The sequence below is a fragment of the Pseudomonas sp. SWRI154 genome (assembly GCF_014268645.1).
Classification (GTDB): Bacteria; Pseudomonadota; Gammaproteobacteria; order Pseudomonadales; family Pseudomonadaceae; genus Aquipseudomonas; species Aquipseudomonas marvdashtae.
In genome coordinates this window covers 1-56172 of sequence record NZ_JABWQW010000019.1, presented here as the reverse complement: position 1 = coordinate 56172, position 56172 = coordinate 1, and the positions used below count along the sequence as shown (strand labels likewise).

At 60.9% G+C, this 56172-nt stretch carries 53 protein-coding genes and 1 pseudogene; 25 read left to right on the top strand and 29 right to left on the bottom strand.

The window, feature by feature from the left end:
• The first annotated feature begins 84 nt into the window (after positions 1 to 84).
• The 3 genes from HU806_RS17430 (at position 85) to HU806_RS17420 (ending at position 3787) form a co-directional block, all read left to right on the top strand.
• Positions 85 to 369, top strand: a complete 285-nt coding sequence (locus HU806_RS17430; protein ID WP_186612728.1) for a hypothetical protein — start codon at positions 85 to 87, stop codon at positions 367 to 369.
• A gap of 148 nt (positions 370 to 517) precedes the next feature.
• Entirely contained in the window at positions 518 to 763 is a 246-nt protein-coding gene (locus tag HU806_RS17425; RefSeq protein WP_150724924.1) for a TIGR02647 family protein, read from the top strand.
• Positions 764 to 943: 180 nt separating this feature from the next.
• Entirely contained in the window at positions 944 to 3787 is a 2844-nt protein-coding gene (locus tag HU806_RS17420) for a class I adenylate cyclase (RefSeq protein ID WP_186612726.1), read from the top strand.
• A gap of 6 nt (positions 3788 to 3793) precedes the next feature.
• On the opposite strand, the gene rnk is transcribed toward HU806_RS17420, so the two are convergent.
• From rnk to cyaY, 3 genes are all read right to left on the bottom strand, one after another.
• On the bottom strand, positions 3794 to 4204 hold the full coding sequence (rnk, locus tag HU806_RS17415) for a nucleoside diphosphate kinase regulator (protein ID WP_186612725.1): 411 nt from the start codon (positions 4202 to 4204) through the stop codon (positions 3794 to 3796).
• Positions 4205 to 4314: 110 nt separating this feature from the next.
• Positions 4315 to 4545 (bottom strand): DUF1289 domain-containing protein, encoded by a 231-nt coding sequence (locus tag HU806_RS17410; protein ID WP_186612723.1) that lies wholly within the window; start codon positions 4543 to 4545, stop codon positions 4315 to 4317.
• Positions 4546 to 4549: 4 nt separating this feature from the next.
• Positions 4550 to 4882: an iron donor protein CyaY gene (gene cyaY, locus HU806_RS17405; RefSeq protein ID WP_186612721.1), complete on the bottom strand. Its 333-nt coding sequence runs from the start codon at positions 4880 to 4882 to the stop codon at positions 4550 to 4552.
• 184 nt (positions 4883 to 5066) lie between these two features.
• Between cyaY and lptM the strand changes: the two genes are divergently transcribed.
• The 6 genes from lptM to HU806_RS17375 are packed head-to-tail and all read left to right on the top strand — an operon-like array spanning position 5067 to position 9679.
• The gene (gene lptM / locus HU806_RS17400) at positions 5067 to 5246 is read left to right on the top strand and encodes an LPS translocon maturation chaperone LptM (RefSeq protein WP_186612719.1); all 180 of its coding nucleotides are present in this window, start codon (positions 5067 to 5069) and stop codon (positions 5244 to 5246) included.
• Between the two features lie 9 nt (positions 5247 to 5255).
• Positions 5256 to 6503 carry a diaminopimelate decarboxylase gene (gene lysA / locus HU806_RS17395; protein ID WP_186612717.1) on the top strand — a complete coding sequence of 416 codons (1248 nt, stop codon included), beginning with the start codon at positions 5256 to 5258 and terminating at the stop codon, positions 6501 to 6503.
• A gap of 4 nt (positions 6504 to 6507) precedes the next feature.
• A complete protein-coding gene (gene dapF / locus HU806_RS17390) occupies positions 6508 to 7338 on the top strand; it encodes a diaminopimelate epimerase (RefSeq protein WP_186612715.1) in 831 nt (276 codons plus the stop codon).
• Between the two features lie 13 nt (positions 7339 to 7351).
• Positions 7352 to 8077 (top strand): DUF484 family protein, encoded by a 726-nt coding sequence (locus HU806_RS17385; RefSeq protein WP_186612712.1) that lies wholly within the window; start codon positions 7352 to 7354, stop codon positions 8075 to 8077.
• A gap of 1 nt (position 8078) precedes the next feature.
• Complete coding sequence (gene xerC / locus HU806_RS17380) at positions 8079 to 8978, top strand: tyrosine recombinase XerC (RefSeq protein WP_186612710.1); 900 nt, start codon at positions 8079 to 8081, stop codon at positions 8976 to 8978.
• Positions 8975 to 9679: an HAD family hydrolase gene (locus HU806_RS17375; protein WP_186612708.1), complete on the top strand. Its 705-nt coding sequence runs from the start codon at positions 8975 to 8977 to the stop codon at positions 9677 to 9679. Before xerC ends, HU806_RS17375 begins: the two co-directional genes overlap by 4 nt.
• A 91-nt stretch (positions 9680 to 9770) precedes the next feature.
• Here the strand turns inward: HU806_RS17375 and sutA are convergent, their stop codons facing one another.
• The 4 genes from sutA to glnK all read right to left on the bottom strand — a co-directional run bounded on the left by sutA (position 9771) and on the right by glnK (position 12539).
• Entirely contained in the window at positions 9771 to 10094 is a 324-nt protein-coding gene (gene sutA / locus HU806_RS17370; RefSeq protein ID WP_186612706.1) for a dormancy-specific transcriptional regulator SutA, read from the bottom strand.
• Between the two features lie 101 nt (positions 10095 to 10195).
• Complete coding sequence (locus tag HU806_RS17365; RefSeq protein WP_030138180.1) at positions 10196 to 10621, bottom strand: secondary thiamine-phosphate synthase enzyme YjbQ; 426 nt, start codon at positions 10619 to 10621, stop codon at positions 10196 to 10198.
• A gap of 211 nt (positions 10622 to 10832) precedes the next feature.
• Positions 10833 to 12167, bottom strand: coding sequence for an ammonium transporter (locus HU806_RS17360; protein WP_186612704.1), 1335 nt, complete (start codon positions 12165 to 12167; stop codon positions 10833 to 10835).
• 33 nt (positions 12168 to 12200) lie between these two features.
• Positions 12201 to 12539 (bottom strand): P-II family nitrogen regulator, encoded by a 339-nt coding sequence (glnK, locus tag HU806_RS17355; RefSeq protein ID WP_002555808.1) that lies wholly within the window; start codon positions 12537 to 12539, stop codon positions 12201 to 12203.
• Between the two features lie 413 nt (positions 12540 to 12952).
• Here glnK and HU806_RS17350 point away from each other — a divergent pair, with 413 nt between their 5' ends.
• Positions 12953 to 13213 carry an accessory factor UbiK family protein gene (locus HU806_RS17350; RefSeq protein WP_186612702.1) on the top strand — a complete coding sequence of 87 codons (261 nt, stop codon included), beginning with the start codon at positions 12953 to 12955 and terminating at the stop codon, positions 13211 to 13213.
• Between the two features lie 4 nt (positions 13214 to 13217).
• On the opposite strand, the gene HU806_RS17345 is transcribed toward HU806_RS17350, so the two are convergent.
• On the bottom strand, positions 13218 to 14495 hold the full coding sequence (locus tag HU806_RS17345) for a sensor histidine kinase (RefSeq protein WP_186612700.1): 1278 nt from the start codon (positions 14493 to 14495) through the stop codon (positions 13218 to 13220).
• Positions 14496 to 14714: 219 nt separating this feature from the next.
• On the opposite strand from HU806_RS17345, the gene HU806_RS17340 reads away from it, so the two are divergent.
• Entirely contained in the window at positions 14715 to 16208 is a 1494-nt protein-coding gene (locus HU806_RS17340) for a YifB family Mg chelatase-like AAA ATPase (protein WP_186612698.1), read from the top strand.
• A 6-nt stretch (positions 16209 to 16214) separates the two neighbouring features.
• Here the strand turns inward: HU806_RS17340 and HU806_RS17335 are convergent, their stop codons facing one another.
• From HU806_RS17335 to HU806_RS17325, 3 genes are all read right to left on the bottom strand, one after another.
• Positions 16215 to 17429, bottom strand: coding sequence for an aldose 1-epimerase family protein (locus HU806_RS17335; protein ID WP_186612696.1), 1215 nt, complete (start codon positions 17427 to 17429; stop codon positions 16215 to 16217).
• 239 nt (positions 17430 to 17668) lie between these two features.
• Positions 17669 to 19645 carry a methyl-accepting chemotaxis protein gene (locus tag HU806_RS17330; RefSeq protein WP_186612694.1) on the bottom strand — a complete coding sequence of 659 codons (1977 nt, stop codon included), beginning with the start codon at positions 19643 to 19645 and terminating at the stop codon, positions 17669 to 17671.
• Between the two features lie 185 nt (positions 19646 to 19830).
• Positions 19831 to 20751, bottom strand: coding sequence for a LysR substrate-binding domain-containing protein (locus tag HU806_RS17325; RefSeq protein WP_186612692.1), 921 nt, complete (start codon positions 20749 to 20751; stop codon positions 19831 to 19833).
• Between the two features lie 158 nt (positions 20752 to 20909).
• On the opposite strand from HU806_RS17325, the gene HU806_RS17320 reads away from it, so the two are divergent.
• Positions 20910 to 22304, top strand: coding sequence for a NorM family multidrug efflux MATE transporter (locus tag HU806_RS17320; protein ID WP_186612830.1), 1395 nt, complete (start codon positions 20910 to 20912; stop codon positions 22302 to 22304).
• 18 nt (positions 22305 to 22322) lie between these two features.
• Here HU806_RS17320 and HU806_RS17315 read toward each other — a convergent pair whose 3' ends face one another.
• Positions 22323 to 23993, bottom strand: coding sequence for a putative bifunctional diguanylate cyclase/phosphodiesterase (locus tag HU806_RS17315; RefSeq protein ID WP_186612690.1), 1671 nt, complete (start codon positions 23991 to 23993; stop codon positions 22323 to 22325).
• A 274-nt stretch (positions 23994 to 24267) separates the two neighbouring features.
• Here HU806_RS17315 and rep point away from each other — a divergent pair, with 274 nt between their 5' ends.
• Positions 24268 to 26277: a DNA helicase Rep gene (gene rep, locus HU806_RS17310; RefSeq protein WP_186612688.1), complete on the top strand. Its 2010-nt coding sequence runs from the start codon at positions 24268 to 24270 to the stop codon at positions 26275 to 26277.
• A 54-nt stretch (positions 26278 to 26331) separates the two neighbouring features.
• Complete coding sequence (locus tag HU806_RS17305; protein WP_186612685.1) at positions 26332 to 26904, top strand: xanthine phosphoribosyltransferase; 573 nt, start codon at positions 26332 to 26334, stop codon at positions 26902 to 26904.
• Between the two features lie 7 nt (positions 26905 to 26911).
• On the opposite strand, the gene HU806_RS17300 is transcribed toward HU806_RS17305, so the two are convergent.
• The 6 genes from HU806_RS17300 to dadA all read right to left on the bottom strand — a co-directional run bounded on the left by HU806_RS17300 (position 26912) and on the right by dadA (position 33044).
• Entirely contained in the window at positions 26912 to 28834 is a 1923-nt protein-coding gene (locus HU806_RS17300; RefSeq protein ID WP_186612684.1) for an acetyl-CoA hydrolase/transferase C-terminal domain-containing protein, read from the bottom strand.
• A 136-nt stretch (positions 28835 to 28970) separates the two neighbouring features.
• Positions 28971 to 29384: a c-type cytochrome gene (locus tag HU806_RS17295; RefSeq protein WP_186612828.1), complete on the bottom strand. Its 414-nt coding sequence runs from the start codon at positions 29382 to 29384 to the stop codon at positions 28971 to 28973.
• Between the two features lie 183 nt (positions 29385 to 29567).
• The gene (relB, locus tag HU806_RS17290; protein ID WP_047226150.1) at positions 29568 to 30116 is read right to left on the bottom strand and encodes a type II toxin-antitoxin system RelB family anti-toxin; all 549 of its coding nucleotides are present in this window, start codon (positions 30114 to 30116) and stop codon (positions 29568 to 29570) included.
• A 128-nt stretch (positions 30117 to 30244) separates the two neighbouring features.
• Positions 30245 to 31318 carry an alanine racemase gene (gene alr / locus HU806_RS17285; RefSeq protein ID WP_186612682.1) on the bottom strand — a complete coding sequence of 358 codons (1074 nt, stop codon included), beginning with the start codon at positions 31316 to 31318 and terminating at the stop codon, positions 30245 to 30247.
• Positions 31319 to 31414: 96 nt separating this feature from the next.
• Positions 31415 to 31768 (bottom strand): RidA family protein, encoded by a 354-nt coding sequence (locus tag HU806_RS17280; protein ID WP_186612680.1) that lies wholly within the window; start codon positions 31766 to 31768, stop codon positions 31415 to 31417.
• Positions 31740 to 33044: a D-amino acid dehydrogenase gene (gene dadA / locus HU806_RS17275; protein WP_186612678.1), complete on the bottom strand. Its 1305-nt coding sequence runs from the start codon at positions 33042 to 33044 to the stop codon at positions 31740 to 31742. The genes HU806_RS17280 and dadA overlap by 29 nt, the downstream gene beginning before the upstream one ends.
• A gap of 155 nt (positions 33045 to 33199) precedes the next feature.
• On the opposite strand from dadA, the gene HU806_RS17270 reads away from it, so the two are divergent.
• Complete coding sequence (locus HU806_RS17270; RefSeq protein WP_003206849.1) at positions 33200 to 33688, top strand: Lrp/AsnC ligand binding domain-containing protein; 489 nt, start codon at positions 33200 to 33202, stop codon at positions 33686 to 33688.
• A 6-nt stretch (positions 33689 to 33694) separates the two neighbouring features.
• Here HU806_RS17270 and HU806_RS17265 read toward each other — a convergent pair whose 3' ends face one another.
• On the bottom strand, positions 33695 to 34048 hold the full coding sequence (locus tag HU806_RS17265; protein ID WP_186612826.1) for a YkgJ family cysteine cluster protein: 354 nt from the start codon (positions 34046 to 34048) through the stop codon (positions 33695 to 33697).
• A gap of 145 nt (positions 34049 to 34193) precedes the next feature.
• Here HU806_RS17265 and HU806_RS17260 point away from each other — a divergent pair, with 145 nt between their 5' ends.
• Positions 34194 to 35507 (top strand): NAD(P)/FAD-dependent oxidoreductase, encoded by a 1314-nt coding sequence (locus HU806_RS17260; RefSeq protein ID WP_186612676.1) that lies wholly within the window; start codon positions 34194 to 34196, stop codon positions 35505 to 35507.
• 127 nt (positions 35508 to 35634) lie between these two features.
• Here HU806_RS17260 and HU806_RS17255 read toward each other — a convergent pair whose 3' ends face one another.
• Positions 35635 to 35880: a DUF1127 domain-containing protein gene (locus HU806_RS17255; protein WP_186612674.1), complete on the bottom strand. Its 246-nt coding sequence runs from the start codon at positions 35878 to 35880 to the stop codon at positions 35635 to 35637.
• A 179-nt stretch (positions 35881 to 36059) separates the two neighbouring features.
• Between HU806_RS17255 and HU806_RS17250 the strand changes: the two genes are divergently transcribed.
• Positions 36060 to 37490: an aminotransferase-like domain-containing protein gene (locus tag HU806_RS17250; protein ID WP_186612672.1), complete on the top strand. Its 1431-nt coding sequence runs from the start codon at positions 36060 to 36062 to the stop codon at positions 37488 to 37490.
• A gap of 37 nt (positions 37491 to 37527) precedes the next feature.
• Here the strand turns inward: HU806_RS17250 and HU806_RS17245 are convergent, their stop codons facing one another.
• The 3 genes from HU806_RS17245 to HU806_RS17235 all read right to left on the bottom strand — a co-directional run bounded on the left by HU806_RS17245 (position 37528) and on the right by HU806_RS17235 (position 41434).
• Positions 37528 to 39927, bottom strand: coding sequence for a fimbria/pilus outer membrane usher protein (locus HU806_RS17245; protein WP_238350198.1), 2400 nt, complete (start codon positions 39925 to 39927; stop codon positions 37528 to 37530).
• Positions 39928 to 39944: 17 nt separating this feature from the next.
• A complete protein-coding gene (locus tag HU806_RS17240; protein ID WP_238350197.1) occupies positions 39945 to 40649 on the bottom strand; it encodes a fimbria/pilus chaperone family protein in 705 nt (234 codons plus the stop codon).
• A gap of 137 nt (positions 40650 to 40786) precedes the next feature.
• The gene (locus HU806_RS17235; protein ID WP_186612670.1) at positions 40787 to 41434 is read right to left on the bottom strand and encodes a DUF1120 domain-containing protein; all 648 of its coding nucleotides are present in this window, start codon (positions 41432 to 41434) and stop codon (positions 40787 to 40789) included.
• A gap of 308 nt (positions 41435 to 41742) precedes the next feature.
• Here HU806_RS17235 and HU806_RS17230 point away from each other — a divergent pair, with 308 nt between their 5' ends.
• The gene (locus HU806_RS17230) at positions 41743 to 43269 is read left to right on the top strand and encodes a phospholipase D family protein (protein WP_186612820.1); all 1527 of its coding nucleotides are present in this window, start codon (positions 41743 to 41745) and stop codon (positions 43267 to 43269) included.
• Between the two features lie 28 nt (positions 43270 to 43297).
• Here the strand turns inward: HU806_RS17230 and HU806_RS17225 are convergent, their stop codons facing one another.
• A complete protein-coding gene (locus tag HU806_RS17225; protein WP_186612668.1) occupies positions 43298 to 44446 on the bottom strand; it encodes an MFS transporter in 1149 nt (382 codons plus the stop codon).
• Between the two features lie 149 nt (positions 44447 to 44595).
• Positions 44596 to 46089, bottom strand: coding sequence for an aldehyde dehydrogenase (locus HU806_RS17220; RefSeq protein ID WP_186612666.1), 1494 nt, complete (start codon positions 46087 to 46089; stop codon positions 44596 to 44598).
• A 227-nt stretch (positions 46090 to 46316) separates the two neighbouring features.
• Between HU806_RS17220 and HU806_RS17215 the strand changes: the two genes are divergently transcribed.
• On the top strand, positions 46317 to 46679 hold the full coding sequence (locus HU806_RS17215) for a cupin domain-containing protein (RefSeq protein WP_186612665.1): 363 nt from the start codon (positions 46317 to 46319) through the stop codon (positions 46677 to 46679).
• 78 nt (positions 46680 to 46757) lie between these two features.
• On the opposite strand, the gene rpmG is transcribed toward HU806_RS17215, so the two are convergent.
• Positions 46758 to 46913: a 50S ribosomal protein L33 gene (gene rpmG / locus HU806_RS17210; RefSeq protein ID WP_007894709.1), complete on the bottom strand. Its 156-nt coding sequence runs from the start codon at positions 46911 to 46913 to the stop codon at positions 46758 to 46760.
• Between the two features lie 11 nt (positions 46914 to 46924).
• Complete coding sequence (rpmB, locus tag HU806_RS17205; protein WP_003177273.1) at positions 46925 to 47158, bottom strand: 50S ribosomal protein L28; 234 nt, start codon at positions 47156 to 47158, stop codon at positions 46925 to 46927.
• 445 nt (positions 47159 to 47603) lie between these two features.
• Between rpmB and HU806_RS17200 the strand changes: the two genes are divergently transcribed.
• Complete coding sequence (locus HU806_RS17200) at positions 47604 to 49193, top strand: ABC transporter substrate-binding protein (RefSeq protein ID WP_186612663.1); 1590 nt, start codon at positions 47604 to 47606, stop codon at positions 49191 to 49193.
• Positions 49194 to 49282: 89 nt separating this feature from the next.
• Here HU806_RS17200 and radC read toward each other — a convergent pair whose 3' ends face one another.
• Entirely contained in the window at positions 49283 to 49957 is a 675-nt protein-coding gene (radC, locus tag HU806_RS17195) for a RadC family protein (protein ID WP_186612661.1), read from the bottom strand.
• Positions 49958 to 50101: 144 nt separating this feature from the next.
• On the opposite strand from radC, the gene coaBC reads away from it, so the two are divergent.
• The 4 genes and pseudogenes from coaBC (at position 50102) to argB (ending at position 54350) form a co-directional block, all read left to right on the top strand.
• Positions 50102 to 51310 carry a bifunctional phosphopantothenoylcysteine decarboxylase/phosphopantothenate--cysteine ligase CoaBC gene (coaBC, locus tag HU806_RS17190; protein ID WP_186612659.1) on the top strand — a complete coding sequence of 403 codons (1209 nt, stop codon included), beginning with the start codon at positions 50102 to 50104 and terminating at the stop codon, positions 51308 to 51310.
• A 4-nt stretch (positions 51311 to 51314) separates the two neighbouring features.
• Positions 51315 to 51770 carry a dUTP diphosphatase gene (dut, locus tag HU806_RS17185; RefSeq protein WP_186612657.1) on the top strand — a complete coding sequence of 152 codons (456 nt, stop codon included), beginning with the start codon at positions 51315 to 51317 and terminating at the stop codon, positions 51768 to 51770.
• Between the two features lie 251 nt (positions 51771 to 52021).
• Positions 52022 to 53425 (top strand): annotated as a pseudogene (locus tag HU806_RS17180) (phosphomannomutase/phosphoglucomutase); the annotation flags it as partial.
• A gap of 19 nt (positions 53426 to 53444) precedes the next feature.
• Positions 53445 to 54350 (top strand): acetylglutamate kinase, encoded by a 906-nt coding sequence (gene argB, locus HU806_RS17175; protein ID WP_030138216.1) that lies wholly within the window; start codon positions 53445 to 53447, stop codon positions 54348 to 54350.
• A 193-nt stretch (positions 54351 to 54543) separates the two neighbouring features.
• Here the strand turns inward: argB and pyrE are convergent, their stop codons facing one another.
• Positions 54544 to 55188 carry an orotate phosphoribosyltransferase gene (gene pyrE / locus HU806_RS17170; RefSeq protein ID WP_186612653.1) on the bottom strand — a complete coding sequence of 215 codons (645 nt, stop codon included), beginning with the start codon at positions 55186 to 55188 and terminating at the stop codon, positions 54544 to 54546.
• Positions 55189 to 55270: 82 nt separating this feature from the next.
• Between pyrE and crc the strand changes: the two genes are divergently transcribed.
• Positions 55271 to 56050, top strand: coding sequence for a catabolite repression control protein Crc (gene crc, locus HU806_RS17165; RefSeq protein ID WP_003177265.1), 780 nt, complete (start codon positions 55271 to 55273; stop codon positions 56048 to 56050).
• The last annotated feature ends 122 nt before the right edge of the window (positions 56051 to 56172 follow it).

Below are 56172 nucleotides of genomic sequence, written 5' to 3'. Positions count from 1 at the left end.
TATAGACTGCCGGCGCGTTTCGTGCCAGGCGCATCACGCCGCTGAATGCAGGTAAACTGGCGGCCTTTCCTACAGGAGCCTGCCATGAGCGAGCCAACCGATATCGACAACGACGAAGAAGAGTTCGTCGAGAACACGCTGATCCAGGCCATCGAGAACCAGATCGAAAGCGACAACCCGCCAGCGGCCAAGGCCACGTTCAACAAGTTGACCCTGGTGGGTTATGAGCGCGAAGAGATCCTCAACCTGATGGCCCATGTGCTGGCGGTGGAAATCGACGCGATCCTGGAAGAAGACCGCCCGTTCAATACCCAATGGTACGAAGCCGCCTTGCGCGCCCTCCCCGAGATGCCGCCGGAAAAAAACTGAACCGCTTTTGTGGCGAGGGAGCAAGCTCCCTCGCCATAAGAGAATCGCTTTAAACAAAAAAAGCATGACACTGATACTGGACAGCTCGGCCGAGTGCGCTCACCTTAGTGGCGCTGTCGACCCAATTCCTAGAAAGTCTGGAGTCCTTATGTCGCTTACCCCTGAGCTGGTTGCCGAACTGGAAATCCTTGCACTCTTCAACCTGGACAGTTCCCAGGAAGGCCTGAAAATTCATCAGACCGCTGCCCCCAAAGCCATCGCCGCTGCCAAGCGCCTGTTTGAAAAAGACCTGATAGACCAACCCGATGGCGGTTATCTGACCAGCCTGGGTCGTGATGCCGCGCAAAATGTGCAAACGGTCTTGACGATACTCCGCGCCGAAGAAACCGCCTGAACTTTTTCCCCTCGCCCACGGAAATCCCTTTGCATCGGGATTTCCGCAGGCGCTTAGGCTTCGCTCGTAAAAAATTCTGACGCCACATCATTTTTCAGCTTAAGAATTCCGGGGACCGGGCGCTAACCTGCCATCACCTGTGTTTTCCCACGTCGAAGCCGCGAGCCGGTTTGAGCTGACATGACCCGTAACCACGAGATACGCCCCGATCTGGACGAGGGAATCGACCGCAAGGTCCTGAGCCAATTGCGCGCGCGTTTTCTCAAGCTCAATACCGGCCGGATGGAGCGTGCCCTGGAAGGATTGTCGACCCGCCAGCAAGGCGTGCTGACGCTGCTCCCGCTGTTCTTCCACGTCAATCATCCGCTGCTGCCCGGCTACGTCTCGGGCAGCACGCCCGCCGGCTTGTCCAATTACGAGCCCGACGCCAACGTCCTCACCGAGGCGCAACGGCTGACCCGTTCGTTTTCCTACAAGCCGCGCCACGGCAGCAACCCACCGCGCCCCATTCTCGGCCTGTTCTTGATGGGCAGCCTCGGCACCCTGGCCCAGGCCGACCAGAGCGACATGGACGTATGGGTATGCCACGGGCCGGACCTGAGCGACGATGAATTGGCAGAGCTGCGCAAAAAATGCCAGCTCCTGGAAGTCTGGGCCGCTACCCAAGGCGCCGAAGCCCATTTTTTCCTAATCGACCCGTCACGCTTCGTCCGCGGCGAGCGGGACACCCAACTCAGTTCGGACGACTGTGGCACCACCCAACACTACTTGTTGCTGGACGAGTTCTACCGCACGGCGATCTGGCTAGCTGGCCGTACGCCGATCTGGTGGCTGGTGCCGGTCTACGAAGAAGAAAACTACGAGCAATACACCCATACGCTGGTCTCCAAGCGCTTCATTCGCACGGACGAAACGCTGGATCTGGGGCATCTGGCCTACATCCCGCCTGGAGAGTTCATCGGCGCCGGGCTCTGGCAGTTGTTCAAGGGCATCGAATCGCCTTATAAATCGGTGCTCAAACTGCTGCTGACCGAGGTCTACGCCAGCGAGCACCCGGACGTGCGCTGCCTGAGCCTGCGTTTCAAGCAGGCGGTGTTCGCCAATCGCCTGGACCTGGACGAGCTCGACCCGTACATGGTGGTTTACCGCCGCCTTGAGGAATACCTCATCGCCCGCGGCGAACCGGAGCGCCTGGAGCTGATACGCCGAGCGCTGTACCTGAAGGTCAATCGCAAGCTCACCGGCCAAGCTCGCAGCAGCGGCTGGCAACGCAACCTGCTGGAGCGACTGGCCCGTGAATGGGGCTGGGATCAGCGGCAACTGGCGCTGCTGGACAGCCGCAGCCAGTGGAAAGTGCGCCAGGTCAGCAATGAGCGACGAGCGCTGGTCAATGAGCTGACCTACAGTTATCGCTTCCTGACGCAGTTCGCCCGCACCGAGAAAACCGTCAGCCTGATCAACAAGCGCGACCTCAACGTCCTTGGCCGGCGGCTGTATGCGGCGTTCGAGCGCAAGGCCGACAAAGTCGAGTTCATCAACCCAGGCATCGCCCCGGACCTGGCCGAAGACACGCTTACGCTGGTGCAGGCACCGAACAAGAAAGAGCCGGGACAGAACCAGTGGGGCTTGTACAACGGCAGCCTGAACGCCTTGGAATGGGAAAATTTCGCGCCGATCAAGCGCAGCCGCGAACTGCTCGAATTGCTCACCTGGTGCCATCGCAACGGCGTGATCGACAGCAGCACCCGCCTGGCGCTGCACCCCGGCGACAGCGACCTGAGCGAGTTCGAACTGTTCAACCTGCTGGGCAGCCTGCAACAATCCATCGCCCTGCCCCTGGCCACGGTGGACGAAGAACCGCTGCTCCGCGCCAGCGTACCCAGTGAAGTGCTGATTCTGGTCAACGTCGGTGTCGACCCACTCAAGCATCACCGCGACCTGAACATCCTGATGACCACCGAGCGCACCGATTCCCTGAGCTATGCCGGGGTTCGGGAAAACCTCGTGCTGACCCTCGACCAGGTCACGCTCAATAGCTGGAACGAAGTGCTGGTCACCCGTTTCGACGGCGAACACGCCCTGCTCGACTGCTTGCGCGATTACCTCAATGACCTGCCTGCCGCACACCCCCAGCCACGCTTGCAGGTACGCTGCTTCTGTCACAACCGTGCGCAATTCATCGCGCGACGGGTCGAAGAAGTCATCGAGACCGCCCAGACCCTGCTGCTGAGCAAGCTCAACTATCGCTATCTGCTCAAGGTCCAGCAGCACTTTCACGTGTTGGAGTTGGTTCCGGGCCAAGTCAATCACGTGGCGCTGGCCAGTCTGCCAGCACTGATGGATTACCTGGGCGAAGAACTGACCGCCTACAGCCCGCTGCACCTGGACTCGATGGCGCTGGAAGATCACGACGTGGCCCTCATCCTGCCCATGGGCCAGCCCGAGTGCATCCAGGTGTTCTACCGGGTCTATGAGGAAGAAGTCGAGCTGTACGTGCTCGATGAACTCAATGCTTTATGGCAGCAGCGCTTGCCTTATCACGATGAACAAAGCCTGCTGGTGCCGCTGCAACGCTTCCTGCAATCGGTGCTCTATCGCCGCGACGCGTTGCTGCCAATGGATGCTTCCCAGCCCCCGACGCTGGAGATCCTGCATTACCAGCTACTGCCTTCGGGCACCGGACGCGCCCGACGGGTCGAAGCGCGGCAAGCGCCGCAGACACCGGTCAACAAGCCTTTTTATGACGTACAAGCGATCATCGGCAAAGCGGCGCACGGGCAGGTGCACGTCACCCTTTATTGCGATCAGCGGGAGTTTTCAGAGTTGGAACATGGCGACCAACTGTTCCGCGTGGTCGCCAGGGAAATCGTCGGCCAGCGCCGTGAGGCCGAACGCTATCGTTGCTATATCACCGACCTGGACCTCTCGGGCCTGGTGGGCGACGGCGCCTGTTCAAGTATCTTGTTCCTGCGCTACAAGGCCGACCTGGAGCGGGCGCTGAACGAGGCATTGAATCAGGTCTGACGGGGTTCAGGACGGGAAGTCACCGCCATTGGCCGGCTGGGACTCGACTTCCAGCAACGTCAGCTTCAAGGTCTTGCCACCCGGCGCCGGCCAGTCGATGTGCTGCCCCACCTTCAAGCCCAGCAAGGCACTGCCCACCGGAGCCAGGATAGAAATCCTGCCCTCGTCGGCATTGGCGTCCTTCGGGTATACCAACGTCAGGTGGTAATCCTTGCCGCTGCTTTCCTCGCGGCAGTGCACACGCGAGTTCATGGTCACGACATCGGCAGGCACTTCATCGTGGCCGACCACGGTCTCGGCGCGATCCAGTTCGGTTTGCAATGCGATCACACCCGGAAGCGTTTCATCCAGGCTGTCGATCAAGCGCTCCAGACGTTGTACGTCCAGGCGAGTAAGGGTGATGGAAGGTGCGGTCATGATCCAGGCAGACTCCTTTCTTCTGCACGAAAAAAGCAAAACCCCGCCACATAACGACGGGGTTTTCACGGGCCTCGATGAGTTGAGGCGTTGCTGGACACTACCACAGCTCAATAAATATACAACCCAAGGGATTTGCGCTTGGCCGCCTCGGCACAGATCACCCGCCGACGCTCGTCATCAGCCGAGCGCCATTCACGGATATCCTCCACGTGCCGGAAACAACCGAGGCAGACTTTGTGCTCATCCAGCTTGCACACGCTGGCGCAAGGCGACGGGACGGCGGGGCTCACGTTGCTATAGAGCGGCTTGGCTGGCCGCACCGGGGTTGGCTGAGTCACGAAATCACAGTCCTTCGAACTCAAGCTCCACGCCCGCCTGCTCCCTGACGATGCGCTCGAGCATCTCGCCCAATTGCTCTTCGCTCTTGTCACACATCCAGCGCTCGCTTTTCTTGTCGTAGTCGAAATGAAAGCCGCCGGAGACCGCCGCCAGCCACAACTGCCGCAACGGCTCCTGGCGACTGAAGATCAACTGGCTGCCGTTTTCGAACTTGACGGTCAGAACACCAGCGGAGCTTTCCAGGTCGATATCCATGTCGCTGTCTTCGAAGATATCTTCCAGCTTTTCCTGGGTCGCATCGACCAGATCGTGGAAACGGGCTTCACTCAAACTCATTGCGGCAACCTCGAAAATGTCTGCTCATGCTCAAGCGCCGCAAGATACGGACGCTTCCCGGCGATTGCAAAGGATATACCGATTGACGACAGCAGCGCCGCCGGACGGGCGCCCCGTTGCATAGGCAAGCTGACGGGTGGCCGGTATACTCCGGCGCAATTAAAGCATTTTCAAGGATTTCGCCATGAAGCGCCTGATCTCTTCCCTTGCTGCGCTCGTCGCGGTTGCCTGCCTCGTGACAGCTTGTGGTCAAAAAGGTCCGCTGTATCTGCCTGATGACAGCAAGTCTCCCGAAGAACAGGCAGAACAGGCCAAGTCGTCGCAATCCAAGTCACATTCGCACGACACCCAAACTACCTACTAAGGGACCGCCATGGACGCTTTTAACTACCGTGGCGGGGAGCTGTTCGCGGAAGGGGTTGCCCTGTCCGCGATCGCCGAACGTTTCGGCACGCCGACCTACGTCTATTCCCGTGCCCACATCGAAGCCCAGTACGGGACGTTCGCCGATGCCCTCGAGGGCATGCCGCACCTGGTCTGTTTCGCCGTCAAGGCCAACTCCAACCTGGGCGTGCTCAATGTCCTGGCGCGCCTGGGTGCCGGTTTCGACATCGTCTCCGGCGGCGAGCTCGAACGGGTTCTGGCCGCTGGCGGCAGCCCCGACAAGATCGTCTTCTCCGGTGTTGGCAAGACCCGTGAAGACATGCGCCGTGCCCTGGAAGTTGGCGTGCATTGCTTCAACATCGAGTCCACCGACGAGCTGGAGCGCTTGCAGGTTGTTGCCGCTGAACTGGGTGTCCGCGCGCCGATTTCCCTGCGCGTGAATCCAGATGTCGATGCCGGAACCCATCCGTACATTTCCACCGGCCTGAAGGAAAACAAGTTCGGCATCGCCATTGCCGACGCCGAAGACGTGTACGTGCGCGCCGCCCAACTGCCGAACCTGGAAGTGTTGGGCGTCGATTGCCATATCGGCTCGCAGCTGACCACCCTCGAACCGTTCATCGACGCTCTCGACCGCCTGCTGGCCTTGGTCGATCGGCTCGGTGATTGCGGCATCTACCTGCGTCACATCGACCTGGGCGGCGGTGTCGGAGTGCGCTATCGCGACGAAGAGCCGCCACTCGTGGCCGACTACATCAAGACCGTGCGTGAGCGCCTCGAAGGTCGCGACCTGGCGCTGATGTTCGAACCGGGTCGCTACATTGTCGCCAACGCCGGCGTGTTGTTGACCCAGGTCGAGTACCTCAAGCACACCGAACACAAGGATTTCGCCATCGTCGACGCGGCCATGAACGACCTCATCCGCCCGGCGCTGTACCAGGCCTGGATGGACGTCACCGCCGTGCGTCCTCGCGAAACCGCATCCCGCAACTACGACGTCGTCGGACCGATTTGTGAAACCGGCGATTTCCTGGCCAAGGGTCGGGAGCTGGCGCTGGAAGAAGGCGACCTGCTGGCCGTGCATTCGGCCGGTGCCTATGGGTTTGTCATGAGTTCCAACTACAATACCCGCGGCCGCTGCGCCGAGGTGCTGGTGGACGGTGATCAAGCATTCGAAGTGCGTCGCCGCGAGACGGTAGCCGAGTTGTTTGCTGGCGAAAGCCTGCTGCCGGAGTAAAACCATGCTGCTGCGTTTTACCAAGATGCACGGCCTGGGCAATGACTTCATGGTCCTCGACCTGGTCAGCCAGCACGCGCACATCCTGCCCAAGCACGCCAAGCAATGGGGCGACCGGCACACCGGTATCGGCTTCGATCAATTGCTGATCGTCGAAGCGCCGAATAACCCGGACGTGGATTTCCGATATCGGATCTTCAACGCCGACGGTTCGGAAGTCGAGCAATGCGGCAACGGTGCGCGCTGCTTCGCCCGCTTCGTGCTGGACAAGCGCCTGACCGCCAAGCGGCAGATTCGCGTCGAGACCAAAAGCGGCATCATCGAACTGGATGTGCGCAGCGACGGCCAGATCGGCGTCAACATGGGCGCTCCACGCTTGGTACCGGCGGACATTCCCTTCCAGGCACCGAGCCAGGCCCTGAGCTATCAGGTGGACGTCGACGGTACCTCGGTGGAATTGGCGGCAGTGTCCATGGGCAACCCTCATGCCGTACTGCGCGTAGACGATATCAACAGCGCGCCGGTGCATGAGCTGGGGCCGAAGATCGAGCATCACCCGCGTTTCCCTGCCCGGGTCAACGTGGGCTTCCTGCAGATCATCGACCGCCACCGCGCGCAACTGCGCGTCTGGGAACGCGGGGCCGGGGAAACCCAGGCTTGCGGCACCGGCGCCTGCGCCGCCGCAGTCGCCGCGATCAGCCAAGGCTGGATGGATTCACCGCTGCTGATCGACCTGCCCGGCGGGCGCTTGTCCATCGAATGGGCAGGCCCAGGCCAGCCGGTGCTGATGACCGGCCCGGCCGTACGCGTATACGAAGGACAAGTTCGTCTTTGAGTGAGTCAAACCCATGACCGACAAGCCACAGGTTCCAGCCCCGCAGCCCGACGAATCCCCGAGCCAGAACCCTGAAGCCGCGGCAGTGGCCGCGTATCTGGAGGCTCATCCGGACTTCTTCGTCGAGCATGAAGATCTGCTCGCAACGATGCGCATCCCCCATCGGCGCGGCGACACCGTGTCGCTGGTCGAGCACCAGATGAAAATCCTGCGCGAGCGCAATATCGAAATGCGCCATCGCCTTTCGCACCTGATGGACGTTGCTCGCGACAATGACCGACTCTTCGACAAGACTCGTCGCCTGATTCTGACCTTGATGGACGCCAGCACTCTCGAAGACGTGGTGATGGGTGTCGAGGACAGCCTGCGGCAGGATTTCCAGGTGCCTTTTGTCAGCCTGATCCTGTTTGGCGAAAACGCCATGCCGGTGGGCCGCTGGGTGACCCACGCTGAAGCGCAGACGGCCATCGGCGGCTTGCTCACGGAAAACAAAAGCGTCAGCGGCAGCCTGCGCGAACATGAGCTGGACTTTTTGTTCGGCGAAGAACAGCGCAAGCAGATCGGCTCTAGCGCCGTCGTAGCCGTTGCCCATCAAGGCGTACACGGCGTACTGGCCATCGCCAGCCGCGATCCGCAGCACTATAAAAGCTCGGTGGGCACGCTGTTCCTGAGCTACATCGCCGAAGTGACCGGCCGGGTGCTGCCACGGGTGGCCGGCTCGCTACGCTCGGTACGCTGAGATGGAGCGGCAACTGGAGGCCTACTGTGAACACCTGCGCAGTGAGCGCCAGGTGTCGCCTCACACGTTGTCGGCCTATCGCCGCGACTTGGAGAAAGTGCTGGGCTGGTGCCGGAAACAGAACATCGGCAGCTGGTCAGCCCTGGATATCCAACGCCTGCGCAGCCTGATCGCTCGCTTGCATCAACAGGGGCAATCGTCCCGCAGCCTGGCACGGCTGCTATCGGCGGTGCGCGGCTTGTATCAGTACCTCAATCGCGAAGGCCTGTGCGATCACGACCCTGCCACCGGCTTGGCACCGCCCAAGGGCGAACGCCGCCTGCCGAAGACCCTCGATACCGACCGCGCCCTGCAGCTACTGGAAGGTGCCGTCGAGGACGATTTCATGGCGCGACGGGACCAGGCAATTCTCGAGCTGTTCTATTCCTCCGGATTGCGGCTTTCAGAGCTGACGGGGCTGAACCTGGATCAACTGGACCTGGCCGATGGCATGGTCCAGGTGCTTGGCAAGGGCAGCAAGACGCGTCTGCTGCCCATCGGCCGCAAGGCCCGCGAAGCCCTCGAGCTGTGGCTGCCGCTGCGGGCGCTGACCAACCCGGCCGACGACGCGGTTTTTGTCGGCTTGCAGGGCCGGCGCCTCGGCCCGCGGGCCATCCAACTCCGCGTCAAGGCCGCCGGCGAGCGTGAGCTGGGGCAGAACCTGCACCCACACATGCTCAGGCATTCATTCGCCAGCCACCTGTTGGAATCCTCCCAGGACCTGCGTGCCGTCCAGGAACTGCTCGGCCACTCGGACATCAAGACCACCCAGATCTATACCCACCTGGATTTCCAGCACCTGGCGACGGTCTATGACAGTGCCCATCCCCGGGCCAAACGCATCAAGGGCGACGAATCATGACCATCGAGCTCATCACTTTCGACCTGGACGACACGCTATGGGACACCGCCCCGGTGATCGCCAGCGCAGAAGCGGTCCTGCGCCAGTGGCTGACCGACAACGCGCCGGACCTGGGCGATTTTCCGGTGGAGCGCTTGTGGGCGATCCGCACGCAAGTGCTCAGCGAAGAACCGGACCTCAAGCACCGCATCAGCGCACTGCGTCGGCGAGTACTGTTCCGGGCGCTGCAAGATGCCGGTTACGACCAGTGGCGTGCCTCGGAGCTGGCAGACCAGGGTTTCGAGGCGTTCCTGCATGCACGGCATCAGCTGGAGGTCTTTCCCGACGTGCAGCCGACCCTGGAAATCCTGGCCAATCATTTCGCTCTTGGCGTCGTCACTAACGGCAACGCCGACGTGCGTCGCCTGGGGCTGGCGGACTACTTCAAGTTCGCCCTGTGCGCCGAAGACATCGGCATCGCCAAGCCAGACGCGCGGCTATTTCACGAAGCCCTGCAACGGGGCGGCGCCACGGCGCAGACGGCGGTGCACGTTGGCGATCATCCGGGTGACGACATCGCCGGCGCCCAACAAGCCGGCCTGCGCGCCGTGTGGTTCAACCCGACGGGCAAAGCCTGGGACGCCGATCACGCCCCGGACGCAGAGATCCGCAGCCTGACCGAACTGCCGGGATTACTGGCAGGGTGGCATAGCCAGCGCTGAACCCACTTGTGCAGGAGTCAGCCCGAAAACTTCAGCCCATGAAAAAGCCCGCAGCGACGGCGGGCTTTTTCAGCAAGCAAGGGGCAGATACTCAGATAGGGCGGCTACCGTACTTGTTGTCAGGCTTCTTGGGCGGATCGGCGACCACGTTGGCCTCCACTTCCTGCACCTTTCCGCCCCTGGCCAGGAATTCCTCCATGGCCTTGGCGAGCGCGTCACGCTCCTTGTTCTTGGCCTCTACGCTCGGCAACTCGTCGATCGATACCGCCGCCTTGGCCTTGCCTTTGGCGGTCGGAACCGGGACATCGGCACCGTCGTCTTCAACGACGTCTTCAGCCGCCGCTTCCAGGCCTTCTTCGGCCTCGTCTTCGTCACCTACTTCGAGGTCGTCGTTTTCCAGATCATCGTCGCTCATGTTCTACCTCATGACTTGCGAAAAGCAGATTAGTTATAGCCCAGCTTCGCCATCTGTCGAAGGCTGCCAGAAAAAATTCAACATCCGCCGGCAATCAGCGGTCATGCCCCTTCACCGTGCAAGGTGGCGAGGACTTTACGGGCACCGCCATGATCACGATGCTCGCCCAGATAAACACCTTGCCAGGTACCCAACGCCAACCGTCCCGCCGTCACCGGAAGACTGAGCTGACATCCCAGCACGCTGGCCTTGAAGTGCGCCGGGAGGTCGTCCAGGCCTTCGTCGTTGTGCTCATAGTCGGCGGTTCCTTGTGGGATCAGCCGATTGAAAAATCGTTCGAAGTCTCGACGTACCGCCGGATCGGCGTTCTCGTTGATGGTCAACGAGGCCGAGGTATGTTGCAGCCACAGATGCAACAGACCGACACGACATGCCTTGAGTTCAGGCAGGCCGGCGAGCAATTCGTCCGTTACCAGATGAAAGCCCCGGGGCCTTGCCCGCAGGGTTATCAGCGTCTGTTGCCACATACAGATCTCCGCACGTTCGGCGCGCATTCTAGCGCGCTCTGGGAAAAAACAAAGGGCCTAATATTCCTGCCTCCATGTAAGTCTTTGGCGGTAGAAAAACTCATGTCGCATACGCAACAAAAGGCGTCGGAAAAACCAGCACGCCTTGTGAGCAATGACAAACTCCAGGCAAAAAAATGCCCGGCGAACCGGGCATTTTTTTACCTGTCGATTACAGGTTGTAACCACGCTCGTTGTGCTGGGCCAAGTCCAGGCCCACGGCTTCTTCTTCCTCGGAAACCCGCAGACCCATGACGGCGTCCAGGACCTTGAGGATGATGAAGGTGACGATGCCGGTGTAGACCACAGTGAAGCCTACGCCCTTGAATTGAATCCACACTTGCGCACCGATATCGGTCACGGTGCCGAAGCCACCCAGGGCCGGCGCTGCGAACACACCGGTCAGGATCGCGCCGAGGATGCCGCCGATACCATGCACGCCAAAGGCGTCCAGGGAATCGTCATAACCGAGCTTGCGCTTGAGGGTGGTGGCGCAGAAGAAGCACACCACGCCCGCCGCCAGGCCGATGACCAGGGCGCCCATCGGGCCCACTGTGCCAGCTGCAGGCGTGATCGCGACCAGGCCCGCCACCACACCCGAGGCGATGCCCAGTGCGCTTGGCTTGCCGTGGGTGATCCACTCGGCGAACATCCAGCCCAGCGCCGCGGCAGCGGTGGCGATCTGGGTTACCAGCATCGCCATGCCAGCGGTGCCGTTGGCCGCGACGGCGGAACCGGCGTTGAAACCGAACCAGCCCACCCACAGCATGGCCGCGCCCATCAGGGTGTAACCCAAGTTATGCGGCGCCATTGGCGTGGTCGGGAAACCTTTGCGCTTGCCCAATACCAGGCAGGCTACCAGGCCCGCGATACCGGCGTTGATGTGCACCACGGTGCCGCCGGCGAAGTCCAGCACACCCCAGTCCCACATCAGGCCGCCGTTGCCGGACCAGACCATGTGCGCAATCGGCGCATACACCAGGGTGAACCACACGCCCATGAAGATCAGCATGGCGGAGAACTTCATCCGCTCGGCGAAGGCGCCGACGATCAGGGCTGGAGTGATGATCGCGAAGGTCATCTGGAAGGTGATGAACACTGCTTCAGGGAACAACGCCGCCGGACCGGTAATGCTGGCCGGGGTGACGCCCGCCAGGAACGCTTTGCCCAGGCCGCCGATGAAGGAGTTGAAGTTGACGACGCCCTGCTCCATGCCGGTGGTGTCGAACGCGATGCTGTAGCCATAGATAACCCACAGGACGCTGATCAAACCGGTAATGGCGAAGCACTGCATCATCACGGAAAGAATGTTTTTCGACCGAACCATGCCGCCGTAGAACAGCGCCAGGCCAGGAATGGTCATGAACAGAACAAGAATCGTGGCCGTCAGCATCCAGGCGGTGTCGCCGGAGTTGAGGACTGGGGCTGCCGCTTCTTCTGCCATGGCCAGGCCAGGCATTGCGAAGGACAACAGGGCTCCTAGCCCTGCGAATTTACGCAGAGTCATATTGTTTTCTCCTGGGGCGTTGGGTTTGACGGCTTAGATAGCGTCGGTATCGGTTTCGCCGGTACGGATGCGAATGGCCTGTTCCAGATTGACCACAAAGATCTTTCCGTCACCAATCTTGCCGGTGTTGGCGGCCTTGGTAATCGCCTCGATGACCCGGTCGAGATCCTTGTCGTCGATAGCGACGTCGATCTTCACCTTGGGCAGGAAGTCGACCACATATTCCGCGCCACGATACAGCTCGGTGTGACCTTTCTGCCGCCCGAAGCCTTTGACTTCAGTAACGGTAATGCCCTGCACGCCGATCTCGGACAACGACTCGCGTACGTCGTCCAACTTGAACGGCTTGATGATGGCAGTGACTAGCTTCATGAAACTCTCTCCCGAATTGGTGGACTTGCCCCAGGAAAACAAACCCGACTCAAGTCTAAGCGCAGTGCCTGGCTTTGTAACGCGTCGTCGGCCCAAGTTGCCCGACTGGCGCCAGCTGACTACTCCTGACGAAACTCCCCGTTCCGCCGTTGCACTGCATTCGTCACAGCGACTGCATCAGTGCATGGGTCACCAGCCACTAAGCAGAAAGCTTGCCATCTGTGGCCAACCCCCCTGATTTCAACCCTTTACCCGCTGCGCCAACCTGCCCCGCGCCACGAACCGCAGCGATACGCACAACAACGGTGCGACGGTGCCCGGCACCGTGCGCGAAAAGCGTGCATCCGCGCCTGGCGAATTGACTATAGACGGTGCGTGATACACTGCCCGCCATCGTTTCCAGGACACCTGCCATGCTTGCGCCCAAAGACCTTCTCGACGCCCTCAGCGGCCACGCCTCCCGCCTGTTGAGCGGTGACACTCCCCTGCCGAAAAGCGAAATCGAAAGCCAGTTCAAGGCGCTGCTGCAAAGCGGCTTCAGCAAGCTGGACCTGGTGAGCCGGGAAGAATTCGACAGCCAGATGGTCGTGCTGGCCCGGACCCGGGCACGGCTGGAGAGTCTCGAAGCGAAGGTGGCCGAGCTGGAAGAGCGCCTGAATTCAACGCCGCAATAAGCAGTCAACGAGTCGCTGCCTTCTGCGACTGCCCCGGGACAAGCGTGATCGGCAACTCCAAGGCAAACAGCGCACCCTCGCCCGGCCCCGCGCTCTGCACCGTCAGGTCCCCGCCCATCTCATGGGCTGCGAGGATGCAGCTATGCAGGCCAAAACCATGGCCGTCGGGACGCGTCGTGAAACCATGCTCGAACACCCGCGTCAGATTCTCCGCGCTGATGCCCTCGCCGTTGTCCTCGACCTCTATCCGCACACGCGTGTCGTCAACGGCCTTCAGTCGCAAGGTGATGTGCGATGCTCGATCGGTGACAGAGACCAGCGCCTGCTTGGCGTTATTGATCAGGTTGACCAATATTTGCAGGACCTTGTGCTTGTCCAGCGACATCATCGGAATATCGTTGAGCTCCTGGACCAGCGTCACCTTGTGCCGCACCAGCGACACGCCACTGATACGCACCACATCTTCGACCAGCTCCCGCAACAAGCCCGGTTCGAGCACGCTGGAGTAACCGGCATAGGATTGCTGGGTCGCGACGATGTCCTTGATGTGGTCGATCCTGCGGCTCAGCTGCGTCAATTCGGCGATCATGGCTTGCTGCTCGGTCGCCAGCGCGTCGGCCAGCTTGCCGAGATAGTCCGGTAGCGCACGGCCCTTCGGATCGCTGCTGATGAAGTCGCCGAGGTCGTCCGGGTGTTCCTTCATCAACTGGACAACCTTGGCGACGCCCGGCCCCTTCGATGTATGCACCTTATCGAAGAGAACCTGGGCGGACACGTTGACACTGTTGAGCACATTGCCAACGTTATGCAGCACATTGGTGGCAATTTCCGCCATGCCAGCCCGGCGAGCTGTCGTCACCAGCTCGGCCTGAGCCTCGCGCAACTCATCGTTGACCTTGGCCAGCTGTCGCGGACTGGGAATCTTCAAGGCAGCGGGCACCAGCCGGATCAACAGGATGGCGGTGATCACAGAGGCAATGGCAGTGATCACTTTCACTAGGGCGGACAACCAATAATACGGCTGCCAGATGGTCAGGATCTCCATCACATGGCTAGTTCCGCAGGCGAGGATAAACACGCCGAACGCCGTCAGCATCCAGTCGAAAGGAACGTCCTTGCGCTTGTTGATGAAGTAAATGAGCGTAAAGGGAATGGAGACATAGCTGAGGGTGATCAAGCTGTCGGCGATCACATTGGTCCACAACAGATCCGGGCGCCACAGGTAACAATGCCCATGGGGCATGAAGCGCTTGTCGGTCAACAACGCCAACAGATCATTCATCGTCACTTCCTCGCTACGCCGTTGATCCCGCCAGATGCCTATCAGACAAATCCAGCGTAGCAGAGCCTTGGTCCACACCGTTCGTATCCAGAGAGCGCCCATCGCCTCGGTAATATTCTGCCAACATTTCCCCCTTCAACTGCCGCACCCAAGTCCTCCCCCCGGACTAGTCTTCAAGAGCCGCAGGACGCGGCTCTTTATTCATTCAAGGAACGCTTCATGTCGCTCGCCATCGTCCACAGCCGCGCCCAGGTAGGGGTGGAGGCTCCTGCCGTTACCGTTGAGGTTCACCTGGCCAATGGCTTGCCATCGCTGACCATGGTCGGCCTGCCAGAAGCCGCCGTGAAGGAAAGCAAGGATCGGGTGCGCAGCGCGATCATCAATTCGGGGCTGAACTTCCCGGCGCGGCGCATCACCCTGAACCTGGCACCGGCGGATCTTCCAAAGGACGGCGGCCGCTTCGACCTGGCCATCGCCTTGGGAATTCTCTCCGCCAGCGTGCAAGTGCCGACACTGATGCTGGACGACGTTGAATGCCTCGGGGAACTGGCCTTGTCCGGCGCCGTTCGGCCGGTGCGCGGGGTGCTGCCCGCGGCGCTGGCGGCGCGCAAGGCTGGGCGCATGCTGGTGGTGCCGCGAGCGAACGCCGAGGAAGCCTGCCTGGCGTCGGGGTTGAAGGTGATCGCCGTGGATCATCTGCTCGAAGCGGTGGCGCACTTCAATGGCCACACGCCCGTCGAGCCGTTTGTTTCCAACGGGCTGCTTTCGGCCAGCAAGCCTTATCCGGACCTGAGCGAAGTACAAGGCCAGACCGGCGCCAAGCGCGCACTGCTGATCGCTGCGGCGGGGGCTCACAACCTGTTGTTCAGCGGCCCACCTGGCACTGGCAAGACGCTGTTGGCAAGTCGTTTGCCGGGGTTATTGCCCCCGTTGGCGGAAAGCGAAGCCCTGGAGGTCGCGGCGATACAGTCTGTTGCCAGTTGCGTGCCGTTGAGCCATTGGCCGCAACGCCCGTTTCGCCAGCCTCATCATTCGGCGTCCGGGCCGGCGCTGGTAGGAGGCGGGTCCAAGCCGCAGCCGGGGGAAATCACCCTAGCCCACCATGGCGTGCTGTTCCTGGATGAACTGCCGGAGTTCGACCGCAAGGTGCTGGAAGTCTTGAGAGAGCCGCTGGAGTCGGGTTTCATCGTGGTTTCGCGGGCACGAGACCGGGTGCGCTTTCCGGCACGCTTTCAACTGGTGGCAGCGATGAACCCCTGCCCTTGTGGGTACCTTGGCGAGCCCAGCGGCCGATGTTCCTGCACGCCGGACATGGTGCAGCGTTACCGCAACAAGCTGTCCGGTCCTTTGCTGGACCGCATCGACCTGCACCTGACCGTCGCCCGGGAAGCCACGGCTCTGACCCCAAAGAGCGAACCGGGGAACGACACGGCCACCGCAGCCGAGCGGGTGGCCGAAGCCCGTGAACGCCAGCAAGCACGACAGGGTTGTGCCAATGCGTTCCTCGACCTGCCGGGCCTGCGTCGGCATTGCAAATTGTCGGCAACCGATGAAGCCTGGCTGGAGACCGCCTGCGAACGGTTGACCCTGTCGCTACGAGCCGCCCACCGCTTGCTCAAGGTCGCCCGGACCTTGGCCGACCTCGAGCAGGTAGAACGAATCAGCCGAGAGCATCTGGCCGAAGCCTTGCAATATCGGCCGGCTACGCCTTGAAAGGGCTCACGGTTTGCTCAGGTCCACCAACGGCGTCTCCCGCACCTCGATTTTTTGATCGCCCTGGATATCGTCGATGCGCTTGAGGGCCTTGTCCACGGCAACCTTGTCTGCCAGAAGGCTGTAGTGGATCTGGAATTGCTTGCGCTCTTTCGGTGCGATGGTCGGCACCAGGCCCAGTGGACGCTGGTAGCGGCGGTTATAGGAGAAACTGGTGCCCGGTTCCAGGCCGGTCACATAGCCCTGGCCTTGGGTATCGGTGTTTTTCCACAGGGAAAAAACCGGAAGCGTCCCGGTGTTGAAGCCCACCGCAACGCCGAGGCTGCCGGCCTTGTTGTGCAAGACGGTCAGCGTATCGCCCTTGGCGTCGGCGTATGGCACGACGTTATAGACCGTTTCATCGTAGTCCTTGGTGGGGGCTCGATAGGTTTGCCAGTCTTTCAGGTCGTCCTTGGCCTTGTCGTTGAATGGCGAGACTTGCTTGACCGGCGCTGCGAAGCGAGCACCCTGCTCCAGGAACGGGGTGCTGAAATTGCTGTGGTAGAGCGCCTGGTATTCCTTTGGATAATCGCCATTGTTGGTCAGCGTGTCATTAAGCGAGAACGCCACGCTGCCGGGTTCAGTGACGAGTTCGGTCTGCACCGAGAAGTCGACTTTCTTGAACGCCTGCTCCTTCAGCTCGCCTCGCAGGGTGATCGCGTAGGGCGGTTTTTCGTCGATGTGCAGCGTGACCTTGTTCGCCGGGATATTGGCCGCGCGACCGTGCAACGTCAGCAGCTCTCCGTTATCCATACCCGGATGGCCGACCCATTCGTAGCCGCAGCGGGTCACCAGCTCATTGAAACCTTCCAGCCAGCCCAGGCCGCCTCGCCCGTTGAGCTCGATGAATGCCGGGTTGACCACTTCCTTGACTGGCGAATCCCAGCCCATGCGCACATCACCGACCGAGGCTTGCAGCACATTCATGCCTCGAGTCGGGACGACCGAGAGCTTCAGGGTGCCGTTATCGATGTCGACAACGCTGACGCCTTCCTGACGACCGCCGTGCAGGGTTCGCATAGTCACGGAAAACGGCTTGTCGGTCTTGACGCCCAACTGCTGGCTGGTGATTTGCCACGGCTGGGCGGCCTTGTCGGTGTCGAGCAAAACGTAATCCCAAGCCATCGCATGGGAGGCAGCACCCAAGGCGCTGAGGGCAACGAGGAGTTTGAGCGAATTCATGAACGGAGCCTTTTCTTGGAGTTGTGCGGTTTTTATAGACTTGAAGAAACGTTTCAGCAAGCCAAAAAACAGCAACTAACCTAAAAAAGGCTTAAGCAGGAGAGAGGAGCTTTTGTGGAAGCGAGCTTGGTCGCAAACGCGGTGGGTCAGGGTGAGATGACGGCGGCCGGACTGCCGCCATTGCGAGCAAGCTCGCTCCAGCAAAAAGTGCTGGAGGAGCTTGCTCGGTACGGAACGCCTCAGCGGAACCGATCAACCTCTTTGCGCAGGTCCTGCGCCAGGGTTTCCAGTTCCTTGGCGGTGATCGCCAGGTTGGAGACCACTTCGCGCTGCTCGGTGTTGGCCATGGCAATGCTTTGCAGGTTGCTGCTAAGCAGGGTCGCGGTGCTGCTCTGTTCCTGGGTGGCCGTGGTGATCGCAGAAAATTGCTGGCCGGCCGAGCGACTTTGTTCATCGATGCGCGCCAGGGCCGTGGCCACATTGGCGTTGCGCGACAAGCCTTCCTGCATCAGCAGGTTGCCCTTCTCCATCGTACTGATGGCATTGCCGGTTTCCTGCTGGATGCTGTTGATCATGCCGGAAATTTCATCAGTGGCCTGACGGGTACGCGACGCCAGGCTGCGCACTTCATCGGCCACCACGGCAAAACCACGGCCCTGCTCGCCCGCGCGGGCAGCTTCGATGGCAGCGTTCAACGCCAGCAGGTTGGTTTGTTCAGCAATAGACGTAATCACGCCCACGATGCCGCCGATTTCCTGGGAACGCTGGCCCAGGGTGTTGATGACCGTAGCCGTACTGTTCAGTGCGCCAGCTATCTGCTCCAACGACGATGAAGCTTCGTCCATGGACGTGCGACCAATCTGGGTTTGCTGTGCGTTCTCTTGGGCCAGGCGCTGGGTATTGCCCATGTTGTCGGCAATGTTCAGGGAGGTGGCGCTGAACTCTTCAACCGCACCGGCCATGCTGGTGATCTCGCCGGACTGCTGCTCCATGCCCTCATAGGCACCGCTGGACAACCCGGACAGGGCCTGGGCACGGCTGTTGACCTCTTGCGAGGCTTTGCGGATGTGCTCGACCATGGTCGACAAGGCTTGGCTCATCTGGTTGAACGCGCGGGCCAGCTGGCCGATCTCGTCATGGCTCGACACGTTCAGGCGCACGCTCAAATCACCGGCGCCCAATGCTTCGGCCTGACGCACCAGGTCGCCCAACGGGGCCAGTTTACTGCGCAGCAGCCACATCGCTGATCCAACGGCCAGCAGCATCGCCAGCAAGCTGCCGATAGCCAGTTGCGTACCGACACTCCAGGTCACGGCACTGATTTCAGCTTTCGGCATGCTCGCCACGACGGCCCACGGCCCACCTTCGAACGGCACGGCGACGCTGTAGAACGCTTCTGCAGTATCGTCCCAGAACGCCCCTTTACCTGGCTTCTTGACCAGATTCGTGATGGTTACGGCAGCCTTGTCCAGCGCCTGCACGCCTGCTGGCGGCACCAGCCATTTGCTTTGCTCATCCAGCAGGGCCAGCGAACCGGTCTTGCCGATGCGGAAGCGCTTGAGATTCTCGAACTGCGCATTCTGCGCATCGGTGTAATCGAAGCCTACGTACAACACGGCGATGATCTTGCCGCTGTTGTCGCGCACCGGCGTGTACTGCGACATATAGAAACGCCCGAACAGCAGCGCCCGGCCGATATAGCTCTGACCGCTGATCACCGGGCCATAAGCCGGGCCTGCGCGGTCGAGCACGGTGCCGATGGCCCGTGTGCCGTCCTGTTTGCTGGCCGAAGTGCTGACCCGGATGAAATCGTCACCGCTGCGCACGAATATCGTGGCCACCCCGGCGGTCATCGTCTTGAAGTCATCGACTTCCTTGAAATTGTTGTTCAGTACTTCGCTGCCCAGGCTCAAGCCCGGGGTTTGTACGCCCGCCACAGTCACCGGTTGGTCAGGATGCACGCTCAGGCCCGCGCTGAAGCGCTTTTCGAATAGACCGGCCAGCCGCTGGGTGCTCTCGCGCAAAGTGCCATGGAATGTATTGAGCTGATCGGCCATCAGGCGAGCTTCGCTGGCTAGGTGCTCTTCACGGGTGGCAAGGTTGGCGGTGTCCAGCGAGCGCAAGGCGAAGACGGTACTGCCGGTGATCACTATCGCCAGTATCACAGCGAGGGCAAGGCCAAGCTGAGAGGCGATCCGGGCGCGAGGTTGAGACATGACGGCTCCTGGCCGAGAGATTGGGATCGTCCTGATCACGTCACACGCTCGGCTATTTTGGGTGATGGGTGTAGGCAGTCCCTTTCTGATACGAAAGTACTACCTCCACACCTTCGGCGGCGAAACCGAATACTTGAGCGATTCGGGAGGATTAATATCAAGTAGCTATCACTGGCTGCAACGGTTCAGCCAAGACGCGTCACGTCGGGAAGCTGCATGGCCGTGACCTCGCTTTGCAAGAAATCGCTGAGCCGGCGCAAACGTTCACCTCCGGGACGAGTCTTCGGCCAGACGAGGTAATAGTGCTCACCGCTGGCGACCGCCGTCGGCCACGGCAGGCTCAAGCGTCCCTGGGCGACGTCCTCGGCGACCATCAGCAAATCCCCCATGGACACGCCGTAGCCGCGCGCCGCAGCGATCATGCCCAGCTCCAGCGTGTCGAACACTTGCCCGCCCTTGAGCGAAACCTTGTCGGCCAGCCCCATGCGTTGCAGCCAGTTGCGCCAGTCACGGCGATCCGGTGTGGGATGCAGCAGTTCGGCACTGGCCAACCGCGCAAGATCCCAAGGCTGGTCGTTCAACAGGTTCGGCGCGCCGACCGGAATCAGCTCCTCGGGGAATAACAGGCTGGCTTCCCAGTCCGCCGGAAAATGCCCATTACCCAGCAGTACCGCGCAATCGAAAGGCTCGGTGTTGAAGTCCACCGAGTCGATGTCCATCCAGGCGCTGGTCAATTGCACCTCGTTGCCGGGCTGCAAGTGCCGAAAACGGCTCAGCCGCGCCAACAGCCAACGCATGGTCAGGGTCGAGGGTGCTTTCATGCGCAGGATGTCGTCTTCCCCGTGCAAGGTATGACAGGCGCGCTCCAGCGCCATGAACCCTTCTCGCACGCCCGGCAACAGCAAACGCGCCGACTCGGTCAACTGCAGGTTGCGGCCGCTGCGCTGGAACAGCCGACAGGCGAAGTGGTCCTCCAGCGTGCGGATGTGCCGGCTGACCGCGCTTTGCGTGATCGACAACTCTTCAGCAGCCCGGGTGAACGAGCTGTACCGCGCCGCCGCTTCGAATGCACGCAACGCATAAAGAGGAGGAAGACGACGAGACATGGCGAAGCTCCACGAGGGCGATATCGGCACACTAGCAGAATGTGCTCCAGCATGAGTTTTAATCATGCCAGCAATCGTATTTATCCTTTTGTGCAAACCTTCGCGAGCGCCGAGAATCGACGCTTTACTGCCTTGTTTGAACATGGAGCGTGATGATCATGCAGCATCCGGCGCGTACCGAACTCTGGGCCATCCTGCGGCTGGCGGGGCCGTTGATTGCCTCGCAGTTGGCGCACATGCTGATGGTGCTGACCGACACCCTGATGATGGCGCGCCTGAGTCCCGAAGCCCTGGCCGGCGGCGGGCTCGGGGCGGCCACTTATTCGTTCGTATCGATTTTCTGCATCGGCGTGATCGCGGCGGTGGGTACATTGGTCGCGATTCGCCAGGGCGCCGGCGATATTGAAGGCGCTACCCGGCTGACCCAGGCCGGATTATGGCTGGCCTGGTTGATGGCGCTGGTGGCGGGTTTGCTGCTGTGGAACCTCAAGCCAGTACTGCTGATGTTCGGCCAGACCGAAACCAACGTGCTGTCCGCCGGCCAGTTCCTGCTGGCGCTGCCGTTCGCCCTGCCCGGCTACTTGAGCTTCATGGCGTTGCGCGGTTTCACCAGTGCCATCGGCCGGGCCACACCGGTCATGGTGATCAGCCTCGGCGGCACGGTGGCCAACTTCCTGCTCAATTACGCGCTGATTACCGGTATGTTCGGCCTGCCAAGGCTCGGCTTGATGGGGATCGGCCTGGTAACGGCCATCGTCGCCAACTGCATGGCCCTGGCGCTCGCCTGGCATATCCATCGCCACTCGGCCTACCGTGCCTATCCATTGCTCAAAGGCCTGTCACGGCCCAATCGCCAGTACCTCAAGGAGCTGTGGCGCCTGGGCCTGCCGATTGGCGGCACCTACGCGGTCGAAGTCGGTTTGTTCGCGTTCGCCGCGCTGTGCATGGGCACGATGGGCAGCACGCAATTGGCGGCGCACCAGATCGCTCTGCAGATCGTCTCGGTGGCGTTCATGGTCCCGGCGGGCATGTCCTACGCCATCACCATGCGCATCGGCCAGCACTACGGCGCCGGACAGCTGCCAATGGCGCGCCTGGCCGGGCGAGTCGGGATCGGCTTTGGCGCGGCCGTCATGCTGGCCTTTGCCATGGTGTTCTGGCTGTTGCCGAACCAGCTGATTGGCCTGTTCCTGGACCACAACGACCCGGCGTTCCGAGCCGTCATCGACCTGGCGGTCAGTCTGCTGGCCGTGGCGGCGTGGTTCGAGCTGTTCGATGGCACGCAAACCATTGCCATGGGCTGCATCCGTGGCTTGAAGGACGCCAAGACCACGTTCCTGGTGGGTTTGGGTTGCTATTGGCTGATCGGCGCACCGGCCGCCTGGTGGATGGCCTTCCATCTGCATTGGGGACCGACCGGCGTTTGGTGGGGCCTGGCCCTGGGGCTGGCCTGCGCGGCGGTGAGCCTGACGTTGGCGTTCGAGTGGAAGATGAAGCGGATGATGCGCAGTGAGCCTGGGCAACAGGATTTCGAGGCCATCCAGGCCAAGTGAAATCCAACGAAGATTGCTTCAGCTTCCGGCTTCCTGGACTGCCTGGCCACCTTCGAACGTCAGGTACTCGACCAATTCGGGTAATGGCAACGGTTTGCTGATCAGGAAACCCTGCACCTGATCGCAACCGAAACCCCGGAGCAAGTCCAGTTGCTCCGGGGTTTCGACGCCTTCGGCCACCACCTCCAGGTTGAGGTTATGGGCCAGGTTGATCATCGCGTGCACCAGCTTGCGATTCTCTTCGCGCTGCTCCATGCCGCCGACGAAGCTCTTGTCGATCTTGAGCAAGGCGATGGGCAGGCTATTGAGGTGCACGAACGAGGAAAATCCGGTACCGAAGTCATCCAAGGAAAAGCGCACCCCCAGCCGACCCAGGGCGTCCATGGTCTGCTTGACCAGGTCGCTGCGGCGCATGACCGCGGTTTCGGTGAGTTCGAACTCCAGCCACTGGGCCTCGACACCCCGCTCGGCGATCAATCGGCTGAGGGTCGGCAACAGCTGGCTGTCCTGGAACTGCCGGAACGACAGGTTTATCGCCATGTGCAACGGCGCCAATCCTCGCTCGCGCAGGGCCTGCATGTCCCGCAACGCCCGGGAGATTACCCAGTAACCCAACGGCACGATCAAGCCGCTCTGCTCGGCCAGCGGCACGAACTCGCTCGGCGGCAATAATCCGCGCTCACCATGACGCCAGCGCACCAGGGCCTCAAGACCTACGATCGTCCCGTCCGCAAGATTCAACCGGGGTTGGTAATGCAACTCCAGCTCGTCGCGGCGCAGCGCCCGGCGCAATTCGCTTTCCAGATCGGCGAGGCTGCGGGCATTGCGATTGATGCGCTCGTTGAAGATATGAAAGGTGCAGCCTTGCGTGCTCTTGGCCTGCTGCATGGCGATATGGGCGTGCCACATCAGCGGGTCGGCACCGGCCTGTGCCCGGGAGTGGGCGATACCCAGGCTGCAACCGATCAACAGGCTTTCGCCGTCAACCCAGTAAGGCTCGGCCATGGCTTCGATGATGCGCTCGGCCATCCATTCCGCTCGCTGGGGTGCGCGGCGGGTGTCGATCAGCAAGGCGAACTCGTCGCTGCCCAGCCGCGCCAGTTGATCCCCGGCCTCAAGTGACCCCTTGAGACGCGAGACCACCTGCAGGATCAGACGGTCCCCGGCCTGGTGGCCTAGCGCGTCGTTGGCGTGACGAAAGTTGTCGAGGTCCAGGTGACCGAGCGCCAGGCCACGGCCATCATTTTCGGCCAGGCGCGCCGCCAGCAAGGTCTGGAAGCCCTGGCGGTTGGCGATGCCCGTCAGCGGGTCCTGCTCGGCGAGTCGTTGCAAGGTGTTTTCCAGCACGCCACGCTCTCGCACGTGTCGCAGGCAACGACGCAACGTCGCCTCATCCAGCACATCACGCACCAGCCAGTCACTGACGCCATCCGGCGGGGTCGACGGCTCGTGCTCAAGCAAGAGGACCGTTGGCAGACGGCAGCGACCGGGCGCAGGCTGCAAGCTCGCAACAGTCAGCAGCACCGCGTTGCGGTTGTCCTCAAACAGGCTGCTGACCGACTCCCAGCTCGGGGCACTGATCAACACGACCGAGGGCCCCATGGGCGCCAGGCACTCGCGCAATATCGCTGACCACTCAGGCGTTTCGGCCAACAACAGCAAACGCAAGGGTTCGACAGGCGTAGACAAGCTGACTCCCTAGACTCTGCAAGGTGGTAGGCGCGGGGCATTATGACTCGCCAATGGGCAATCACCAATGCCAATGGTTCTCAAACACAAGCTTTTAACGCTTTTCGCAACTGGAAAACGAACGTTAGACCTAAATCCCGTCCGCATCCTGAGCGAAAGTAACAAAAGCGGCAAATAGAGATGACGTTCAGCGTCACAAGTCGGACAGGGCAGCACAATTCTGCGAGCCTGTTAAAATGCCGGCCCATTTCGCAAACGACTCCTGAACCCTGTCATGTCCCGACTCAATCCCCGGCAGCAAGAAGCCGTGAACTATGTCGGCGGCCCTCTTTTGGTGCTCGCCGGTGCAGGCTCCGGCAAGACCAGCGTGATCACCCGCAAGATCGCGCACCTGATCCAGAATTGCGGCATCCGCGCCCAGTACATCGTCGCCATGACGTTCACCAACAAGGCCGCCCGGGAAATGAAGGAGCGGGTCGGTGGCCTGTTGCGCGCCGGCGAAGGCCGCGGCCTGACGGTCTGCACCTTCCACAACCTGGGCCTGAACATCATCCGCAAGGAACACGCGCGACTGGGCTACAAACCGGGCTTCTCGATTTTCGACGAGACAGACGTCAAGGCCTTGATGACGGACATCATGCAGAAGGAATATTCGGGCGACGACGGCGTGGACGAGATCAAGAACATGATCGGGTCCTGGAAAAATGACCTGGTCCTGCCTCCCGAAGCCCTGGAGAACGCCCGCAACCCCAAGGAACAGACCGCCGCCATCGTCTACGCCCACTACCAGCGCACCCTCAAGGCGTTCAACGCGGTGGACTTCGACGACCTGATCCTGTTGCCGGTCAAGCTGTTCCAGGATCACGCAGACATTCTCGAAAAATGGCAGAACAAGGTGCGCTACCTGCTGGTGGACGAATACCAGGACACCAACGCCAGCCAATATTTGCTGGTGAAGCTGCTGATCGGTAAGCGCAACCAGTTCACCGTGGTGGGCGACGACGACCAGTCGATCTATGCCTGGCGCGGCGCACGTCCGGAAAACCTGATGCTGCTCAAGGACGACTACCCCTCGCTGAAAGTCGTGATGCTGGAGCAGAACTACCGCTCCACGAGCCGCATCCTGCGCTGCGCCAACGTGCTGATCTCCAACAACCCCCACGAATTCGAAAAGCAGCTGTGGAGCGAAATGGGCCACGGCGACGAGATCCGCGTGATCCGTTGCCGCAACGAAGACGCCGAAGCCGAGCGCGTGGCCATGGAAATCCTCAGCCTGCACCTGCGTACGGACCGGCCATACAGCGACTTTGCGATCCTCTATCGCGGCAACTACCAGGCCAAGCTGATCGAGCTGAAGTTGCAGCATCACCAGATCCCCTATCGCCTGTCGGGGGGTAACAGCTTCTTCGGACGCCAGGAAGTGAAGGACCTGATGGCCTACTTCCGCCTGATCGTGAACCCGGACGACGATAACGCCTTCCTGCGAGTGATCAACGTGCCACGGCGGGAGATCGGTTCGACCACGCTGGAAAAACTCGGCAACTACGCCACCGAGCGCAAGATCTCAATGTACGCCGCCACGGATGAAATCGGCCTCGGCGAGCACCTTGATAGCCGCTTCACCGACCGCCTGGCGCGCTTCAAGCGCTTCATGGACAAGGTCCGCGAGCAGTGCGCCGGGGAAGACCCGATCTCGGCGCTACGCAGCATGGTCATGGACATCGACTATGAGAACTGGCTGCGCACCAACAGCTCCAGCGACAAGGCTGCCGACTACCGCATGAGCAACGTCTGGTTTTTGATCGAGGCGTTGAAGAACACCTTGGAAAAAGACGAAGACGGCGACATGACCGTCGAAGACGCCATCGGCAAGTTAGTGCTGCGGGACATGCTCGAGCGCCAGCAGGAAGAGGAAGAAGGCGCTGAAGGCGTGCAGATGATGACCCTTCACGCCTCCAAGGGCCTGGAATTCCCTTACGTGTTCATCATGGGCATGGAAGAAGAAATCCTGCCGCACCGTTCCAGCATCGAGGCCGACACCATCGAAGAAGAACGGCGCCTGGCCTACGTCGGGATTACCCGGGCACGCCAGACGCTGGCCTTTACCTTTGCCGCCAAGCGCAAGCAGTACGGCGAAGTGATCGACTGCGCGCCGAGCCGCTTTCTCGATGAGCTGCCGCCGGACGACCTCGCCTGGGAAGGCAACGACGACACGCCGACGGAAGTCAAAGTCGTTCGCGGCAACAGTGCCCTGGCGGATATACGCGCGATGTTGAAGCGCTAGAATCAATTATTTTTCACTGACTTCAGGCGCTGACGCGTCATCAGAGGAGGCTTCATGGAAGCCCTGCAGCAGAAAATTCGTGAACAAGGCATCGTGCTTTCCGATCAGGTCCTGAAAGTCGACGCTTTCCTGAACCACCAGATCGACCCGCAATTGATGAAGTTGATCGGCGACGAATTTGCCGCGCTGTTCAAGGATTCGGGCATCACCAAGATCGTCACCATCGAAGCCTCGGGCATTGCCCCGGCGATCATGACCGGCCTGAACCTCGGCGTACCGGTAATCTTTGCCCGCAAGCAGCATTCCCTGACCCTGACGGAGAACCTGCTCTCGGCCACCGTGTACTCATTCACCAAGAGAACCGAAAGCACGGTAGCCATCAGCCCGCGGCACCTGACCAGCAGCGACCGCGTGCTGATCATCGATGACTTCCTGGCTAACGGCAAAGCCTCCCAGGCGTTGATTTCCATCATAAAACAGGCCGGCGCGACCGTTGCCGGACTGGGCATCGTGATCGAGAAATCGTTTCAGGGAGGCCGCGCGGAACTGGATGCCCAGGGCTATCGCGTCGAATCCCTGGCGCGGGTGAAATCGCTGGCGGGTGGGGTCGTGACCTTTATCGAATAATCCCTGGTTACTGAACGGTCGCCTTGAGCCCCGCAAGCAACAAGCGCTGGGACAGCTCCTCCTTCAGGCCCTCAGGGTTCGTCAACTGCATCCGCTCCAGATGCCCGGCATACTCCCAAGGCTGCGGCGCATCGAGCGCGGCTTTGCCAAGTTCCAGGATTTCGGTGAGCTTGAACTTGCTTTTAAGCCAGTTCAGCGCCCGCAGCAAATCGCGCTCCAGCCCATCGAAATCGCAGCCCAACGGGTACTCCGGAAACAGATTCGGATGCCGCGCCTGGATCGCCTGCAAACGCTCCGACGTGTTATCGGCGAAACGCGGATCGAGACGAAAGTCCTTCGGCAGTTTGCCGGCGCTTTGTGCCTGCTCGATCAGTCCAGGCTGGAAGCGGGAATCGCTGATGTTCAGCAATGCCTCGATCACGGCGGCGTCGGTCTTGCCGCGCAGGTCAGCGATGCCGTACTCGGTCACCACCATGTCCCGTAGGTGCCGGGGAATTGTGCAGTGGCCGTACTCCCAGACGATATTCGAACTGACCACGCCCCCGGATTCGCGCCAGCTGCGCAAGAGCAGGATCGAGCGGGCCCCTTCCAGCGCATGCCCCTGGGCAACGAAGTTGTACTGGCCGCCCACACCACTGAGCACCCGCCCGTCCTCCAACTGGTCAGCCACCCCGGCGCCCATGAGCGTCATGGTGAAGACGGTATTGATGAAACGCGCATCGAGTCGCTGCAAGCGCTTGAGTTGCTCTTGGCCGTACAGCTCGTTGATGTAGCTGATACGGGTCATGTTGAATTCGAAGCGCCGGTTCTGCGGCAGCTCGCGCAAGCGCTCATAGAAGCTGCTCGGGCCGAGGAAAAACCCGCCATGAATGCAAATGCCGTCAGGTTGCGCCGCCTCGTCGAGAGTCCCTGCGTTGGCCTGTTCCTGGGTCGGTTCGTCGGGATAGACCTTGCGCCGGATGATCCCGGCCTCCGCCAACACCAGCAGACCGTTGACGAACATTTCGCTGCAACCGTAAAGCCCCTTGGCAAACGGCTCGACCCCACCCTCGCGCTCGATCAACTGTGCCCACTGGCTGAGGTTCACGTCGGCGAGCAGAGCCTGGTAACCGGCGTTATCGGCCTGACGCGCCAACAACGCCGCGGTCAACGCATCGCCCATCGAGCCGATGCCGATCTGCAGCGTACCGCCGTCGCGCACCAGGGCGCTGGCGTGCAGGCCGATCAAATGGTCCTGGAACCCCACCGGCATGTTCGGCGTGGAGAACAGCGTGTGGCTGTCCTTTTCATCGATCAGCAGGTCGAAGCCGTCGATGCCGATTTCCGCGTCGCCCGGCATGTAGGGTAAATCGCTGTGGACCTGCCCCACCATGAGAATGGTTTCCCCCGCCTCGCGCCGCTTGGCGATCATCGGCAAGAGGTCCAGGGTAATGTCCGGGTTGCAGCTCAGACTCAGGCGATCCGGATGTTCCGGGTCGCTGGCCACCAGCTGCGCGATCAGGTTCAGGCCGGCCGCGTTGATGTCCCGGGCCGCGTGGCTGTAGTTGCTGCTGACGTAGTCCTGCTGGGCGGATGCACTGTGCAACAGACTGCCCGGTTGCATGAAGAATTGCTGGACGCGGACGTTCGCCGGCAGGCTGTCGCGCTGCAGGTCGGCGAGGTAATCAAGCTCGGGGTAGTCGCCGAAGACCCGTTCGACAAAGGGCTCGAGGAAGCGCTTCTGCAACCCGTCACCGAGGTTCGGCCGGCCCAGGCTCAGCGCCGTATAGATGGTCAGCTGCCGCTCGGGCAGTTGCGCGATGCGCCGGTACAGCGCGTTGGCGAACAGATTGGGCTTGCCCAGCCCGAGGGGCATGCCGAGGTGGATATGCGCGGGAAGGCGCTCGAGCACGTCATCCACCGCCTGTTCGATTGAACACAACTGAACCATCCGACCCTCCGGGACATTCCATGAATGTGGGTTGGACCGAGCTTGCCGACTCTTGGTTGCGATGAACAGCCTCGAAAAAAAACCAGATGCAAAAAAGCCGCTCGTAAGCGGCTTTTTTGTGAAAGATGTTGGCGTATTACAGGCCAGACATCTCTTTGATAGCACCCTTGAGTTCTTCATCGGTGCAATCGGCGCAGGTGCCCTTAGGCGGCATGGCGTTCACGCCGGTGATAGCCTTGGCCAGGATGCCGTCGAGACCGCCTTGATGATCGGCGCGCTCTTTCCAGGCAGCCTTGTCGCCGATTTTCGGCGCGCCCAGCAGGCCGGTGCCGTGGCAAGCGTTGCAATGTTTGGCGATGACATCTTTGGGCGCCTTGGCACCACCGGCGCCGCCAGCCGAGGCCACGACTTCCATACCCTTGCATTCCTTGCCCTGAACGCAAACCTGGCCAACGGGTTCGAGGCGCTTGGCGATTTCGTCGTTAGGCGCCGCTTGAGCGCTCGCAGCCCATAGGGCCAATACGGTTGCTGGTGCAGCCAGCATTTTCATAATTAGGTTCACGCGTACACCCTCAATGGTGGCTAGTCACGCCTGCGGCCACGGTTTGCAGGCGGGCGCAAGTATAGCGGTAAGCCTGTCACTCTGAAACAACCCCAAAGTCGCAAGGGTCTTGTTCGTCACGACAGCCCAACATGCGGGCGCCTTTGCCATCCGGGCTTGGCGCCTCTTCGATTAGAAATTGGCCGGTGTGGCTGCGCTGATCAGTCGCGCCGGCGCATCGAACGGATTGCGAAAACGGTGAGGCTTGGTGCTTTCAAAATAGTAGCTGTCGCCTGCCTCGAGCACGAAAGTTTCGGCACCGACCACCAGCTCCAGCCGACCTTCCACCAGAATCCCGGTTTCCTCGCCTTCGTGGGTGAGCATCTCGTCACCGGTGTCGGCGCCTGGCGGATAGATTTCGTTCAAAAAGGCAATCGCCCGGCTTGGATGTGCCCTACCCACCAACTTCATGGTCACGGCGCCGTCGGAGATGTCGATCAGTTCGTTGGCTTTATAGACGATCTGGGTCGGTTTCTCCTGGAGGATTTCTTCGGAGAAAAACTCGACCATGGACATGGGAATCCCGCCAAGGACCTTGCGCAGCGAGCTGATCGAGGGGCTCACGCTGTTTTTCTCGATCATCGAAATGGTGCTGTTGGTGACACCCGCGCGCTTGGCGAGTTCACGCTGGGAAAGGCCTTTGAGTTTACGAATGGATTGCAGTCGTTCACCGACGTCCAATGCTGGAGCCTCCAGGGAATCAGGTTGTGTGGAAAGTGAGCGTTATCATGGCGACAGCGTTCAGTATTTACAACACCTTGGCCCGAATCCTGTGCGGCGAAGCGACTTTCGGTAGGCTGCGTTTTGCCTCAGGCCCCGGAATAGAGCCGTGGCACACGCCGCAGGTTGCAGAAAATCTGGTAGGGAATGGTGTCGGCGGCCTTCGCGACATCGCTGGCGAGGATGTTTTTGCCCCACAGCTCCACAGTCGAGCCGAGCCCGGCCTGAGGAATATGGGTCAGGTCCACGCACAGCATGTCCATCGACACTCGTCCGACCAGCTGGCTGCGCTGGCCATCCACCAGGACCGGCGTACCGTTTGGCGCCTGGCGCGGGTAGCCGTCGGCATAGCCCATGGCAACCACGCCGACCCGGGTCGGTTGCGCCGTCACAAAGCGAGCGCCGTAGCCCACCGGCTCGCCGGCGGGAAGCTCGCGCACGCTGATGATCCTCGATTCCAGTGTCATGACCGGTTGCAGGCGCGAAGCCACGGCATTGGCCTCCTCGAACGGCGTCGCGCCGTACAGCATGATGCCCGGCCTCACCCAATCGCTCGGTATTTGCGGCCAACCCAGGACCGCCGGCGAATTGCGCAGGCTGACCTCGGCCGCCAAGCCCTGGCGGGTCTGCTCGAACACTGCCAGTTGTTGCAGGCTGCTGGGGTCATGCAACTCGTCAGCGCGGGCGAAGTGGCTCATCAGGACGATCTTCGCCACCTTGCCGCTCGCCAACAGGCGACGATACGCCGCCTGATAGTCGGTCGGGTGCAATCCAACCCTATGCATTCCCGAATCGAGCTTGAGCCAGACCGTGATCGGCGCGCCCAATGTTGCGCGTTCAATCGCTTCGAGCTGCCACAACGAATGCACCACGCACCAGAAATCGTGCTCGACGATCAACGGCAGTTCATCGGCCTCGAAGAACCCCTCCAACAGCAGGATCGGCCCGGCAATCCCACCGGCCCGCAGCTCCAGGGCTTCTTCGATGCAGGCCACGGCGAACCCGTCGGCCGTTTCCTGCAAGGCCTCGGCGCAGCGCACCGCGCCATGCCCATAGGCGTCCGCCTTGATCACGGCAAGGGCCTTGGCCCCGGTAACTTCGCGGGCCAGTTGGTAGTTGTGACGCAAGGCTTGGAAATCGATCAGGGCGCGGGCAGGACGCATGGCGGCAGGCTTCTAGGCGGTCAGAAATAAAAAATCCGGCGCGGGCTGGCAGGGTGGACCACCCACAGCGCCGGGAGAGGGATCGTTTGGCCGGTATTAAGGCAGCGCAGCCACGACGGACAGCTCCACCAGGATCTCTGGCTCACACAGCTTGGCCTCCACCGTGGCCCGGGCCGGGGCGACGCCTTTGGGTAACCATTGGTCCCAGACGGCGTTCATGCCTTCGAAGTGGGCCTCGATGTCCTTCAGGTAGATCGTCACCGATAACAGTCGCGTCTTGTCGGTCCCGGACAGGTCCAGCAAGCGCTCGATATTGGCCAGGGTTTCGCGGGTCTGCTGTTCAATACCGCCGCTCATGTCGTCGCCGACCTGCCCGGCCAAATAAACGGTGCCGTTGTGCAGGACGACCTGACTCATGCGGTCATTGGTGAGCTGGCGCTGTATTGACATGTTTCGCGGTCTCCTGAGGTTTGCTGCCATAACGGGAAATATCGAGGCCTTCGGCGCTGATCTGCGGCTTTTTCTTCGCCATCAGATCCGCCAGCAAGCGACCGGAACCGCACGCCATGGTCCATCCGAGGGTGCCGTGGCCGGTATTGAGGAACAGGTTCTTGAACGGTGTGGCGCCGACGATCGGTGTGCCGTCCGGGGTGGTCGGACGCAGGCCGGTCCAGAAGCTGGCCTGGGCCAGATCGCCGCCCAGAGGATAAAGGTCGTTGACGATCATCTCCAGGGTTTCACGCCGGCGCGGATTGAGCGAGAGGTCAAAACCAGCAATTTCCGCCATGCCGCCGACGCGAATGCGGTTGTCGAAACGGGTGATAGCGACCTTGTAGGTTTCGTCGAGAATCGTCGAGGTCGGTGCCATCGCCGGGTCGGTGATCGGCACGGTCAGCGAATAACCCTTGAGCGGGTATACCGGCGCACGAATACCCAGCGGCTTGAGCAATTGCGGCGAGTAGCTGCCCAGGGCGAGGACGTAACGGTCGGCGGTTTCCAGCTTGCCGTCGATCCAGACGCCGTTGATGCGATCACCGGCAAAATCCAGGCGCTCGATGTTCTGGTCGAAGCGGAACTGCACGCCGAGCTTCGCAGCCATTTCCGCCAGGCGCGTGGTAAACATCTGGCAATCGCCGGTCTGATCGTTAGGGAGGCGCAAAGCACCGGCCAGGATGTCGGTGACGTTGGCGAGGGCCGGCTCGACCCGGGCGATACCTTCACGATCGAGCACTTCGAACGGCACGCCAGACTCTTTCAGCACCGCGATGTCTTTCGCCGCGCCATCGAGCTGGGCCTGGGTGCGGAACAACTGTGTAGTCCCCAGGCTGCGCCCTTCGTAGGCAATACCGGTTTCGACACGCAACTCGTCAAGGCAATCGCGGCTGTACTCGGACAGGCGGACCATGCGCTCCTTGTTGATCGCATAACGATTGGCGGTGCAGTTACGCAGCATCTGCGCCATCCACAGGTATTGGTCGATGTCGGCGGTGGCCTTGATCGCCAGCGGCGCGTGGCGCTGCAACAGCCATTTGACCGCCTTGAGCGGCACGCCCGGCGCGGCCCACGGCGAGGCGTAACCTGGCGATACCTGGCCGGCGTTGGCGAAACTGGTTTCCATGGCAGGCGCCGGCTGACGGTCGACCACCACTACTTCAAACCCGGCACGGGCCAGATAGTAAGCACTGACGGTACCGATGACGCCGCTACCCAAGACCAGAACGCGCATGTTGAAGCCCTCATCGCGGATAACCGCTGACGTTTGTTATACAAAGCCGTATTGAGCGCAGTGTAAAAAAGATCAGGCAGTGCTTTTCACTATATAAATGCCTATATTTGGCGAGAATTCTCGGCAAAAACCCTTTTCACGGAGGCACATCACCTGTGCGTACCAATACCCAGACCAAGCGCGAGCTGGACAAGATCGACCGCAACATCCTGCGCATCCTCCAGGCGGACGGGCGAATCTCCTTCACCGAGTTGGGCGAGAAGGTCGGCCTCTCCACCACACCCTGTACCGAGCGGGTGCGGCGCCTTGAGCGCGAAGGGATCATCATGGGCTACAACGCCCGGCTCAACCCGCAGCACTTGAAGGGTAGCTTGCTGGTGTTCGTCGAGATCAGCCTGGACTACAAGTCTGGCGATACGTTCGAAGAGTTCCGACGCGCGGTGCTGAAGCTGCCTCACGTGCTGGAATGTCACTTGGTGTCGGGGGACTTTGATTATCTGGTGAAAGCGCGGATTTCCGAAATGGCCTCGTACCGCAAGCTGCTGGGCGACATCCTGCTCAAGTTGCCCCACGTTCGAGAGTCCAAGAGCTACATCGTGATGGAGGAAGTTAAGGAGAGCCTGAACCTGCCGATTCCGGACTGAGCGCGTCTAGACCAACACCTGCCGGGTACTCGCCATGTATTCATGGATCTGCTTCTCGATCCGCGGATGAATCAACTCCACCGGCCTGCGCCCATTGGGGCACGGCAAGGTCGCCGTAGTGCCGAACAGCCGGCAGATCAAGGGTCGCTCGTCGTACACCGTGCAACCGTTCGGCCCCAGGTGCACACAGTCGAGCGCTTCCATGGCGGCGTCCTGTTCGGCGCGGGTCTTGCGCGGCAGGCGAGCCATTTCCTCAGGCGAGGTGGTCACCGGTCCGCAACAGTCATGGCAGCCCGGCACGCACTCGAACGTAGGAATCTGCTGACGTAGCGTGCGGATTTTTTGACTGTTGCAGCTCATCGAGGCGATACCGAGTCGGGACAGCCCTGGATTCTGCCTTAAAAGCCACAGGCCAGACAGCGCCAGGCGACCGGTGTTGCTCACGGTCGAATCCACGGCTTATGCTCCGTAAAATTTCTCAAACACAACAATCAGGATTACGCACATGAACGCCCGTGTTCAGCAACCTGTCCCGAGCCACGCGCACGCCGCCTCTTACTACGCCGCCAGCAGCCTGCCGCAGCCGGACCATCCGGTGTTGCAAGGCGAGTTGGTGGCGGATGTCTGCGTGGTGGGCGGCGGGTTTTCCGGGTTGAACACCGCGATCGAATTAGCCGAACGCGGCATGAGCGTTGTCCTGTTGGAAGCACACAAGATCGGCTGGGGCGCCAGCGGGCGTAACGGCGGCCAGCTGATTCGCGGCGTTGGCCATGGTCTCGGCCAGTTCGCCCCGATCGTTGGCGCCGACGGCGTCCGCCAGATGAAACTGATGGGGCTCGAAGCGGTGGAAATCGTCCGCCAACGGGTCGAGCGTTTTCAGATTGCCTGTGACCTCACCTGGGGTTACTGCGACCTCGCCAATAAACCCGGTGACTTGCAAGGCTTCGCCGAAGAGGCCGAGGAGCTGCGCAGCCTGGGTTATCGCTACGAAACCCGGCTGTTGCAGGCCGATGAGATGCACAGCGTGGTGGGCTCGGATCGCTACGTTGGCGGCCTGATCGACATGGGCTCGGGTCACCTGCATCCGCTTAATCTGGCGCTGGGCGAAGCGGTCGCGGCGCAGCAATTGGGCGCCCGGCTGTTCGAACGATCGGCCGTCGTGCGCATCGATTATGGTCCGCAGGTCAACGTGCACACCGAGCAAGGCTCGGTCCGCGCCAAGACGCTGGTGCTGGGGTGCAACGCCTACCTCAACGGCTTGAACCCGGAACTGAGTGGCAAAGTGTTGCCCGCCGGCAGCTACATCATCGCCACCGAACCCTTGAGCGAAGCCCAGGCACAGGCGCTATTGCCGCGAAACATGGCGGTCTGCGACCAGCGGGTGGCCCTGGATTACTACCGGCTTTCGGCGGACCGTCGCTTGTTGTTCGGCGGCGCCTGTCATTACTCCGGTCGCGACCCGCAAGACATTGGCGCTTATATGCGTCCGAAGATGCTCAAGGTATTCCCGCAATTGGCGGACGTGAAGATCGACTACCAATGGGGCGGGATGATCGGCATCGGCGCCAACCGTTTGCCGCAGATTGGCCGATTGAAAGATCAACCGAATGTGTATTACGCCCAGGCCTATTCCGGTCACGGCGTGAATGCCACGCACCTGGCCGGCAAACTGTTGGCCGAAGCCATCAGCGGACAGCAAGGCGGTGGGTTCGACCTGTTCGCCAAGGTGCCGCACATGACGTTCCCGGGCGGCAAGTATTTGCGTTCCCCCCTGCTCGCGCTGGGGATGTTGTGGCATCGGTTGAAGGAGTTGGTTTAACCAAGACCGTGGCGAGGGAGCTTGCTCCCGCTGGGTTGCGTGGCACCCTCAGATTTTGCGGTCGCTTCTCAACCGAGCGGGAGCAAGCTCCCTCGCCACAGGGTTTCGCACTCATTTTTCCCAAACTTCAAAGCCGCCAGAACGGCTTGAGGCCTTCTGCCCGGGCCTGCTCCCGGGTCAGCCCGATGTCTTGCAACTGTTCGGGTGTGAGCTCCAACAACGCTTTGCGTGTATGCAGGCGATGCCAGAACAGGCCCCAGCGACTCAGGCCGGACGGAGCATTGCGCAACATTGCCTCACGCAGCCCCTTTTCCTGCCCTGCCACCAGTTCCTGACTGTGTAACGTCAGCCGCACATCGCTCAAGCCGTTCATTTTTGATCGCTCCTGTTTACTTGGGTAGCCAGAGCTTTCATGATGCGCGGACAGACAAAAGCGATACAGATTCAAAAAATATCTTTTATAAGCATACAGAATCGACATTTTTACGACTGAATTGTAATTTTGTGCCCCATCTGTATCGGTTCCGTTTTCCATCTCATCGGGATTGCACCATGACCCTCTACGTGAACCTCGCCGAACTGCTCGGTACTCGCATCGAACAGGGCTTCTACCGCCCAGGCGACCGGCTGCCGTCGGTGCGCGCCTTGAGCACGGAACACGGAGTCAGCCTGAGCACCGTCCAGCAGGCCTATCGCGTGCTGGAGGACAGCGGGCTAGCGACGCCGAAACCCAAATCTGGCTATTTCGTCCCGGTCAGCCGCGAATTGCCGGACCTGCCGGCCGTAGGTCGTCCGGCCCAGCGTCCGGTGGACATCTCCCAGTGGGACCAGGTCCTGGAACTGATACGCGCCGTACCGCGCAAGGACGTAGTGCAGCTCGGGCGCGGCATGCCCGACATCCATTCACCGACGCTTAAACCGTTGCTACGCAGCCTGGCGCAGATCAGTCGACGGCAAGACATGCCCGGCCTGTATTACGACAATATCTACGGCAACCTCGAGTTACGTGAACAGATCGCCCGGCTGTCCCTGGACTCCGGCTGCCAGCTGGGCGCCAACGACCTGATCGTCACCACCGGCTGTCACGAAGCATTGTCAGTGAGCGTGCGCGCCACTTGCGAACAGGGCGATATCGTCGCAGTGGATTCGCCTAGCTTTCACGGCGCCATGCAAACATTGAAGGGCCTGGGCATGAAAGCCCTGGAAATTCCCACCGACCCACTCACCGGTATCAGCCTGGAAGCATTGGAGCTGGCACTGGAGCAATGGCCGATCAAGGCCATACAGTTGACGCCCAGCTGCAATAACCCGCTGGGCTACATCATGCCCGAGGCCAACAAACGCGCCCTGCTGACCCTGGCGCAACGCTTCGATGTGGCGATTATTGAAGACGATGTATATGGCGAATTGGCCTACACGTACCCCCGTCCGCGCACGATCAAATCCTTCGACGATGACGGCCGCGTCCTGCTCTGCAGTTCTTTTTCCAAGACCCTTGCACCGGGCCTTCGAATTGGCTGGGTTGCACCGGGTCGATACTTGGAGCGGGTGCTGCACATGAAATACATCAGCACCGGCTCCACCGCCCCGCAACCGCAGATTGCAATCGCGGAGTTTCTCAAGGGTGGGCATTTCGAACCCCATCTGCGCCGCATGCGCACCCAATACCAGCGCAATCGCGACGTCATGATGGATTGGGTCAGCCGCTATTTTCCCCAAGGCACCCGCGCGAGCAGACCCCGGGGCAGCTTCATGCTCTGGGTCGAATTACCCGAGGGTTTCGATACGCTGAAGCTCAATCGCCTGCTCCATGACCAGGGTGTGCAGATCGCCGTCGGCAGCATCTTTTCGGCGTCAGGCAAATACCGCAATTGCCTGCGCATGAACTACGCCGCCAGGCCGACCCCGCAAATTGAAGAAGCCGTGCGCAAGGTAGGGGCCGCGGCTATCAGGTTGCTGGACGACACCCCTGCACTTTCATGAATGTCGTTCAGCCCGGCGTCTTGGATGATTTGGCGCGTCACCCCGTCTGACAGACCACGTCGGCGCTGTCATAGGGTCCTGAAGACACTGGCAAGCGTCCAGTGTCCAGCTCCAGGCTGCAAGCACGGTCATCGGGCAGCATCACCCGCAGCTGAACCACGGCAGGCGCGTCGTCAAGATACACCAGGCCCGTATCGACTACCGTGGTCAGGTACTGACTGTGCTGGTCATACACGCCAAAGCCCTTGGTCACCGGCGCCCCGTCCTCGGTGCGAATATTCAGCATCAGGCGACGTACCGAGCCAGCCTGGAAGTCGAGCCGTGGCACCGCTCCGCGTGCGACCTGTACTTCCTGAAAACCGTTGGGGACATCAAGGTTGCGCGGCAGGCTCGTCGTGTCGATTTCAACCCGACTGACCCGGTAGGCGGGCAAACTGGACGCCACCGCGCGACCCGCGGCGTCGGTCCAGACGGGACCGTGGGGCGTGCCGATCTTGACCCCCGCGTCATCGCCGACCTTGATCAAGCCAAAGGTGTCTCGCAACGGATAAGGCGAAGGCGTCACGCCGTCCTCGTGCAAGGCCAATCCACCACGCAGGGCCATATCATAATGACGGCCCCCAGCGTCGCCGCGAGAGAAGCCGAGATCAATGCTGGTATAACGGGGCAAGCCGCTGAGCCTGGCGTTGAGATCGTCTCGACCAGTGGCCGAGCGGTCGACGCCGATGCTGTAGCCCAGGCCATCGCTGACCTGCTCTGCGTAACGGGCTCCGGTACGCAACCCTCGGACATCATCCTGGCGGGCAAAAGTGCTGATCCTCCGATTGCGCCCCAAGGGCAAGCTGAGGTTGGCGGACACACCGGTGTTGCGTGTTTGTCCGACCCGATCATGTTGTGCGCTCAATGATAAAGTCGTCCTGTCGAATGTTTGCGACCAGGCTGTGCTGATCCGTGCAGCATCCCGCCCCGCGACCCCGGAATAGCGCGTCAGCGATCCGCTGAGCGCTCCCCATCGCGGATCCGCGTGTCTCAAGGAAATTGCCCAATGACGCTCTGCCCAGGCGAGCCGATCATCGGCCCTGGAGGTCAGCCCCGTCTCTGCCAGATGCTGGAAACCTTTACTGCGTCGCCCCGTGGTCAACCCGACGGACAGCCCCTCCCCCAAAACCGTACTGACCGCCGCCTGCAAGTCGTGTCCCTGGGTACCCCGGGCCGTTCTCGAACCCAGCTGCTGGAACCGCGCGGTCATGTTCCGCGTCAGTGCCTGGTCAATTCCCCAACCCACGGAGCGATATTCGTCAGCGCCCATCAGCCCCGCGCTCAGCTGCGTTATCGGCCCCAACCGCCAGTCCCGGCTCAGGGCAAGAAATGACGGCGTATCGCGCCCATCCTGGTTGAGTCGCCGTACCTTACCGGCCGCCAGCGCATAACTGGGCACGGCTCCCAGGCTCACGGGACGCAGATTGGCTGCGGGCACACGGAAATCGCGGCGCTCGCCGTTTTCTTCCAGAACGCTGACCTCCAGATCCAGACGCTCGCTGAGCAGCGGCAAATCGTTCAGAGTGAAAGGCCCGGCGGGGACCAGCGTGTTGTAGATCACCACGCCGCTCTGCCGGACTTCAATTCGTGCTGTCGAGTAGGCCAACCCCTGCACCAACGCCCCGCTGCCCAGGCCGTTTGCGACCTGCGACAGCGCCGTTTCAGGCAAGATCTGCACGCCTAGAAACGGTTCTCCCGCAAACAACGCTGAACGCATATTCAATTGGCCCAATTGAACCTGCGCTCCGTAGCGCTCCCACGTCTTTGACGCCTGGGTGTACAGCGTTTCGAAGCGCGCCACCCCATCAAACGAGGTGTAGTTCTGGCGACTGCGCACCACCCAATCACCGGCGTTGAATCCCAACTCGGTGCCTAAGCTGCGGTACTGGCTGGATTGCCCGTCGGCGGTACCCGCCACCATCAGCGCATCGTAATTGAGGACCCCGGCCATCCCGCCCGAAGTCCAGGCTTTCGGCTGGGTCGCCGGCGCAAGCAACCAATCGGTGGGTACCAGCAGGCGGACCAGGTTCTGCCCCGGTTCAAGCCATACCTGAGCGCCGGCCAGCCCTTCGGCGATCGGCAAGCACTGTGTTTCTACAGACTCAGGATACAAGCCTGATGGTGCGGCTATCCCCGCCCGCTCAAGCAGGCTCGCATCCAGGCACGGCTGTCCTGACTCATCAAAAATGGCCGATGCTTGCACCGCCGAGGCCCCGTTGACGCTCAAGGAAATCCGATTGCGTCCAGCCGGAAATCGCGGTGCATGGCGAAAATACTCGGCAATCTGTGGATCGACTCCCCGAGCCTCCAGTACCGAACGATCGAACCCGGCATAGGCCTGGGCCATGCTTTCGGCTTGTATCGCCCCAAGCAGGGCCATGCCGACGGCCAGGCGCAAACAGGCCTCAAGATGCACTATTGCAAACTCAAATGTGCGTCGTAACTGTCAGCTGCAAAACCGTAGGTGGTTGCCGGAACCAGCCGGACGTGAGTACCCAGGCCTGAAGTCGTGCTCAGGGTCAGTGTCTCTCCGGGCAGAATATAAGTGCGTCCCAGGTCCAGCATCGCACCACCTGGAACCAGGCTCACCGAGCGAGCCATCCGGACCACATACGGGCTGGGATTGTTCACGCGGACCATGCCACCCTTGGCGCTCCAGACCAGCCGCCGCCAGGGTGCTCGATCTACCGCGAGCCCGGCCGGGCGAAGAATTACCGGGATGTTCTGCCGCACGCCCATGGTGATCTGCGCACCACTGGCCGCCGGACGCGACTGGATCCCCTCGAACACCACGCGCTTGAGCCGCTCCGTCTTCAGGGGAGCGGTACTGTGCAGGATAAAACGCACTTGCTGGCTCTGGCCCGGTTCGACCCGGGCCACTGGCGGACTCACTACCAGCAAGTGCTCTTCATCCTCTGGAAGATGAATGACCGAGCTATGCAGCAATGCCGGCTGAGCATCGGTGTTCCTGACAGTCAATGTCGCCTCGCCCTTGCCTTCGTCGACGATCACGACTGGCGTTTCCGGGACCATTCCGGCTCCCTGGGCGCTTTGGAAGGTAAATGCCAGGCACAGCACCGCGACCGCGCTGAGCATCGGTGAAGGTGTTGGAAAAAACATGGGAATCTCCAGAGGGCATCGGTCAGGCCAGCAGTACAAACGGCTTCGCCTAGACCCCGCCGTCCCGCAAGAGCGTGGCCCTTTCAGGCGAACAGGCGGTTTTCAGGCGCCTGTCACGCTCCGTCATATGTCAGGACTCAGAGGTAGAACACATCGAACGTCACCGAGCCGTCGAGATCGAACTCGTCGTTGGTCGGCGGCAGATCGGAGGTCGGGCGAATGGCCGCGACGACCTGCATCGGGAAGGCATGCAGACGGGCAGCGGCTGGGCCAGCCAGGGCATTGGGCCCCCACGAATAAGTCGGCGTATTGGCGACCAAGCCGTTGCTGGACACCTGCCAGGCCGGGTTGGCGGCCGTTCGCATCAGCAAGCTCTGCGGGTTGCCATCAGCCATCGGCTGGCCGGACAACAGACCGAAACCACCGATACCCTCGCCTTGGGTGCTGCCCAGGCCAAAGTAAAGATCGTTATCGCGACGGCCATTGAAAACCAGCCCCGGCACCTTGGTAGCGCCGCGGTTATCGGTGACGGCAATTTCCAACGCGGCCGGTGCGTCACAGGAAATTTGCAGCATGATGTCCCGAGGCGGCAGATCGTTTTGCTGGTTTGGGTCCAGGGTCGAGGAGAAGATCCGTCCCAGGTTGACCTCATTGCCGCCGGCAAATGCCGGGATGCAAGAGGTCGGGATAACCCGGCCAGTCACGTTCAAGTCGACATTGGCCGCTTGGGCGGCGAATGGGATCAACGTGGCGGCCAGCGTGCTGGCGAAAATAATAGTTTTCATACTCACGTACCTGTGAAATGGCTGGAAGACCTCGGTGCAGCAACTTCGGACTTCGCCGCTGCAAACGCCGGCGCATAGTTACCTGTCGCACAGGATTTTTCTGTAGGAAAAAGCTCCATTCAGGAAGGTACTTTTCAACCAGGCTCGTAGCCTTCTCAGCCTATGAGGGCACTGGGACTTCCCGAGCTGCGTCTTAGGGTTGGGATGGACGTGAGAAATCAGAAGCCGTGCCATACTTCGCTCTCCACGATGCCGGGTGACTCCATTTGAGACAGAATTTTGTCCTGCCCCTCACGCTGTTGCTCGCCATGTTGCTCAATGGCTGCGCGAGCCTTGATGGAGCGCGCGAGCCCAGCCAGGCATTGCCGGCGACGGGTTCTGCCTTTGGCCGTTCGGTTCAGGCCCAGGCTGCGCCACATGAGGGTCGCTCGGGCTTCCGCCTGCTTTCCGACAGCACCGACGCCTTCATCGCCCGGGCCGAGCTGATCCGCAATGCGCAAAGCAGCCTCGACTTGCAGTACTACATCGTTCATGACGGCATCAGCACGCGAATGTTGATCGATGAACTGCTCAAGGCCGCGGACCGGGGCGTGCGGATCCGGATTCTCCTGGATGACACCACCAGCGATGGCCAGGATCAGACTATCGCAACCCTCGCCGCTCACCCCCAGATACAGATCCGCCTGTTCAATCCGCTGCACCTGGGGCGCGCCACTGGCGTCACCCGCAGTCTTGGACGTCTATTCAACCTGTCACTGCAACACCGCCGCATGCACAACAAGCTGTGGCTGGCGGACAACAGCATGGCCATCGTCGGCGGCCGCAATTTGGGGGATGAGTATTTCGACGCCGAACCAAACCTGAATTTCACTGACATCGACTTGCTCGGCGTCGGGCCGGTGGCCGAGCAACTGGGGCACAGCTTCGACCAATACTGGAATAGCGCGCTGAGCAAGCCCATCGAACAATTCTTGTCCCATCAGCCTACTGCCAAAGACTTGGCCAACAGCCGCTTGCGCCTGCAACAATCGTTGGAGCAAACGCACAAGGAAAACCACGCGCTTTATCAGCAGTTGACCGCCTACAAGACCCAGCCCCGCCTGGACACGTGGCGCAAGCAATTGACCTGGGCCTGGAACCAGGCACTGTGGGACGCGCCCAGCAAAGTGCTGGCCAAGGATGAACCAGACCCGCAGCTCTTGCTGACCACCCAGCTGGCGCCGGAGCTGACCGGCGTCAACAAAGAACTGATCATGATCTCGGCCTATTTCGTCCCCGGCCAGCCAGGCTTGGTGTACCTGACCAGCCGCGCCGATGCCGGCGTGTCGGTGAGCCTGCTGACCAACTCCCTGGAAGCCACTGATGTGCCCGCCGTGCATGGCGGCTATGCACCGTATCGAAAAGCCCTGTTGCAACACGGCGTGCGCCTGTTCGAACTGCGACGGCAGCCGGGCGACAGTGGCAGCAGCCCGCACCTGTTCTACAGCAAGTCCTACGGTGAGTCGGACTCCAGCCTGCACAGCAAGGCGATCATCTTCGATCGGCAGAAATCGTTCATCGGCTCGTTCAACTTCGACCCTCGTTCGGTGCTATGGAATACCGAAGTCGGCGTGCTGGTAGACAGCCCTGAGCTTGCCGGCCAAGTGCGCGAACTGGCCCTGCAGGGCATGGCGCCGCCCCTGAGCTATCAGGCCCGGCTCAATGATGCTGGTGAGCTGGTTTGGACCACCGAAGACAACGGCAAGCTGCACGACCTGGATCGCGAGCCAGGCAGTTGGTGGCGCCGATTCAACGCGTGGTTCGCCACGACGATCGGGTTGGAGCAGATGCTTTAGACGCCGATCGTTTTCATGGCAAGCGGATTTATGAGCGGGCCGCTCGTGTCGCTCCGAACGCACCTTGGCGCAACAACAGCATGACCAATCCGAACGCGCCCGCCGCCATGAACAAGGGCAGCGCATGCCCGCTGACCCACTGGCTGCCCGCCCCCGCCACCAGTGGACCGACCAGGCATCCGATCCCCCATAGCTGGGCAATATGGGCGTTGGCTCGCACCAGCGCATCGTCGCGGTAACGCTCGCCGATCAGGATCAGCGACAAAGTGAACAATCCTCCCGCGCTGGCACCAAACAGCACCCACAACGGCCAGATCAACAACGTATCGATCAGCAACGGAACCGCCAGGCTCGATAACATCAGCGCGACCGCACACCCGGTGAACAACGACCGACGCGACAGGTGATCAGCGAGCGCACCAATGGGCAACTGCAACAAAGCATCACCCACCACCACCGTACTGACCATGGCCAGCGCAATATCGGCGCTAAAGCCTTGGCGCAGACAATAGACCGGCAACAGCGTCAAGATCATCGCCTCGAACGCCGCGAACAATGACACGGCCCAACCAATCGCCGGCAAGCCTCGGCAAAAGCCCCAGAGATCCTTGAACGTGACACCGCTGGACTCGCTGGTGGGCGCACCCGTGCGGCCGAGCAACAGCAACGGCGAAACCAGGAGCAGGCCGACACCCACCCAGAAGCCATAGTCGTGTTCGGTCCCCAGTGCGCCCAGCAACAAGGGGCCGGACAGTTGGCTCAGAGCGTAGCTGCTGCCATACAGCGCCACCAATCGCCCGCGCCATTGCTCGATGACCAACTGATTGATCCAGCTTTCACCCAGGATGAACACCAGAGTCAGGACCACGCCAATCAGTAGCCGCAGCAGCAACCAGACCGGATAGCTCGGCAAGAACGCGAGCAGACCGATGGACAACGCCCCACCCCACAGACAGAGACGCATCAATGCGGCCGTGCCGAAACGTGCCGCCAGCCGGCTCGATACCTTCGCCCCGACCAGCACGCCAATCGCCGGCATGGCGGCCATGACACCAATGGCGAACGAGCCGTAACCCCAGCCCTCCAGGCGCAACGACACCAGCGGCATGCTCACGCCCAGGGCCAGGCCGACACTCAGGACCGACGCCAGTACGGCGAAATAGGTCGCCCAACGCATTACCACGCTCCTGTGGACAATTAACTTCCAACCCTGCACGAAGCAAATGTGAGAGCGGGCTTGTTCACGAAGACGGCTTCCCATTCAACAACCAGGTTGAGTGAAGCTCCGCCTTCGCGAGCAAGCCCGCTCCCACAAGGTTTTTACAGTTACAGCTTGATCCAGGTCGCCTTCAGTTCAGTGTACTTGTCGAACGCATGCAGCGATTTGTCGCGACCGTTGCCCGACTGCTTGAAGCCACCGAACGGCGCCGTCATGTCGCCGCCGTCGTACTGATTGACCCACACGCTGCCGGCGCGCAGTGCCTTGGCAGTCAGGTGAGCCTTGGAAATGTCCTTGGTCCATACTGCCGCAGCCAGGCCGTAAGGCGTGTCGTTGGCGATCTGGATGGCCTCTTCGGCACTGTCGAAGGCGATGACCGACAACACCGGGCCGAAAATTTCTTCCTGGGCGATTTTCATCGCGTTGCTCACGCCGTCGAAAATCGTCGGCTCGACGTAGGTGCCGCCGGATTCCTCGAGAATCCGCTTGCCGCCGGCCACCAGCTTGGCGCCGTCGCTGTGACCGGCCTCGATGTAGGACAGCACGGTATTCATTTGCTGGGTATCGACCAGGGCGCCGACATTGGTCGCCGGATCGAGTGGATTTCCAGGCTTCCAACCCTTGAGGGCTTCGATCACCAATGGCAGGAACGCGTCCTTGATGGATCGCTCCACCAATAGACGTGAGCCAGCGGTGCAGACCTCGCCCTGGTTGAAGGCAATGGCGCTGGCGGCGGATTCGGCCGCAGCCTGCAAGTCGGGGGCATCGGCGAACACGATGTTCGGGCTCTTGCCGCCGGCTTCCAGCCAAACGCGCTTCATGTTGGATTCACCGGAATAAATCATCAATTGCTTGGCGATTCGGGTGGAGCCGGTGAACACCAGCGTATCGACGTCCATGTGCAACGCCAGGGCCTTGCCGACGGTGTGACCGTAGCCCGGCAACACGTTCAGCACACCTTTCGGAATACCGGCCTCGATAGCGAGGGCCGCAATGCGGATCGCGGTCAGCGGGGATTTTTCCGATGGTTTCAGTACCACGGAGTTACCGGTGGACAATGCCGGGCCGAGCTTCCAGCAGGCCATCATCAGCGGGAAGTTCCATGGAACGATGGCGCCGACCACACCGACGGGTTCACGAGTCACCAGACCCAACTGGTCGTGAGGAGTCGCTGCCACTTCATCGTAGAGTTTGTCGATCGCCTCACCGCTCCAGCTCAAGGCTTGGGCAGCACCGGGCACATCGATGTTCAGCGAGTCGCTGATCGGCTTGCCCATGTCCAGGGTTTCCAGCAGGGCCAGCTCTTCAGCGTTCTGTTTGAGCAGGCCTGCGAAGCGAATCATGGTGGCTTTGCGCTTGCTCGGCGCCAGGCGCGACCAGACGCCGGAATCGAACGTGGCGCGAGCATTTTCGACAGCACGCTGGGCGTCGGCCACGTCGCAGCTGGCGATTTTGCCCAGCAGGCGGCCATCGACCGGACTGAGGCAATCAAAGGTTTCGCCGGACACCGCATCGGTGTATTCACCGTTGATGAAGGCGCGGCCTTCGATCTTCAGGTCGCGGGCGCGCTGTTCCCAGTCGGCACGAGTCAGGGTGGTCATGCGAGTGTCCTCCTCTTGTTGGATACGAACGCCGCGTCATGCGCAGCGTTGAAGAAATTCTGCTCGGCGCTATTTTCGGCACAGGGCACCCGCCACCCTAAACCAGCCGCCGCTGATGTTTCAATATATTTGACACAACACCAGCAAACGGCCTTGCGATGTTCGTTTTAATAAACATAGACTTTGCTTCTCCAGCCATTCGCGCCGCACAGACCGGGGACTACCGCATGAGCATTCAGGACATCGTCGATTTCAGCCAGGCCAGCACCGCCGCCGAACGTTATCGCCCGGACCCGGCCAAGGTACTCAAGGGTGATCCCGAACAAACCGTCTTCAATCATTACAACAGCCCATGCGGACAGATGAACGCCGGGGTCTGGGAAGGCGCGGTCGGCCAGTGGACGGTCAACTACACCGAACACGAGTACTGCGAGATCGTCCAGGGTGTCTCGGTGCTGCGTGACGACGAGGGGAATGCCAAGACACTTCGAGCCGGCGACCGCTTCGTGATTCCCGCCGGGTTCAAGGGCACATGGGAAGTGCTGGAGGCGTGCCGCAAGATCTATGTGGTGTTCGAGGATAAAGCCTGAGTTCCACCCTCAGGAACCGGCCACAAAAAAGGCCCGTATCGCGAGATACGGGCCTTTTTTGTAAGAGGGAAAAATCAATTACTTGATTTTGCCTTCCTTGTAGATCACGTGCTTGCGAACAACCGGATCAAATTTCTTGATCTCGATTTTGTCCGGGGTAGTACGCTTGTTTTTGTCGGTAGTGTAGAAGTGACCAGTACCGGCGCTCGAGATCAAACGAATCAATTCACGCATGATTAGCTCCCTTAAACCTTGCCATCGCGACGAAGTTCGGCCAGCACGACACTGATGCCACGCTTGTCGATGATACGCATGCCCTTGGCAGATACGCGCAGACGCACAAAACGTTTCTCTTCTTCAACCCAGAAGCGATGATGCTGCAGGTTCGGCAGGAAACGACGACGGGTTTTGTTGTTTGCGTGGGAAATGTTATTCCCAGTCACCGGACCCTTACCGGTAACTTGACAGACTCTCGACATGCCTCAGCCCTCTAAAACCACATGCCCAACCCGGCATGGGTTGGCCGCTTAATCTCTCAGTCATTTGGCGCCAGGCGCCGCGTTTCTTTAAGGGTCTTACCGGCTACACCTACAGTGAAGGAACCGGGCCCCTAGAAAAGAGCGCTGCTTTATACCAGAAAGACCCAGGCACAACAACAGCCGGTGTGATTTGTCTTGCTGGGAAAACCTCCCCCGGCAGCCCCAGGCGGCTGGCGCAAGGGCCGGCGGCGTCCTGACCGCTCGTCGCGGCATCCAGGTTTTTTCGGCCGACGGTAAGTCCAGGCCGTTAGCGCACCGGCAAACCGCAGGAAAGAGTGCCGGAAAATGCAAAAGGGGGATAGTCATTTGCGAGCGAGCCCACTAGGGTAGACCTTTTCCAGACTGCACTCGCAGATGGGCCTCCGACCTGCACAGGAAATCAATCATGCGCCTCGCTGCCCTACCCTTGTTGCTCGCCCCTCTGCTGATCAGCCCGCTGGCCCAGGCCGCCGCCCTGAGCGTGTGTACCGAGGCCAGCCCGGAAGGATTCGATGTCGTTCAATACAACTCGCTGACCACCACCAATGCTTCCGCCGACGTGCTGATGAACCGCCTGGTGGACTTCGACACGGCCAGCGGCAAAGTGGTCCCGAGCCTGGCCGAGAGCTGGGAAGTCTCGCCCGATGGCCTGGCGTATGTCTTCAAGCTGCGCCCACGGGTCAAGTTCCACCACACCGATTACTTCACGCCGCGCCGCGACCTGACCGCCGAAGACGTCAAGTTCAGCTTTGACCGCATGCTGGATCCGGCCAACCCTTGGCACAAGGTTGCGCAAAGCGGCTTCCCTCACGCCCAATCCATGCAACTGCCGGCGCTGATCACAAAGATCGATGCGCTGGACCCATTGACGGTGCGCTTCACCCTCGACCATGCGGATTCAACTTTCCTGGCGACATTGAGCATGGGTTTTGCGTCGATCTATTCAGCCGAATATGCCGACCAGTTGATCAAAGCCGGCAAGCCGGAACTACTCAACAACCAGCCCATAGGCACTGGCCCGTTCATATTCAACCGGTTCCAGAAGGACGCCTCGATTCGCTACAAGGCCAACGGCGACTACTTTGGTGGCAAACCCCAAGTGGATCCGTTGATCTTCGCCATCACGCCGGACGCCAACGTTCGCTTGCAGAAACTGCGGCGTAACGAATGCCAGATCGCCTTGTCGCCCAAGCCGTTGGACGTACAGGCCGCCAAGCAAGAGCCTACGCTGAAAGTGGAACAGACCGAGGCCTTCATGACCGCGTTCCTGGCGATCAACAGTCAGCATCCACCATTGGATAAGCCCGAAGTCCGACAAGCCATCAACCTGGCCTTTGACAAGCCCAGCTACCTGAAGACCGTTTTCGAGGGCACCGCCGAAGCGGCCAACGGCCCTTACCCACCCAATACCTGGAGCTACGCCAAAAACCTGCCTGGCTATGCCCATGATCCGGCAAAGGCTCGTGAGCTGCTGGCCAAGGCCGGACTGAAGGAAGGCTTCAAGACCACCATCTGGACCCGCCCCTCCGGCAGCCTGCTCAATCCCAATCCGAGCCTCGGCGCGCAGTTGCTGCAGTCGGACCTGGCACAAATCGGTATCCAGGCGGAAATCCGCGTGATCGAATGGGGCGAACTGATCCGCCGCGCCAAGGCTGGCGAACACGACCTGCTGTTCATGGGCTGGGCAGGCGACAACGGCGACCCGGACAACTTTCTCACCCCGCAGTTTTCCTGCGCGGCGGTGAAATCCGGCACCAACTTCGCCCGTTACTGCAATCCAGACCTGGACAAGCTGATCGGCGCCGGCAAGACCACCAGCGAACAAGGCGTGCGCTCCAAGCTTTATGAGCAGGCCCAGGCGCAGATCCAGCAACAGGCCCTGTGGCTGCCCTTGGCGCACCCCACGGCGTTTGCCCTGACCCGCAAGGATGTCCAGGGCTACTCGGTGAGCCCGTTTGGGCGCCAGGATTATTCGAAGGTCAGCCGTAAGCCGTAAGCCGTAAGCCGTAAGCTGCAAGCTGCAAGCCAAGAGCAGAACGCGCGCAGCTCTTACTTGCCGCTTCAAGCTTGAAGCTTGCCGCTGCCTCAAATCCACCCATACTCCGCCATCGACAGCGGCTCCCCATCGCCGACGATAAAATGATCGAGCACCCGCACATCTATCAGCTCCAGCGCCTCCTGAAGCCGTTTGGTGAGCATCCGGTCGGCCTGGCTGGGCTCGGTGTTGCCCGAAGGGTGGTTGTGACACAGGATCAACGCGGCGGCGTTGTGGGCCAGAGCGCGCTTGACCACTTGCCGGGGATGGACACTGGCGCTGTCGATAGATCCGCGAAACAACGCCTCGAAAGTCAGTACCTGATGTTTGGAATTGAGAAACAGGCAACCGAACACCTCGTGGGGTTCGTGGCGCAGTATGGACTTCAGGTATTCACGAACCGCGAAGGGACTTTCCAGCAAGGTCTTTTCGCGCGCCCGTTCAGCCAAATGACGACGACTCATTTCCTGAGCCGCTTGCAGTTGTGCAAACTTCGCCGGCCCGAGCCCCAAGTGATTACTGAATGTAATCTGATCGGCTTCAAGCAGGGCGCGCAGACCGCCAAACTGAGTCAACAGTTGCCGCGCCAGATCCACCGCGCTTTTGCCCGCCACGCCCGTGCGTAAAAAAATTGCCAGCAGCTCGGCGTCCGAAAGACTCTCCGCCCCCGACGTCAATAACCGTTCCCGTGGCCGCTCGGCGACAGGCCAATCACGAATACTCATGGTATCTCCCTGAAAGTGGGCGCCGCTGTTCCGTAGCGGACGCTGTGATATCTTAGCCCATCTTTTTTGCAGGCGATTTGCACCCTGGCAGGCTGTTGCCGAGGGTTCGCCCTGCACTGACCACTGAAATCGAAAGGCAGGCCTATGCAGCGGCTGTATCGGAAACGCATCGTTCTGGGCGTCGGCGGCGGCATCGCCGCCTACAAGAGCGCTGAGCTGGTTCGCAGGCTTATCGACCAGGGCGCGGAAGTGCGGGTCGTCATGACCCGCGGCGGCAGTGAATTCATCACGCCGCTGACCATGCAGGCATTGTCCGGACACCCGGTCCACCTGGATTTGCTCGACCCCGCAGCCGAGGCTGCCATGGGCCACATCGAACTGGCCAAATGGGCCGACCTGGTCTTGATTGCCCCGGCCACCGCCGACCTGATCGCCCGTTTGGCCCAAGGTATCGCCAATGATCTGCTGACGACGCTCGTACTTGCCACCGACGCCGTGGTCGCCGTGGCACCAGCAATGAACCAGGCCATGTGGCGCGACCCGGCCACCCAGGCCAACCTGCAATTGCTCGAAAGTCGCGACCTCAAGGTTTTTGGCCCAGCCTCGGGCAGCCAGGCGTGTGGCGATGTCGGCATGGGCCGCATGCTGGAGGCTACCGATCTGGCCCAATGCGCCGCCGACTGCTTCAAGCGCGAGGCCCTGACCGGCAAGCATGTGCTGATTACCGCCGGACCGACCCAGGAAAACATCGACCCGGTGCGCTACATCACCAACCATAGCTCGGGAAAAATGGGCTTCGCCCTGGCGGAAGCAGCCGTCGAGGCGGGCGCCCGGGTGACGTTGATCACCGGCCCGGTGCATCTGCCGACCCCGGACCGGGTCACGCGTATCGACGTGGTCAGCGCCCGGGACATGCTCGCGGCCTGCGAAGCGGCCATCCCGTGCGACCTGTTCATCGCCTCGGCAGCCGTCGCGGACTACCGCCCCGAAGTCGTCGCCCCGCAAAAATTGAAGAAAGATCCTACCAGCGGCGATGGCCTGCTCCTGCAAATGGTGCGTAACCCTGACATCCTGGCCACCATCGCCACTCGCCCCGATCGTCCGTTCAGTGTGGGTTTTGCCGCCGAAACCGAACATTTGCTCGACTACGCCGCGCGCAAGCTCAAGGACAAGAACCTCGACTTGATCGTCGCCAATGACGTTGCCAACCCGAGCATCGGCTTCAACAGCGAAGAAAACGCCTGCAGCGTGATCGACCGCCAGTTGCACGCCACACTTTTCGCCCAGACCAGCAAGGGCAAGATTGCCCGCCAACTGATCACTTTTATCGCCGACCGGCTGAACCAGGTTTAACTTCATGCACGCTCTACAAGCCAAAATCCTCGACCCACGCATCGGTAATGAATTCCCGCTGCCGCAATACGCCACACCGGGCTCCGCCGGCCTTGACCTGCGGGCGATGCTCAAGCAGGACACGATCCTGGAACCGGGCCAGACCCTGCTGATTCCTACCGGCCTGTCCGTCTACATTGGCGATCCCGGCCTGGCCGCACTGATCCTGCCGCGCTCGGGCCTGGGCCATAAGCACGGCATCGTGCTGGGCAACCTGGTCGGCCTGATCGACTCCGATTACCAGGGCGAATTGATGGTGTCGTGCTGGAATCGCGGCCAGACCGCTTTCAACATCCAGGTGGGCGAGCGCGTTGCCCAATTGGTATTGGTGCCGGTGGTCCAGGCACACTTCGAGCTGGTCCAGGAATTCGACGAGAGCCAGCGCGGCGCCGGCGGTTTCGGACATTCCGGCAGCCACTGATCCGCCGTTCCAGGCCGGGCGTCGTGCCCGGCCGCTTTATTAAGCTTCTGTTTCAGGACGAAAAATGCGCAACGGGTCCCGACGACGTTTCCCATCCGGAATCAACGTTTTAGACCGTTCAGGCTGGGGTAACGCTATCTCATGGCACTTTCCCACCGCGAACTCTCTGTCAAAAACGCCGTCATACCCTTCAGCTTGAGCCTGCCGACGCCTGTCGTCGGCCTGTCCAGTCACTTTCCTGATAGAGCGCCCCGCCCATGAACACCCCAGCCGCAATCGCCCCAATCTTCCCTGACAGCATCTTTCGCGCCTACGACATCCGTGGCGTGGTGCCGGAAACCCTGACGGCTGAAACCGCCTACTGGATCGGCCGGGCCATCGGCTCCCAAAGCCTGGCCCAGGGCGAACCCAACGTGAACGTTGGCCGTGACGGCCGCTTGTCCGGCCCGGAGCTGGTCGAGCAGTTGATCAAAGGCATCGCCGACAGCGGCTGCCACGTCACCGACGTTGGCCTGGTACCGACTCCGGCGCTGTATTACGCCGCCAATGTACTGGCCGGCAAATCCGGCGTGATGCTCACCGGCAGCCACAACCCGTCGAACTACAACGGCTTCAAGATCGTCATCGCCGGCGACACCCTCGCCAACGAGCAGATCCAGGCCCTGCACACCCGCCTCAAGACCAATGACCTGAGCAGCGGCCAGGGCAGCGTGACCAAGGTTGATATCCTGGAGCGCTACAACGACGAAATCGTCAACGACGTGAAGCTCGCCCGCCGCTTGAAAGTGGTGGTCGACTGCGGCAACGGCGCGGCCGGCGTGATCGCCCCGCAACTGATCGAAGCGCTGGACTGTGAAGTCATCCCATTGTTCTGCGACGTGGACGGCAACTTCCCCAACCACCACCCGGATCCGGGCAAGTTGGAAAACCTGCAGGACCTGATCGCCAAGGTCAAGGAAACCAATGCCGACCTCGGCCTGGCCTTCGACGGCGACGGCGACCGCGTGGGCGTGGTGACCAACACCGGCAGCGTCGTGTTCCCGGACCGCCTGCTGATGCTGTTCGCCAAGGATGTCGTAGCACGCAACCCTGATGCCGAAATCATCTTCGACGTGAAATGCACCCGTCGCCTGATCCCGCTGATCAAGGAATATGGCGGTCGTCCGCTGATGTGGAAGACCGGCCATTCGCTGATCAAGAAAAAAATGAAACAAAGCGGCGCCCTGCTGGCTGGCGAGATGAGCGGCCACATCTTCTTCAAGGAGCGCTGGTTCGGTTTTGATGACGGCATCTACAGCGCCGCGCGCCTGCTGGAGATCCTCAGCAAGGAGAAATCCACGGCTGAAGAGCTGTTCGCCACCTTCCCGAACGATATTTCCACGCCGGAAATCAATATCCATGTGACCGAAGAGAGCAAATTCAGCATCATTGATGCACTGCACGACGCCCAGTGGGGCGAAGGCGCCGAACTGACCACCATCGACGGTGTGCGGGTCGACTACCCACAAGGCTGGGGCCTGGTTCGCGCCTCCAACACCACCCCGGTGCTGGTGCTGCGTTTCGAGGCTGACAACGAGGCCGAACTGCAGCGCATCAAGGATGTGTTCCACGCCCAACTCAAACGTGTTGCACCTGATCTCCAACTACCGTTTTGATTCATCACCGGAGCCCTGAATGACCCTCGAACGCGAAGCCGCCGCCAACACCGCCAAGGTCCTGTCCGAAGCGTTGCCTTATATCCGACGCTACGTCGGCAAGACCCTGGTGATCAAATACGGCGGCAACGCGATGGAAAGCGAGGAGCTGAAAACCGGCTTCGCCCGCGACATCGTGCTGATGAAGGCCGTGGGGATCAACCCGGTGGTGGTACATGGTGGTGGGCCGCAGATCGGTGACCTGCTCAAGCGCCTGTCGATCGAGAGTCACTTCATCGATGGCATGCGCGTTACCGACGCGCAGACCATGGATGTGGTGGAGATGGTCCTGGGCGGCCAGGTGAACAAGGACATCGTCAACCTGATCAACCGCCACGGCGGCAGCGCCATTGGCCTGACCGGCAAGGACGCCGAGCTGATCCGGGCGAAGAAGCTCACCGTGACCCGCCAGACCCCAGAGATGACCCAACCGGAAATCATCGACATTGGCCAGGTAGGCGAAGTGGTCGGCATCAACACCGACCTGCTGAACCTGTTGGTCAAGGGCGATTTCATCCCGGTCATTGCACCGATCGGCGTGGGCGCCAACGGGGAGTCGTACAACATCAACGCCGACCTGGTGGCCGGCAAAGTCGCCGAAGCACTGAAGGCCGAGAAGTTGATGCTGCTGACCAACATTGCCGGCCTGATGGACAAGACCGGCAAGGTCCTGACCGGACTGTCGACCCAACAGGTCGACGACCTGATCGCCGACGGCACCATCTACGGCGGCATGCTGCCGAAGATTCGTTGCGCGCTGGAAGCGGTACAGGGCGGCGTTGGCAGCTCGCTGATCATCGACGGCCGGGTTCCGAACGCGATCCTGCTGGAGATCTTCACCGATACGGGTGTGGGTACGTTGATCAGTAATCGCAAGCGTCCATAAGCGACACCGGTAAAAAAAGACCCCGCTCAACCTGGTTGAGCGGGGTCTTTTTTCATCACTTATTCAGATGATGCTTGTGTGGCGAGGGAGCTTGCTCCCGCTCGATTGTGCAGCGATCGCCAAAATGTTGGGGCCGCTGCGCGGCCCAGCGGGAGCAAGCTCCCTCGCCACCAGATCAAAATCAAGGGTCATTTCAAACGCCGAACTGCGCCCGATAAGCCTCAACCGCTGGTAAATGCTGCTTGAGCTGCGGATCGTCGGCCAAGAACTCCAGTACCTGGTTCAGCGACACAATGCTGATCACCGGGATGCCGAAGTCGCGCTCCACTTCCTGGATCGCCGACAGCTCACCGTTGCCGCGCTCCTGGCGGTTCAGGGCGATCAGCACGCCGGCGGCCTTGGCGCCTTCCTGGGAAGCGATGATCTGCATCACTTCACGAATAGCGGTACCGGCGGTGATCACGTCGTCAATGATCAAGACTTCCCCAGTCAACGGCGCGCCAACCAGGCTACCGCCTTCGCCGTGGGCCTTGGCTTCCTTGCGATTGAAGCACCAGGGCAGGTCGCGGTCGTGATGTTCGGCCAGGGCGACAGCAGTAGTGGCGGCCAGCGGGATGCCTTTGTAGGCCGGGCCGAACAATACGTCGAACGGGATGCCGCTCTCGACAATGGCCGCTGCATAGAACCGGCCCAACTGCGCCAGGGCGGTTCCGCTGTTGAACAGGCCGGCGTTGAAGAAGTACGGGCTCGTGCGCCCGGACTTGAGGGTGAATTCACCGAAGCGCAAAACGCCGCGATCGATGGCAAAGCGAATGAAATCGCGCTGATACGCCTGCATGAAAAAAGCCTCAAATACCGCGGATTTAGCTAAATAGGTATACGGCGTGTATCATACACGCACGTGATTTTTGGGGCCATTTATGCGGATCATCAGTGTGAACGTCAATGGTATTCAGGCTGCAGTCGAGCGTGGTTTGCTCAGTTGGCTGCAAGCACAGAATGCCGACGTCATCTGCCTGCAGGACACCCGCGCCTCCGCCTTTGAACTGGACGATGCAGCCTTCCAACTGGATGGTTACTTCCTTTATGCCTGCGATGCCGAAGTCCCCGCCCAGGGTGGCGTGGCTTTGTACTCGCGGCTGCAACCGAAGGCTGTCATCAACGGTCTCGGTTTCGAGACGGCGGACCGCTACGGGCGCTACCTGCAAGCCGATTTCGACAAGGTCAGCATCGCGACCTTACTGCTCCCTTCGGGGCAGAACGGCGATGAAGATTTGAATCAGAAATTCAAGTTGATGGACGACTTCGCCCGTTATCTTGATAAACAGCGGCGCAAACGTCGCGAGTACATCTACTGTGGCTCGCTGTACGTGGCGCAACAGAAGCTGGATATCAAGAACTGGCGCGACAGCCAACAATCTCCTGGTTTCCTGGCGCCGGAACGCGCTTGGATGGACGAGATCGTGGGCAACATGGGCTATGTCGACGCCCTGCGCGAAGTCAGCCGAGAAGGCGACCAGTACAGCTGGTGGCCAGACAACGAGCAGGCCGAGATGCTCAACCTCGGCTGGCGTTTCGACTACCAGTTGCTGACGCCCGGGTTGCGACGCTTCGTACGCAGCGCCCGGCTGCCGCGCCAGCCACGGTTCTCGCAGCATGCGCCGCTGATCGTGGATTACGACTGGACGCTGACGATCTAAGACACCCAGTGCAAAAAAGCCGACATTCAATCAGACTGTGTGAAAACCTAGCAATCTGTTGGTCGGTTGAAGAAAATGCCCGTATCGCAAGATACGGGCATTTTTCTTATGCGCTATATCCA

Excerpts from the sequence above, each read along its gene's own strand:
- HU806_RS17430 (WP_186612728.1), top strand. The coding sequence starts at position 85 with ATGAGCGAGCCAACCGATATCGACAACGACGAAGAAGAGTTCGTCGAG.
- HU806_RS17425 (WP_150724924.1), top strand. The coding sequence starts at position 518 with ATGTCGCTTACCCCTGAGCTGGTTGCCGAACTGGAAATCCTTGCACTC.
- HU806_RS17420 (WP_186612726.1), top strand. The coding sequence starts at position 944 with ATGACCCGTAACCACGAGATACGCCCCGATCTGGACGAGGGAATCGAC.
- rnk (WP_186612725.1), bottom strand. The coding sequence starts at position 4,204 with ATGACCGCACCTTCCATCACCCTTACTCGCCTGGACGTACAACGTCTG.
- cyaY (WP_186612721.1), bottom strand. The coding sequence starts at position 4,882 with ATGAGTTTGAGTGAAGCCCGTTTCCACGATCTGGTCGATGCGACCCAG.
- lptM (WP_186612719.1), top strand. The coding sequence starts at position 5,067 with ATGAAGCGCCTGATCTCTTCCCTTGCTGCGCTCGTCGCGGTTGCCTGC.
- lysA (WP_186612717.1), top strand. The coding sequence starts at position 5,256 with ATGGACGCTTTTAACTACCGTGGCGGGGAGCTGTTCGCGGAAGGGGTT.
- dapF (WP_186612715.1), top strand. The coding sequence starts at position 6,508 with ATGCTGCTGCGTTTTACCAAGATGCACGGCCTGGGCAATGACTTCATG.
- HU806_RS17385 (WP_186612712.1), top strand. The coding sequence starts at position 7,352 with ATGACCGACAAGCCACAGGTTCCAGCCCCGCAGCCCGACGAATCCCCG.
- xerC (WP_186612710.1), top strand. The coding sequence starts at position 8,079 with ATGGAGCGGCAACTGGAGGCCTACTGTGAACACCTGCGCAGTGAGCGC.
- HU806_RS17375 (WP_186612708.1), top strand. The coding sequence starts at position 8,975 with ATGACCATCGAGCTCATCACTTTCGACCTGGACGACACGCTATGGGAC.
- sutA (WP_186612706.1), bottom strand. The coding sequence starts at position 10,094 with ATGAGCGACGATGATCTGGAAAACGACGACCTCGAAGTAGGTGACGAA.
- HU806_RS17365 (WP_030138180.1), bottom strand. The coding sequence starts at position 10,621 with ATGTGGCAACAGACGCTGATAACCCTGCGGGCAAGGCCCCGGGGCTTT.
- HU806_RS17360 (WP_186612704.1), bottom strand. The coding sequence starts at position 12,167 with ATGACTCTGCGTAAATTCGCAGGGCTAGGAGCCCTGTTGTCCTTCGCA.
- glnK (WP_002555808.1), bottom strand. The coding sequence starts at position 12,539 with ATGAAGCTAGTCACTGCCATCATCAAGCCGTTCAAGTTGGACGACGTA.
- HU806_RS17350 (WP_186612702.1), top strand. The coding sequence starts at position 12,953 with ATGCTTGCGCCCAAAGACCTTCTCGACGCCCTCAGCGGCCACGCCTCC.
- HU806_RS17345 (WP_186612700.1), bottom strand. The coding sequence starts at position 14,495 with ATGAATGATCTGTTGGCGTTGTTGACCGACAAGCGCTTCATGCCCCAT.
- HU806_RS17340 (WP_186612698.1), top strand. The coding sequence starts at position 14,715 with ATGTCGCTCGCCATCGTCCACAGCCGCGCCCAGGTAGGGGTGGAGGCT.
- HU806_RS17335 (WP_186612696.1), bottom strand. The coding sequence starts at position 17,429 with ATGAATTCGCTCAAACTCCTCGTTGCCCTCAGCGCCTTGGGTGCTGCC.
- HU806_RS17330 (WP_186612694.1), bottom strand. The coding sequence starts at position 19,645 with ATGTCTCAACCTCGCGCCCGGATCGCCTCTCAGCTTGGCCTTGCCCTC.
- HU806_RS17325 (WP_186612692.1), bottom strand. The coding sequence starts at position 20,751 with ATGTCTCGTCGTCTTCCTCCTCTTTATGCGTTGCGTGCATTCGAAGCG.
- HU806_RS17320 (WP_186612830.1), top strand. The coding sequence starts at position 20,910 with ATGCAGCATCCGGCGCGTACCGAACTCTGGGCCATCCTGCGGCTGGCG.
- rep (WP_186612688.1), top strand. The coding sequence starts at position 24,268 with ATGTCCCGACTCAATCCCCGGCAGCAAGAAGCCGTGAACTATGTCGGC.
- HU806_RS17305 (WP_186612685.1), top strand. The coding sequence starts at position 26,332 with ATGGAAGCCCTGCAGCAGAAAATTCGTGAACAAGGCATCGTGCTTTCC.
- HU806_RS17300 (WP_186612684.1), bottom strand. The coding sequence starts at position 28,834 with ATGGTTCAGTTGTGTTCAATCGAACAGGCGGTGGATGACGTGCTCGAG.
- HU806_RS17295 (WP_186612828.1), bottom strand. The coding sequence starts at position 29,384 with ATGAAAATGCTGGCTGCACCAGCAACCGTATTGGCCCTATGGGCTGCG.
- alr (WP_186612682.1), bottom strand. The coding sequence starts at position 31,318 with ATGCGTCCTGCCCGCGCCCTGATCGATTTCCAAGCCTTGCGTCACAAC.
- HU806_RS17280 (WP_186612680.1), bottom strand. The coding sequence starts at position 31,768 with ATGTCAATACAGCGCCAGCTCACCAATGACCGCATGAGTCAGGTCGTC.
- dadA (WP_186612678.1), bottom strand. The coding sequence starts at position 33,044 with ATGCGCGTTCTGGTCTTGGGTAGCGGCGTCATCGGTACCGTCAGTGCT.
- HU806_RS17265 (WP_186612826.1), bottom strand. The coding sequence starts at position 34,048 with ATGAGCTGCAACAGTCAAAAAATCCGCACGCTACGTCAGCAGATTCCT.
- HU806_RS17260 (WP_186612676.1), top strand. The coding sequence starts at position 34,194 with ATGAACGCCCGTGTTCAGCAACCTGTCCCGAGCCACGCGCACGCCGCC.
- HU806_RS17255 (WP_186612674.1), bottom strand. The coding sequence starts at position 35,880 with ATGAACGGCTTGAGCGATGTGCGGCTGACGTTACACAGTCAGGAACTG.
- HU806_RS17250 (WP_186612672.1), top strand. The coding sequence starts at position 36,060 with ATGACCCTCTACGTGAACCTCGCCGAACTGCTCGGTACTCGCATCGAA.
- HU806_RS17240 (WP_238350197.1), bottom strand. The coding sequence starts at position 40,649 with ATGTTTTTTCCAACACCTTCACCGATGCTCAGCGCGGTCGCGGTGCTG.
- HU806_RS17235 (WP_186612670.1), bottom strand. The coding sequence starts at position 41,434 with ATGAAAACTATTATTTTCGCCAGCACGCTGGCCGCCACGTTGATCCCA.
- HU806_RS17230 (WP_186612820.1), top strand. The coding sequence starts at position 41,743 with ATGTTGCTCAATGGCTGCGCGAGCCTTGATGGAGCGCGCGAGCCCAGC.
- HU806_RS17225 (WP_186612668.1), bottom strand. The coding sequence starts at position 44,446 with ATGCGTTGGGCGACCTATTTCGCCGTACTGGCGTCGGTCCTGAGTGTC.
- HU806_RS17220 (WP_186612666.1), bottom strand. The coding sequence starts at position 46,089 with ATGACCACCCTGACTCGTGCCGACTGGGAACAGCGCGCCCGCGACCTG.
- HU806_RS17215 (WP_186612665.1), top strand. The coding sequence starts at position 46,317 with ATGAGCATTCAGGACATCGTCGATTTCAGCCAGGCCAGCACCGCCGCC.
- rpmG (WP_007894709.1), bottom strand. The coding sequence starts at position 46,913 with ATGCGTGAATTGATTCGTTTGATCTCGAGCGCCGGTACTGGTCACTTC.
- rpmB (WP_003177273.1), bottom strand. The coding sequence starts at position 47,158 with ATGTCGAGAGTCTGTCAAGTTACCGGTAAGGGTCCGGTGACTGGGAAT.
- HU806_RS17200 (WP_186612663.1), top strand. The coding sequence starts at position 47,604 with ATGCGCCTCGCTGCCCTACCCTTGTTGCTCGCCCCTCTGCTGATCAGC.
- radC (WP_186612661.1), bottom strand. The coding sequence starts at position 49,957 with ATGAGTATTCGTGATTGGCCTGTCGCCGAGCGGCCACGGGAACGGTTA.
- coaBC (WP_186612659.1), top strand. The coding sequence starts at position 50,102 with ATGCAGCGGCTGTATCGGAAACGCATCGTTCTGGGCGTCGGCGGCGGC.
- dut (WP_186612657.1), top strand. The coding sequence starts at position 51,315 with ATGCACGCTCTACAAGCCAAAATCCTCGACCCACGCATCGGTAATGAA.
- argB (WP_030138216.1), top strand. The coding sequence starts at position 53,445 with ATGACCCTCGAACGCGAAGCCGCCGCCAACACCGCCAAGGTCCTGTCC.
- pyrE (WP_186612653.1), bottom strand. The coding sequence starts at position 55,188 with ATGCAGGCGTATCAGCGCGATTTCATTCGCTTTGCCATCGATCGCGGC.
- crc (WP_003177265.1), top strand. The coding sequence starts at position 55,271 with ATGCGGATCATCAGTGTGAACGTCAATGGTATTCAGGCTGCAGTCGAG.